Below are 55,495 nucleotides of genomic sequence, written 5' to 3' on the forward strand. Positions count from 1 at the left end.
GTGCGGCGCCTGCGCCAGGCACGGCGATTGCGGCGGCGGGCCCGGGCGCCACGGCGGCGGGAGCGGCCGGCGCGGCCACGCTGGGCACCGGCTGGGCCGGCTCGATGATGATGACGGTGGCGGGCACGGTGAGTTCGGGCGGCGCCAGCTCCTGCACCGCTGGTGGGGGCGCCGGCTCCGGCGGCGGCGGCGGGGCTTCAAGCAGAGTGACCATCACCGCGGCGGGGATCGCATGCTGGACCACGCGATGCAGCAGGCCGCTGTAAATGCCGTACACCGCCAGCGCGTGGACGGCGGCGATCAGGAAGAGCGGAGTGAACTGGCCGCGCAGGCGGCCGATTGCGGCGCCCGGGGCGCCGATGGGAGGGTAGGGCGAGAAGCTATGCGCGCTCACCGGTGTCAGGCAGCCTGGCTAGCGCGAAACGACAGTTCGGTAATGGTGGTGGTGCTGGTGCGTTCGACGTGCTCGTTGAACACCTGTTCGGCGTAGTCGGCGCACTTGCCGCAGCAGGTGGCGATGCCGAGGTCGCGGCGCAGCTCGTCCATGGTGGACAGGCCCAGATCGACCGCCTGGCGGATTTCACGGTCGGAGATGTTGTTGCAGACACAAACGATCATTCTGACACCTTCTAATATGTGGACAATTCAGCAGTTGGCGATTTGTCCAGAAATGCGAATCATTATCATTACGTGTTCAATTTTGTCCCAACTCGTCGGTCAATGCAAGCCTTTTTTTTGAGCAGGGGCAGCTTCCGCAACGATATTTCGCGGAGGCCGTGCCTGTTTTTGTTGCAGCCGGGTGCAATTGTCGAGCACGGTGGTAGAATCGTAAATAGAAATAATTCGCATTACCGTTTATGATGCTAGTATCTGCTTCATCAACCGACCAAAGCTCATCATGACCTTAGCTTCGACACTGACCACACTCGACACCCTCGCCGCAGGGCAGGGCGGCACCGTGATCCATCTCGCGCCGACCGCCGGGGACGTGGACGTATCGCGCCGACTGATGGAGCTCGGTTTCGTGCCGGGCGAGCGCATTCGCATGCTGCGCCGCGGCCTGCAGGGCGGCCCGCTGGCGATCAAGGTCGGCGAATCGACCTTCGCGCTGCGCCGCTTCGAAGCCGCGCTGGTATCGATCAAGCCGGAATAAGCATGGGTGCTGCAGAACGGCGGGTCCAGGCCGACCCGCGCACGCCGCTGATTGCCCTGCTGGGTAACCCGAACTGCGGCAAGACCGCCCTGTTCAACCGCCTGACCGGCGCGCGCCAGAAAGTGGCCAACTACGCCGGCGTCACCATCGAACGCAAGGAAGGCAGCTTTACTTCCCCGGAAGGGCGCGCGTTCCGCCTGCTCGACCTGCCCGGCGCCTACAGCCTGTCCGCCCAGACGCCCGACGAAGCGATCACGCGCGACGTCGTGGCCGGCCTGCGCGCCGGCGAACAGGCGCCCGACGCCATCGTCTGCGTCGTCAACGCCACCAACCTGCGCCTGAACCTGCGCCTGGTCCTCGAGATCAAGCGCCTCGGCCTGCCGATGGTGCTGGCGCTGAACATGGTCGACGTCGCGCAAAAGCGCGGCATCACCATCGACGCCGACAAGCTGGCCGAGGAACTGGACATGCCGGTGGTGGAGACCGTCGCGGTGCAAAGCGGCGGCGAAAAGTCGCTGCTGCGCGCGCTCGACCTGATGCCGCACGACGCGGCGGCGACGGCCAAGCCGTTGTCGGCGATCGACGCGGTGTCGGTCGAGGACACCCAGCGCGAAGTGCGGCGCATCCTCGCCGCCTGCACCAGCCACGCCAACGACACCGGCAACCTGTCGGAAAAGATCGACCAGGTCGTGCTGCATCCGGTGATCGGCCCGATCCTGCTGGCCGCGCTGATGTTCCTGGTGTTCCAGGCCGTATTCAGCTGGGCCACGCCGCCGATGGACATGATCAAGGCCGGCGTCGACCAGGTCGGCCAGTGGGTCGGCGCCCACATGGCCGACGGCATGCTGCGCAGCCTGCTGGTCGAGGGCATCCTCGGCGGCGTCGGCAGCGTGCTGGTGTTCCTGCCGCAGATCCTGATCCTGTTCTTCTTCATCCTCGCGCTCGAGGACTGCGGCTACCTGCCGCGCGCCGCCTTCCTGCTCGACCGCCTGATGGGCGGCGTCGGGCTGTCGGGGCGCGCCTTCATCCCGCTGCTCTCCAGCTTCGCCTGCGCGATCCCCGGCATCATGGCCGCGCGCACCATTCAGAATCCGCGCGACCGGCTGGTGACGATCATGATCGCGCCGCTGATGACGTGCTCGGCGCGCCTGCCGGTGTACGCCCTGATCATCGCCGCCTTCATCCCCAACCGCGACGTCGGCGGCATCGTCAGCCTGCAGGGGCTGGTGCTGTTCATTCTTTACTTCGCCGGCATCGTCAGCGCGATGGCGGTGGCGTGGGTATTCAAGCGCAGCATGGGCGCCGGCGGCCAGCAGCCGCTGATGCTCGAACTGCCAAGCTACCACTGGCCGCACCTGCAGAACCTGGCACTGGGCCTGTGGGAGCGCGCGAAAATCTTCCTGTCGCGCGTCGGCACGATCATCCTGACCCTGATGGTGCTGGTGTGGTTCCTCTCCAGCTTCCCCGGCGCGCCGGAAGGCGCCACCCATCCGGCCATCTACTACAGCATCGCCGGCATGATCGGCCGCGGCATGTCAGTCATTTTCGAGCCGATCGGCTTCGGCTGGCAGATCTGCATCGCGCTGGTGCCGGGCATGGCCGCGCGCGAAGTGGCGGTGGGCGCGCTCGGCACCGTGTACGCGCTGTCGCAAAGCGGCGAGGCGCTGGCCACGTCGCTTACGCCGATCATCGCGCAGTCGTGGACCATGGCCACGGCGCTGTCGCTGCTGGCGTGGTACGTGTTCGCGCCGCAGTGCCTGTCGACGCTGTCGGTGGTCAAGCGCGAAACCGGCGGCATGCGCTGGCCGCTGATCATGGCGGGCTACATGTTCGCGCTGGCGTATGTGGCGTCGTTCATCACCTACCGCGCCGCGCTGGCGCTGGGGAGCTGACGTGATCCAGAACCTGATCGTCGCGCTGATCGTCGGGTTTGCCGCGCTGTACGTGGCGCGCAAGTACCTGCCGGCGAGCTGGCGTACCCGGCTCGTTTATCTGCTGACCAGGCGCGGCGCAAACCAGTCGAAGGTGGCGAGCTGGCTCAATACCGAATCGAGCTGCGGCAGCGGCTGCGACAAATGCACGGCGTGCGAAGCGCCGAAAGAGCACGTCATCAAGATCGTGCGCCGCTAAGCCTTCTTCGGCTGCGCAGCAACCCCGGGGTCAGGTCCGGCGGGCCCGACCCCAAGCTTCTCTATCAGCCGCTGGGCATCGAATGGCGCCCGCACCTTGACATCGTTGTCGAAGTAGCAGAACACATCCCGGCTCGCGCGCTTGGGCGGCGCTTTGGCCGAAACGAGGTGCGCGTCGTCCGGCTGCCCTCCTGAAGACCACGCAGTGATCCGCTCCGCCCACCGATCCAGCGCCTTTTCGGTGTAGCCGCTCGCATACAGCTCCTTGTCGCCATGCAGCCGCAGGTACATGAAATCCGCCGTCACATCCTCGATATACGGCCACTTGCCGGCGGTGTCGGCCACCACCACCGCCACCTTGTACTTGCGCAGCAGTGCGATGAAGCCCTCGTCGATGAAGGTCTCGTGGCGGATTTCGATCGCATGGCGCAGCTTGCCCTTCTTGCCCACCTCCAGCGCGGTGCGCCCGTTCATGCGCGCCTCATGCTTGCGCGCCAGCTCCAGGCCCGCGTCGGTATCGTGCGGCAGCAGGCTGAGGAAATGCTCCATCGACTCGGGATCGAAATGGAAATTGGGCGGGAACTGCCACAGGAAGGGGCCCAGCTTTTCGCCGAGCTCGAACACGCCGGACGCCAGCACGTTGGCCAGCGGCCCGTCGATGTTCTTGAGTCGCAGGATATGCGTCAGGAAGCGATTGCCCTTAACGCTGAAGACGAAGCCCGGCGGCGTCTCGTCATGCCAGGCGGCGTAGCTTTCCGGCCGCTGCAGCGAATAGAACGAGCCATTCAATTCGATCGACGACACCGCGCGCGAGGCGAATTCGAGCTCGCGGTGCTGGGCCAGGCCATCGGGATAGAACGTGCCGCGCCACGGCGGATAGCGCCAGCCCGACATCCCGATGTAGATCTTGCCCATGCATCGACTCTACCCGTTACAGCGCCGCCTTTCCAACCACCGGCAGTTCAATCGTGCTCTCCATGCCAGGCGCGTGATAGATGCGCTGGGTCGCCTTGCGATAGTCGCCCGGCTTGGCGTAGAAGATGTTCGGCACGAAGGTCTGCGGATTGCGGTCGTACAGCGGGAACCAGCTGGACTGGATCTGCACCATCACGCGGTGGCCCGGCAGGAACACGTGGTCGGCGTTGGGCAGCGCAAAGCGGTACTTCTCCACCTTGCCCGCCGGGATGGCCATCGGCTTGTCGAAGCCCTGGCGATAGCGCCCGCGGAAGATCTCCATCGAGATGCCCAGCTGGTAGCCGCCCATTTCCGGCTGCGCCGCCACTTCGTCCGGATACACGTCGATCAGCTTGACCACCCAGTCGGCGTCGGTGCCGCTGGTCGAGGCGAACAGATTGACCATCGGCTCGCCGGAGATCTGCAGCGGGGCGCTCAAAGGCTCGCTCACGTAGGACAGCACGTCGGTGCGGTCGGAGAAGCCGCGCTGGTCGGCCACCAGCCATGGCTGCCATACGTTGCGTTCGCCCATGCGCACCGGGCGATGCACGAACGGCACCGGCTTGGCCGGATCGGACACGTACTCGTCGAACTGGGCGCCGCCGGCCGGCTTGCCGAAGCCGAGGCGCAAGCCGTCCTTCAAATAGATCGGCGCGGCCGCAGGCGCCTGCGGCCACTGGTTCAGGCGCTGCCACTTGTTGGTGCCGGTCTGGTACGAGAACACCGGCGGCGTGCCGGCAACCGGGGCGCCGTCCTTCAGGTACTGGTTGAAGAAAGGGAGCATCACGTCGCGGCGAAATTCGGCGGCGGTGTCGCCCGTGAACTGCAGCGCACCCAGGCCCGAGCCGTTGTAATTGACGCCGCTGTGGCGCCACGGCCCGACCACCAGGTGATTCATGTCGTTGCGGCTGTCCTTGGGCTCCATGGCGGCGTAGGTCGCGTAGGCGCCGTAGATGTCTTCCTGGTCCCAGCGGCCCACCACGGTCATGGTCGGCACCTTCAACGGGCGCGCGCCCAGGATGCGGTCGAGCGCCTGGCCCTGCCAGTAGCTGTCGTAGGCCGGGTGCTCGAAGATCTTTTTGGTGAAGTTCAGGTTCTCCGCGCCGAACTGCCTTGCGTAGTCGGCCACCGAGCCGGCACGCAGCCAGGCATCGTAATCGTCGTACACGCCGGTCGACAGGCGCGCGCCCTCGCCGCGGGCGGCGGTCTGGCCGCCGATGTAATCGAGGTTGGTGGTGCGGAAGGCGCCGTTGTGGAACCAGTCGTCGCCGCGCCAGCCGTCGACCATCGGGCTCATTGGCACCGCGGCCTTGAGCGCCGGGTGCGGATCGGCCAGCGCCATCAGCACGGTGAAGCCTTCGTACGACGAGCCGACCATGCCGACCTTGCCGTTACTTTGCGGGACGTTCTTCACCAGCCATTCGATCGTGTCGTACGCATCGGTCGCATGGTCGACCGGCGTGTCGTTGAGCGGGCCGCGGATCGGGCGCGTCATCACGTAGTCGCCTTCCGAGCCGTATTTGCCGCGCACGTCCTGGAACACGCGGATGTAGCCGTTGGCGATGAAGCCGTCGTCGCCCTCGGGCAGCATCGACGCCATGTGCGGGCTGATATTGCGCTCGGCGCGCTTGGCCGCGTTGTACGGCGTACGGGTCAGCATCATCGGCGCATGGACGGCGCCTTTCGGGACCACGATCACCGTGTACAGCTTGACGCCGTCGCGCATCGGGATCATCACCACCTGCTTGACGTAGTCGGCGCCGGGGATCTGCGCAATGAATTTGGTGCTCGGGACGTCCGGCGCCATCGCGGGCGTCTGGGCCAGGGCGGGCGCGTGCAGCGCGGCCAGGATCAGGGACAGGGCGGAAAGTTCAAACGTGACTCGGCGGGGCATCTGTTCTCCATGGGAAACATTCAATTCACTGCATAGTATCGGACGCCGCCACTGCGTGCAATCGGCGCTCCGTCATCGGCGCGGCGGTCAGCGGCTGGAACGAGCCGGCCTGCGCGACCGGCCAGTACAAACCAAACACCGGCGGCAGCCGATGCAGCTGTTCCGGGTCGAGCAGTTCGCCGCGGGCCAGGTAGGGCAGCAGGGCGGAGGCCAGCTTGACCTGGTTGGGCGAGACGCGCCGCACGATGTGGTGCGGCTTCAGTTGCGACGGGTGCGTCAGGCCGGCCGCGGCGATCAGTTCGGACAGCGCCTTCATCGTGTTCTGGTGGAAGTGCGCCACGCGCGCCGTCTTGTCGGGCACGTCGAGCGCCTTCTGGCGCTGCAGGTCCTGGGTGGCCACGCCGGTCGGGCAGCGGTCGGTGTGGCAGGTTTGCGACTGCACGCAGCCGAGCGCGAACATGAAGCCGCGCGCCGAGTTGCACCAGTCGGCGCCCAGCGCGATGGTGCGCGCGACATCGAAGGCGGTGACGATCTTGCCGGACGCGCCAATTTTGACGCGCTCGCGCAGGCCGGCGCCGACCAGCGTGTTATGCACCAGCAGCAGCGCTTCCTGCAAGGGCGTGCCGACGTGGTCGGAGAACTCCACCGGCGCCGCGCCGGTGCCGCCTTCTCCGCCGTCGACGACGATGAAGTCGGGCGTGATGCCGGTTTCCAGCATCGCCTTGACGATGGCGAAGAACTCCCACGGGTGGCCGATCGCCAGCTTGAAGCCGGTGGGCTTGCCGCCTGATAGGTTGCGCAGCCGTTCGACGAAATTGAGCAGGCCGATGGGCGTCGAAAACGCCGAATGGCTGGCCGGCGAGAGGCAGTCGCGTCCCGGCGGCACGCCGCGCGCGGCGGCGATCTCGATCGTCACCTTGGCGCCGGGCAGGATGCCGCCCTGGCCCGGCTTGGCGCCTTGGGACAGCTTCACCTCGATCATCTTCACTTGCGCGCTGGCCGCGTTGGCGACGAAGCGCTCCTCCGAAAAGCTGCCGTCGTCGTTGCGGCAGCCGAAGTAGCCGGAGCCGATTTCCCACACGAGGTCGCCGCCGTGCTCGCGGTGGTACTGGCTGATGCTGCCTTCGCCGGTGTCGTGCATGAATCCGCCGGCCTTGGCGCCGGCGTTCAGCGCCAGGATCGCGTTGGCGGACAGCGAGCCGAAGCTCATCGCCGAGATGTTGAAGACGCTGGCCAGGTAGGGCTGGGCGCGCGGGCAGTCCGGATGGTTGCCGATCTCGATGCGGAAGTTGTGGCCGGCGTTGTCGGCGGGGCGGATCGAATGGTTGATCCAGTCGTAGCCGGCCTGGTACACATCGAGCTGGGTGCCGAACGGGCGCTTGTCGGTTTCGACCTTGGCGCGCTGGTAGACGATGCTGCGCTGGTTGCGCGAGAACGGCTTGGCGTCGGTGTCGTCCTCGAGGAAGTACTGGCGGATCTCCGGCCGGATCGATTCGAAGAAGTAGCGGAAGTGCGCGAGGATAGGATAATTGCGGCGCAGCGCCTGGCGCTTCTGCAGCAGGTCGGTCACGCCGACCAGCACCAGCGCGCCGCTCGGCACCGCCAGCCACCAGCCCCTTTCGCCCTTGAGTCCCATCCACAGCGACAGCAGGAACACGAAGGCGGCGATCAGCAAGGCCATGTATCGGCCGGATAAAAACGACATGCGCACACTCCAGGAATCAAGGCGGGTCGAGTGTACTCTGTTTCCTTCTGGAAGCTAACTGGCCGGGCGAAAACCTGTCAACAATGCTAAGCTGACGGCCATTTCCACCTGGCCGAAAGCTTGCGATGATCGTCGTCCACCACTTGAACAACTCGCGCTCGCAGCGCATCCTCTGGCTGCTCGAGGAGCTGGGGCTGGACTACGAGATCAGGAAGTACCAGCGCGACCCGAAGACCATGCTGGCGCCGCCCGAGCTGCGCGCGATCCACCCGCTCGGCAAGTCGCCGGTGATCACCGACGGCGACGTCACGGTGGCCGAATCGGGCGCGATCATCGAGTACCTGCTGGAGCGCTACGGCAACGGGCGCTTCGTGCCGCCGGCCGGCACCGCGGACAAGCGCCGCTTCACCTATTTCCTGCACTACGCCGAGGGATCGGCGATGACGCCGCTGCTGCTGAAGCTCGTGTTCGACCGCGTCGAGACCAGCCCGATGCCGTTCTTCGCCAAGCCGATCGCGCGCGGCATCGCTCAGAAAGTCAAGAGCTCCTACGTGATGCCGCAGATCGTGCAGCACCTGGACTACCTCGAAGCGGAGCTGGGCAAGTCGACCTGGTTCGCCGGCGAGGAGTTCACCGCCGCCGACATCCAGCTCAGTTTCATGCTGGAGGCGGCCGCCTCGCGCGGCGGCTTGGGCGAGAAGTACCCGAAGCTGATGGCCTTCCTGGCGCGCATTCACGCGCGTCCCGCGTACCAGCGCGCCCTCGAACGGGGCGGCAAGTACGATTATGCAAAATAATGCATAAATGATGGGCAAGCTGCTCGCCATCGACGGACTCAATATCGTGCGGCGCGTGTACGAAGCGAGCCAGGAGCCCGACTCGCCCGAAAAGGCGTCGATCGCGCTGCGCCACGCGCTGTCGTCGTTCCGCCGGCTGCTCGAGGCGCACGACCCGACCCACGTGCTGGCGGCGTTCGACTTCGGCGGCCCGACCTGGCGCCACGAACTCTATCCGCGCTACCGCGAACAGCGCGCGCCGATGCCGTCGTATCTGCGCGACGCGCTGCCGGGTTTCCACGACAAGCTGCGCGACGCCGGCCTGCACGTGCTGATGCTGCCCGGGGTCGAGGCCGACGACGTGATCGGCACCGGCGTGCTGCGCTGGCTGTCCGAAGGCCGCGGCGACGCCATCATCGCCACCACCGACAAGGACCTGCACGGCCTGATCGCCGACGGCGCGCTGGTCTGGGACCATTTCAAGGGCGAGTGGCACGACGACGCCTGGGTGCGCAACAAATTCGGCGTGGCGCCCGAGCGGCTGGTCGACCTGCTGGCGCTGATGGGCGACGTCACCGACGGCGTGCCGGGCGTGTCGAAGGTCGGCATGAAGACGGCGGCCAGGCTGCTCAATGCCTACGGCGACATCGATGCGGTGATCGCCGGCGCCGGCATCCTCAAGACGCCGATCGGCGAACGCCTGCGCGCCGAGCGTGCGATACTCGACATGTCGCGCCAGCTGGTGCGGCTCAAGACCGACGTGCCGCTGGGCGTGACGTGGAAGATGCTGGCGTACGAAACGTTTTAGGAAGGATGCGATGCTGAAGGCGGTGATCATCGACGCGAACGCGATTTCGCGCGGCCTGTTGAATACGGTGCTGACCGAGGGCGGCTACGGCGTGGCCGGGCAGGCGCACACCGCCGGCCTGGGGTTCGCGCTGGTGCAGAAATTCCGGCCGCACTTCGTCTGCATCGCGCGCGACCAGGTCGAGGACGGCGAGGACATCGTCGAGCAGATTCGCGCCGCGCTGCCGAAGACCATTATCTTCATGGTCGCCGGCGCGATCGACGCGCCGACCCTGCAGGCGTCGCTGGCGCGCGGCGTGAACGGCTTCATCATCAAGCCGTTCAAGGCCGATGCCGTGCTCAAGACCGTCCGCAACACCGTGCTGGCGCTGGTGCGCAAGCAGCAGGATCAGGCCACCTGACGCGTGCGCCATAGCCGGAGCCGATCGAACTTTTTCATGCGGAGGCGACAGAACCGGGGTGGGGTCCGGCGGACCTGACCCCATCTTCATCGCGGCCGCGTGAGGATCACGACAGCCATGCCCCCGATGATAGCGGCGAAGGCGCCGGCCAGCAGCCAGGTGAACGGCTCGGCCAGCAGCAGCACGCCGCCCAGCGCGGCGATGGCGGGCACGCTCAGTTGCACGGTCGCGGCGGTCGCGGGCCGGAGGTTCTGCAAGGCGGCGTACCAGATCGCGTAACCTAGGCCCGAGGTGATGGCGCCAGACGCCAGCGCGTACAGCACGCCGGCGGCATCCATTTGGGCAGAGGCGAGGAAGGGCAGGTACAGCGGCACGGCGAGCACTGCGGCGCGTACGAAATTGCCCGCGGTGGCGCTGGTCGGATCGCCAGCGCCCTTGGCGCGCAGCGAGTAGACGCCCCACGCGGCGCCGGCGGCGATCATCATGGCCGCGCGCGACAGTGGCGGCGCCTCGAGGCCGGGCAGCAGCAAGGCGACCAGGCCGGCCATCGCGCACAGCATGCCGAGCATCTGCCACGGGCCGAGGCGCTCGCCGCGCCAAATGCCGACGGCGATCATGGTCGCCTGCACGGCGCCGAACAGCAGCAGCGCGCCGGTGGCGGTGGTCAGGCCGACGTAGGCGAACGAGAAGAGGGCGGCGTAGGCGAACAGCGCCGCCGCGGAGCGCCAGTTGCCGGCGGCCGCGGGACGGGCGCCGCGCAGCACGACGATCAGGGCGAGCACCAGCGCGCCGGAGACGAGGCGGATGGCGATGAAGCTGGCGGGGTCGATGTGCGCTTGTTTCAGCGCAATGCGGCAAAGGACGGAGTTGCCGGCGAAGGCGAGCAGGGCGAGGAGGGTGAGAAGGGCGGTGCGCATGGCGCAGATCATACCGTGCGCAGGAGCATACGGCGGCGACAAGTTCGGGGTCAGGTCCGGTGGACCTGACCCCAGCTTTTGGGCCGCGGCGTCAGACGGGGGTGGAGCCGTTGATGATGCCGCCGCCCAGGCACACGTCGCCGTCGTACAGCACCGCCGACTGCCCCGGCGTTACCGCCCATTGCGGATCGGTGAAATTGAGCGTGAAACGGTCGTCGCCATTCGGCACGACGCCGCATTCGACATCGGCCTGGCGGTAGCGCGTCTTGGCCGCCATGATGCGCGCCTCGGGCGCCGCGCCGGCCACCCAGCTTGCCTGCGCCGCCACCAGCGACGACGACAGCAGCCACGGATGGTCGTGGCCCTGCACGATGTACAGGGTGTTGGTCTCGATGTCCTTGCGCGCGACGAACCAAGGCTCGCTGGTGCCGTCGGCGTTGCGGTGCGCTTTCAGTCCCCCGATGCCGATGCCCTTGCGCTGGCCGAGCGTATAGAACGACAGGCCGACGTGCTCGCCAACGGTCTTGCCGTCGTCAGTCTTCATCGGGCCCGGCTTGTACGACAGGTAGCGGTTCAGGAAGTCGCGGAACGGCCGCTCGCCGATGAAGCAGATGCCGGTCGAATCCTTCTTGGCCGCATTCGGCAGCGCCAGCTTCTCGGCCAGCTTGCGCACTTCGGTCTTCGGGATCTCGCCCAGCGGGAACAGGGTCTTGGACAACTGCGCCTGGTTAAGGCGGTGCAGGAAGTAGCTCTGGTCCTTGGTCGCGTCGACCGCCTTGAGCAGCTCGAACTTGCCGGCGTTCTCGCGCACCCGCGCGTAGTGGCCGGTCGCGATCAGGTCGGCGCCCAGGTGCATCGCGTGGTCGAGGAAAGCCTTGAACTTGATTTCGGCGTTGCACAGCACGTCCGGATTGGGCGTGCGGCCGGCCTGGTACTCGCGCAGGAATTCGGCAAACACGCGGTCCTTGTACTCGGAGGCGAAGTTGACCGCCTCGATGTCGACCCCGACCACGTCCGCCACGCTGGCCGCGTCGATCCAGTCCTGGCGCGACGAGCAGAACTCGGAGTCGTCGTCGTCTTCCCAGTTTTTCATGAACAGGCCGACCACGTCGTAGCCCTGTTCCTTCAGCATCCACGCCGCCACCGAGGAGTCGACACCGCCCGACATCCCGATCACGACTTTTTTCTTGCTCATGTTACGTCCGTCTTTAAAGTAAGCCCGCCTTCGAACACCGAAAGGTGTGTGTGCAGCAGATCCAGGTCGGCGCGCTTGCCCGCCAGGTAATCGTCGACGCAGCGCAGAACGATCGGGCTGCGGTGGCGCTCCTGGCACGCCGCGATCTCCTCGCGCGTCATCCACATCGTGCGCAGTATGCCGTGGTCCAGTGGCTGATCGTATTCCTTGCCGGCCGTGCCGCAGAAGGTGAAGCGCAGGTAGGTCACGTCGGTGCCGCGCCGCTTGGAGGTGTAGCGCGACATGTACATGCCCACCAGCGCGGTCGGCGTGAAGTCGTGCGCGGTTTCCTCCAGCACTTCGCGAACCACCGCCTGCTCCAGAGATTCGTGCGGGTCGAGGTGGCCCGCCGGCTGGTTCAGCCGCACGCCTTCGCTCGTTTCCTCTTCGATCAGCAGGAAGCGGCCATCGCGCTCGATGACGGCGGCGACGGTGACGGACGGTTTCCAGGTATTGGGCATGGGCGCCTTTCAAAATGAGCCGACATTCTACCTTGGCCCCGCCCGCCGCGCGCGCCGCCCCGTTCCGGGCACGCCGAAACAGGCCGATTTTTCATTGACCTGAGACAGGTATCCGACACTTTGTGAACCCTTGGATCGAAGACGACACATTCGGGGGTAATCAGAGGGGTAAGGATGACGTTGCTGCAATTTACGTGGTAGATTCTAGACAGTTTATCAATCAGGAGGCATTCATGAGAATAGGCATACCGGCCGAAACACGGCCGGGGGAAACCCGCGTCGCTGCCACGCCCGAAACAGTCAAGAAGCTGGCCGCGAAGCACCAGGTCATTGTGCAATCCGGGGCGGGCGTGACGGCCGCCGCGGTCGACGAGGCTTACGTGGCCGCCGGCGCGACCATCGGCAGCGCCGCAGATGCTTTCGGCGCCGACGTGGTGCTGAAGGTGCGCGCCCCCGACGCGGGCGAGCGCGCGCTGATGAAGCCCGACGCGGTGCTGATCGGGATGCTCAATCCCTTCGACGCCGAGAACATCGCGGCGATGGCCGGCGCCCGGCTGCGCGCGTTCGCGCTCGAAGCGGTGCCGCGCATCACCCGCGCGCAGTCGATGGACGTGCTGTCCTCGCAGGCCAACATCGCCGGCTACAAGGCCGTGATGGTGGCGGCGAACACCTACCAGCGCTTCATGCCGATGCTGATGACCGCGGCCGGCACCGTGAAAGCGGCGCGCGTGCTGATCATGGGCGTCGGCGTGGCCGGCCTGCAGGCGATCGCTACCGCCAAGCGCCTCGGCGCCGTGATCGAGGCGTCCGACGTGCGCCCGCCGGTAAAGGAGCAGGTCGAGTCGCTGGGCGCCAAGTTCATCGACGTGCCGTTCCTGACCGACGAAGAGAAGGAAATCGCCAAGGGTTCCGGCGGCTACGCGCGCGCCATGCCGCCCGACTGGATGGCGCGCCAGGCCGCGCTGGTGCACGAGCGCGCCAAGCTGGCCGACATCGTCATCACCACCGCCTTGATCCCCGGCCGCCCGGCGCCGGTGCTGATCTCGGAGGAGACGGTCAAGGCCATGAAACCCGGCTCGGTGATCGTCGACCTGGCGGTTTCGCAGGGCGGCAACTGCCCGCTGTCGGAATTGAACAAGACGGTCGTCAAGCACGGCGTCTACATCGTGGGCGAGCCGGACCTGGCCACCCTGGTGGCGGCCGACGCCTCGGCGCTCTACGCGCGCAACGTGCTCGATTTCCTCAAGCTGATCATCGACAAGGATGAACAGCTGGTGATCGATCGCGAAGACGAGATCCTGAAGGCGTCGCTGGTCTGCGCCGACGGCGAAGTGCTGCGCAAATAATTCAAAATCAGGGAGGCATCATGGAAATCAGTCATACCATCATCAATCTCATCATCTTCGTGCTGGCCATTTATGTCGGCTACCACGTGGTGTGGACCGTCACCCCCGCGCTGCATACGCCGCTGATGGCGGTGACCAACGCGATCTCGGCGATCATCATCGTCGGCGCGATGCTCGCCGCCGGCCTGACCGAGGGCATGGTCGGCCAGGTCGCCGGCACCGTCGCCGTCGCGCTGGCCGCGGTCAACGTGTTCGGCGGCTTCCTGGTTACCCAGCGCATGCTGGAGATGTTCAAGAAGAAGGAACCGAAGGCCAAGCCGGTCGCGGTCGCGGCAGGGGAGCAAGCATGATGCAATACGTCAGCATGAATCTCGTGACGATGATGTACCTGATCGCCTCGGTGTGCTTCATCCAGGCGCTCAAGGGGTTGTCGTCGCCTGGCACGGCGCGCACCGGCAACGCGTTCGGCATGACCGGCATGGCGATCGCCGCGGTCACCACCATCGCCTTGATCTTCAAGATGAAGGAGCAGCTGGGTACTGGCGGCATCGGCTTCCCGCTGGTGATCGTCGGCCTGGTTGTCGGGGGAGCGATCGGCGCCTTCGCGGCGAAAAAGGTCGAAATGACCAAGATGCCGGAGCTGGTCGCGGCGATGCATTCGCTGATCGGCCTGGCGGCGGTGTGCATCGCGGTCGCCGCGGTGTCCGAGCCGTGGGCGTTCCAGATCGCCGGCCGCGGCATGGCGCTGCCGTTCGGTAACCGACTGGAGCTGTTCATCGGTACTTTTGTCGGCGCCGTGACCTTCTCCGGTTCGGTGATCGCGTTCGGCAAACTGGCCGGCAAGTACAAGTTCCGCCTGTTCCAGGGCGCGCCGGTCAGCTTCCCGGGCCAGCACATGATCAACCTGGGTGTGGCGATCGCCATCATCGCGCTCGGCCTCGTGTTCTGCTTCGCCGAGGGCGCGCAGCCTGCGTGGACGCCGTTCGTCATCATGGCCGCGCTGTCGTTCATCCTGGGCGTCTTGATCATCATCCCGATCGGCGGCGCCGACATGCCGGTGGTGGTGTCGATGCTGAACTCCTACTCGGGATGGGCGGCGGCGGGCATCGGCTTCTCGCTGAATAACTCGATGCTGATTATCGCCGGTTCGCTGGTGGGATCCTCGGGCGCGATCCTGTCGTACATCATGTGCAAGGCGATGAACCGCTCGTTCTTCAACGTGATCCTGGGCGGCTTCGGCGGCGCGCCGGCAGACGTTGCCGGCGGCGCGCAGGAACAGCGTCCGCACAAGGCCGGTTCGGCCGAGGACGCGGCCTTCATCATGGCCAACGCCGAAAGCGTGATCATCGTGCCGGGCTACGGCCTGGCGGTGGCGCGCGCCCAGCACGCGCTGAAGGAGCTGGTCGAGAAGCTGACCCACAAGGGCGTGATCGTGAAGTACGCGATCCACCCGGTGGCCGGCCGCATGCCGGGCCACATGAACGTGCTGCTGGCAGAAGCCGAGGTGCCGTACGACCAGGTGTTCGAGATGGAAGACATCAACGGCGAATTCGGCCAGACCGACGTGGTGCTGGTGCTGGGCGCGAACGACGTGGTCAACCCGGCCGCCAAGGATCCGAAGTCGGCGATCGCCGGCATGCCGATCCTGGAGGCGTACAAGGCCAAGAGCATCATCGTCAACAAGCGTTCGATGGCCTCGGGCTACGCGGGCCTGGACAACGACCTGTTCTACCAGCCGAACACGATGATGGTGTTCGGCGACGCCAAGAAGGTGATCGAGTCGATGGTCAAGGCAGTGGAGTAAGCGCCGCTGCCCAAAGGCTGGGGTCAGGTCCGACGGACCTGGCCCCTTTTTTTACGCCGGCGGCTGCGCAGCCTCAACCCGATTCCGGCCGCCTTCCTTGGCCAGGTAGAGCGCGGCGTCCGCGCGGGCCTCGGCCTCTTCCGGAGCGCCGCCCGGCGCCAGCGCGGCCAATCCAATGCTGATGGTGACCCGGATGCAGTCGCCGTCCGGCGTCGTCACGCTGCACGCTTCGACCGCTTCGCGCATGCGCTCGGCGACCTTGCGCGCCATGTCGACCGAGGTGTCGGGGAACAGCATGCCGAATTCCTCGCCGCCGGTGCGCGCGACGAAGTCGGTGCCGCGCGCGGCCTGCTCGAGCGCCTTGCCGACTTCGACCAGCACCAGGTCGCCGACCGGGTGGCCGTAGGTGTCGTTGACATGCTTGAACAGGTCGATGTCGGACACGCCGACCGCGATCGGCGCCTTGTTGCGCCGGCTGCGCGCGGTCACGCGCGCCATCTCCGCATCGTAAGCGCGGCGGTTCGGCAGCGTCGTCAGCTGGTCGGTGAGCGCCTGCTGCTCCAGCTGCGCCATCAGCGCCGCGGTCTGCGCCTCCTCGCGCCGGCGCGCGCGCATGTCGGCCAGGAAGGCGCCGAAGAAACGCACGCCGTCGTGGACGCCGAGGTCGATCGCCTTCAGCTCGATCGGGATCATCTCGCCGCTCTTGTGGCGGATCGCGAACTCGCGCACGTGCCCCAACACGGTGGAACTGCCGCCGCGCGCGATGTAGCCCGAGACATAGCCGTGGTGCTTTTCGGCCACCTCTTCCGGCAGCAGGATGTCGATTGGCTGGCCCAGCACGTCGGCGGCCGCATGGCCGGACAGCGCGTCCATCGCCGCATTCTGGTAGCGGATATTGCTGTCCTGGTCGATCACGACCACAGCGTCGATCGAGTCGTCGAGCACGCAGGCATACAGCTGGGATGGTAGCGGCGGGGCCATGATGGTTTATTGTCGCATCGCTACGCCTTATTTGCTATCCTGCGCACTCCTGAATTGTGGACACGCCATGAAAAAAACCCGCTTGCTCGCCGTCCCCCTGCTGTTCCTTGCGGCCGGTATTTACATTGTCGTCGCCGGCCGGGCGGAGTCGAAGCGGATCGCCGAGCCGCTGCCGGCCGCGGCGACGGCGGACGTCCGGGTCGACAGCGCGCAGCTGCTGGGCGACGTGCGTACGCTGGCGTCGCCCGAATACGGCGGGCGCCGCACCGGCACCGAGGGCAGCCGCAAGGCCCAGGCCTTCCTGCAGGCGCGCTTTCAGGAACTGGGACTGCGGCCGTTCGGCGCCACCTTCGCCGAGCCGTTCGCCTTCACCCACAAGAGCATCAAGGGACTGGTCACACCGGGCAAACCTTACAAGACCGAGTACCCGAATTCGGTCAACGTCATCGGCTTCATCCCCGGCAGCGCGAAAGACGCGCGCTACATCGTGGTCTCCGCGCATTACGACCACCTGGGCGAGAAGGGCGGCAAGCTGTATCCGGGAGCGGACGACAACGCCTCGGGCGTGGCGGCGATGCTGGCGATCGCCAAGTGGTTCAAGGCGCACCCGCCGCGCCACACGATCGTGTTCGCCGCGTTCGATGGCGAGGAGCTTGGCCTGCAGGGCGCCCGCGCCTTCCTCGCCGCGCTGCCATTCCCGAAAGCGCAGCTGGCGCTGAACATCAATCTCGACATGGTCGCGCACAACGACAACAACGAGATCTATGCGGCCGGTACCAGCTACACGCCGGCGTTGACGCCGCTGGTGGCGCGGGCCGCGGCGCGCAACACGGTCAAGGTGAAGCTGGGCCACGACCGCTCGCAGCTGGTGGCGGGCAGCGTCGAGGACTGGACCGGCAGTTCGGACCACGGGCCGTTCCACGAGGCCGGCGTGCCGTTCCTGTATTTCGGCGTCGAGGACCACGCCGACTACCACGCGCCGACCGACACCTTCGAGCATATCAACCAGAAGTTCTTCGTCGACGTGGCCAATCTGCTAGTCGATGTGGCGGAGACGGCTGACCGCGAGTTTCGCTAGGTTCTAAACAGCCTAGGGTCGACCAGCCATTTGCGGATGGTGGCCGCGCGGATCTTGCGGGCGTGCGGATGGTCAGGGTTGACGAGGACGTTGCTTTCCTCCGGCACGACGACCGACGGAACAACCAGCAAGGGCGAGCGCATGCTCCGGCGCCAGGCGTCTCCCGTCCGAATGCTCGTCACGCCGGGGGGAACCGCGTCCCAGCCAGCGGGGGCATGCAGCACCTCGCGCATCTCCCACACCGCTTCCGGAATGTCGACGCGCACCAGAAACCGGTTGGAGGATCTGACGGATTTGGTGAGGTGGCAGAGGGTCTCGAGGACCGCCAGGGAAATATTGGTGGAGCAGTACACCACGCTGGTGCCGCGGCTGGCCCAGCGGCTGTCAGCGTGACTGCGCGCTGCGCCGCTCACGTCGTCGGCCGGGTATCGGTCGGTTTCGAGCGCGATTCGCCATAACGCGACGCTCACCAATACGCTCCGCTGAAAGCTGCGTCCAACAAGCCAGAAAGCAACTTCTGTCCCTCAATGGTGTCCATGTAAAACGATGGATTTCTGCCGAGGGCGGGATGGTATTCGTCCAGCCAGTCGCCGAAAAACTCGGCGGGAGGGATTCCCTGAATCTCTCCGGCGTCCATACCCTGGTCCTCCAGCTGGCCGATCAGGAATTGCACTCCGAACACGCGCTCGGATTCGTCCACCGAAAGTGGCGTGTGGGTGTGCTCTTTGCGGCTGATGGTGGCGCGCGACATACCGAGTATGCCGATGAGCCATTGTTTTGGGACATCCATGATTTTCGCCAGGTGGCCAACCAGTTCCGGTGGCGCGCCGCGCTTGATCATTTCGATGCGTTCCTGCCTGTCGAGCATGAATATACGATAACACTCGGCGTCCCAGTCGGCGGGCATCGGCCGGCGGCCGCGACGGACTTCCGGGACGGCGTTGTGCGCGGGCTTCATGGAATGTCTCCTTTGAGCCTTCACATTAGCTCAAATGAGACAGACCGCAAGCGAACAGATCAATGGATCAGCGGCGCCCGAACATCATCAGCTCGGCCAGCAGCGAGCGCGCCGGCGCGACGACGTCGAGCACGCCGAGCGACAGGCCGAGCAGCGCCTGCGCCGGGCCCCGGTCGGCGAACACGCGCGCCATGGTGTCGGTCAGCGTCACCGTGGTGGCGCGGTCCTTCTCGCGCGCGGCACTGAACGCGGTCAGCGCCGCCGGGCTGGTTTCCCTTGCCAGCAGGCGCGCCAGCACGGCGGCGTCGCGCAGGCCCAGGTTCAGTCCCTGGCCGGCCACCGGATGCAGCGTCTGCGCCGCATTGCCGATGGCGACCGTGCGATTCGTTGCGCGCGACTCGGCGTTCAGCCCGAGCGGAAACGCCGCCCGGCTTGAAGCGCGGGTGAAGCGGCCCAGCCGGCTGCCGAACGCGTCGCCCAGATGCGCGAGAAAGGCGTCGTCATCGAGCGCCAGCATGGCCTGCGCGCGCTCGGGGCGCATGCACCACACCAGCGCGTACTGCAGGCCGTCCGCGCCGTCCTGCGGCAGCAGCGCCAGCGGGCCTTCGTCGGTGAAGCGCTCGTAGGCGCGGTGCGCGATCGGCGTGCTGGCCGCCACCCGCGCGATGACGGCGCTCTGCTGATAGTCGCGCTGCACTGACCGCCGCTCCTGCTGGCCGAATACGCCGCCCTCGGCCTGCACCGCCAGCGCGGCATGCAGTTCCTGCCCATCGTCGAGCCGCAGCACGACGCCCTCGGCGTTTTCTTCGACGGCGCTGGCGCGCGCCGGCCGGATCGATTCGATGCCGAAGCGCTCGCAGGCCGCGGCCAGCGCCGACACCAGTTCGCCGTAGCGCGTGACGTAGCCGAGCGCCGGCAGCTTGTGCTCGTCGCGGTCCATCATGCTGCGGCCGAAATGGCCGCGCCGCGATACGTGGATCTGGTGGATCGGCGTCGACGGCAGCGGCCAGGCGCCAATTTCTTCGAGCAGCATGCGGCTGCCATACGACAGCGCGATCGAGCGCGGATCGGTAATCGCGGCGGACAGCGGCCTGGCGTCGATCAGCGCGATCTGCGCCGGCGCCATGCCGCGCCTGGCCAGCAGCGCGGCCAGCGCCATGCCGACCGGGCCGGCGCCGCAGATGGCGACATCGAACTGGCGCTTCCTCATTGCCGGCGCATCGCTTCTTCGATGTCGGCGACAGTGCGCGGCGCGCCTTCCGACAGGATTTCGTAGCCGCCCGGGGTGACCAGCACGTCGTCCTCGATACGGATGCCGATGTTCCAGAACTGCTCCGGTACGCCGGCGGCCGGGCGCACGTAAATGCCCGGTTCGACCGTCAGCACCATGCCCGCTTGCAGGGGACGCGACGGCTTGCCTTCCGCATGCACGTCGCGGTAGGCGCCGGTATCGTGCACGTCGAGTCCCAGCCAGTGGCCGGTGCCGTGCATGTAGAACTGCAGGTGGGCGCGTTCGGCGATGGCGTTTTCGGCGTTGCCGTAGACCGCCTTGTCGAGCAGGCCGGCGTCGAGCATCCCCTGCGCCAGCACCTTGACCGCGCTGTCGTGGATGTCGCTGTAGCGCCTTCCCGGCACGACCGCGGCCAGCGCCGCCGACTGCGCGGCCAGCACCAGTTCGTACAGCAGCTTCTGCGGCGCCGAGAAGCGTCCGTTGACCGGAAAGGTGCGCGTGATGTCGGCGGCGTAGCTGTCGAATTCGCAGCCGGCGTCGATCAGCACCAGGTCGCCGTCGCGGCTTTGCGCGCTGTTGCTGTTGTAGTGCAGGACGCAGGCGTTGGCGCCGGCGGCGACGATCGGCGTGTATGCCGGATACTGGGCGCCGCTGCGGCGGAACTCATGCAGCAGTTCCGCCTCGATTTCGTACTCGAACATGCCGGGACGGGCGGCGCGCATCGCGCGCAGGTGGGCGCGCGCCGAAATCTCTCCGGCGCGGCGCATGGTGGCCTGCTCGCTGTCGTCCTTGAACAGGCGCATTTCGTCGAGCATGGCCAGCAGGTCGTGCGCGACGGCCGGCGCGGTGACGCCGGTGCGCGCCTGGCGCCGCACGTTCTGCAGCCAGGTCTTCATCTGCAGGTCGAGCGCGGCGCTGTGGCCGAGCGCGTAGTAGGCCGCCGGCGCGTTGGCCAGCAGGCGCGTCATCTCGCCGTCCAGGTCTTCGATCGGAAATGCCGCATCGAAGCCGAACGCTTCGCGCGCGCCGTCCGGGCCGTGGCGGAAGCCGTCCCAGATTTCGCGCTCGACGTTTTTCTGGCGGCAGAACAGGATCGCCTGCGCCGGCTTGTCGGCGAGGGCCGCGACCAGCACCAGCACGCTGTCCGGTTCCGTGAAGCCGGTCAGGTAATAGAAGTAGCTGTCGTGGCGATACGGATAATCGCTGTCGGCGTTGCGCGGCGCTTCCGGCGCGGTCGCGAGGATCGCCACCGCGCCCGGCTGCATCTGCGCGAGCAGGCGCGCGCGGCGCGCGGCGAACGGGCTCACGATGCGGCCTTCTGCGCCAACGGCGCGTTCAGTTCCTCCAGCTGTTCGATGGTGCCGACGTTGACCCACTGGCCGTCGTAGATCTCGCCGCCGACCTGTTTCAGATCGATGAACTTGCGCATCAGCGGGCCGAAGCGGGCGTGCTCACCTGGCTGGATACCGGCGAACATCTCGGGCCGGTACACGCCGATGCCGGCGAAGTTCCACTTCGGCGCGCCCTCGTTCGACAGCGTGTACATGTCGATGGCGAAGTCGCCGTCGGGGTTGTGCCACGGGTTCGGCGTCAGGTACAGCCAGGCCACGTCGCGCTTGTCAAGCGGGTGCGGATTGCCCCAGATGTCCTTGTCGTGCAGGACGTCCTTGACCTGGCTGAAGTCGAAGTAGGGGCAGTAGATGTCGCCCGACACCGCGACGAAGGGCTCGTCGCCGAGCAGGTGCAGCGCGTTGGCGATGCCGCCCGCGGTCTCGAGCGCGGTTTCCTCGCGCGAGTACACGATCTTCGCGCCGTACTTGCTGCCGTCGCCCAGTTCTTCCTCGATCATGTGGCCGAGGTGCGCGTGGTTGATGACGATCTCGGTGATCCCGGCGCGCACCAGGTTGAGCACCTGCCAGGCGATCAGCGGCCGGCCGCGCACTTTGAGCAGCGGCTTCGGGCAGGCGTCGGTCAGCGGACGCATGCGCTCGCCGCGCCCGGCGGCAAAAATCATGGCTTTCATGGGAGTCCGATCAGAAGGTGTAGCCGACCTGCGGCATCTTGTTTTCGAGCTCGTCGAGCAGGCGCACCAGCGGCTTGAGGGCCGAGTAGCGGTTCGCCGTCTTGCGCACGTAATCCATCACGGTTGGCAGGTCGCCCATGTAGATGGCCTTGCCGTCGCGGTAGTTCAGGCGGCAGAAGATGCCGAGGATTTTCAGGTGGCGCTGCAGGGCCATGAATTCGAAGTCGCGGTAGAACGCGTCGATGTCCGGATTGACCGGCAGGCCGACCTGCTTGGCGCGCTGCCAGTAGCGCACCACCCAGTCCAGCACGACCTCTTCGTCCCACTGGATGTAGGCGTCGCGCAGCAGCGAGCCGAGGTCGTAGGTGACCGGCCCGTAGACCGCATCCTGGAAATCGAGCACGCCCGGATTGTTCTGGTCCATGAACATCAGGTTGCGCGAGTGGTAGTCGCGGTGCATGAACACCTGCTGCTGCGCCAGCACGTTGGAGCAGATCGCCTCGAACACGGCGTCGAGCTGGGCCTGCTGCGCCGGCTTCAGCTCGAGGCCGAGGTGCTTGCCGATGAACCATTCGGGGAACAGGTTCATCTCGCGCATCACGAAGGCGCGGTCGAAGTCGGGCAGCACGCCGGGCTGGCTGGTGAGCTGGAACTTGATCAGCGCGTCGACCGCGTCCGAATACATGAAGGCGGCGTTGTCGACATCCAGGCGCGCCAGGTAAGTGGTGGTGCCCAGGTCCGACAGCAGCAGGAAGCCGTTCGGCACGTCGCGCGCGACGATGGCCGGCACGTTGACGCCCGCCTCCATCAGCAGGCCGGCGACGTGGATGAAGGCCGGGACGTTCTCGCGTTCCGGCGGCGCGTCCATGGCGATCAGGGTCGCGCCCAGCCTGTCCTGCAATTCGGGCAGCACGTCGAGCCGGAAGTAGCGCCGGAAGCTGGCGTCGGACGAGGCAGGGCGACGGCTGTCGACCCGCACCAGCCCGAGCGTATCGAGCCAGCCGTTCAGTTGAACCAGACGGGCGTCGGGCGAGGTCGGTGCGGTGGAAGGTGATGACATTAAAGACATGAAGCGACCTGTAGAATCCGGAGGAATGTGGCAATTCCCATATAATAAGGGATTAGCCCTAAAAAATCGCCCTTCAATGGTGTTTGTACCCGTCTCATGAGCTGGTTCTCAGCCCCCCAACCCTCGCAACGCTGGGTCTACGCCCTCAGTGCGCTCGCCACCGTCACGGCGGGGCCGCTGCATGCGCAGACGGTGCCGAGGCCACCGCGGGTGGACGATCCGAACGCGCCGACCGTGATGCAGGCGGAACAGGTCACCGGCCGACCGGACCGCGAAATCAACCTGGTGCGCGATGCGGAACTGGTCAAGGGGAAGACCCGCCTGACCGCGGACACAGCTTGTTACAAAGTGGTCGAGGACGAGGTCACGGCCCAGGGGCATGTGCAGATGTGGCGCTTCGGCGACCGCTACAAGGGCGACGCGCTGCAGATGGCGCTCGATTCCGGGCGCGGCTGGGTGCTGCATCCGGAATACCGGCTGGAGATGAACAACGCGCAGGGCCGCGCCAACCGCATCGACTTCATCAGCGAGGACGAGGCGGTGGTGGCCGACGGCACCTACAGCACCTGCGAAGGGCCGAATCCGGACTGGTACCTGAAGGCCGACACCTTGCGCCTCGACAGCGGGCGCGACGTCGGCACGGCCGGCAAGACCATCGTCTACTTCAAGGGCGTGCCGATCATCGGCACCCCGGCGATGTCGTTCTCGCTGTCCGGCTCGCGCCGCTCCGGCTGGCTGCCGCCGTCGATCGGCTTCGGCTCGAAGGGTTCGGGCGAAGTGATGGTGCCCTACTATTTCAACATCGCGCCGAACCGCGACCTGACGCTGTATCCGCGCCTGATCCTGCGCCGCGGCCTGCAGATGGGCGCAACCGCGCGCTACATCGGCGAGACCGGCGCCGGCCCGTATTCGGGCGAGACGCACGCCGAACTGCTGGTGCACGACCGCGTCACCGACACCGACCGCTGGCTGATCAACTCGCAGCACTCGCAGGCGATCGCGCCGGGGTTGTCGTACGGCTGGTTCATCCACGCGGCGTCCGACGACCAGTATCCCTCCGACTTTTCGAAATCGATCGCCAACAGCGCCGAGCGCCAGCTGCTGCGCGAACTGCGCACCGACTACCAGCAGCCGTTCTGGAGCCTGACCGCGCGCGTGCAGAACTACCAGGTGCTGCAGGATCCGGCCGCGGCGACCAATCCGAGCCTGGCGGTGCCGCGCCCGTACGACCGGCTGCCGCAGATTAACTTCCACACCGGCCGCTACGACGTTGCCGGCTTCGACTGGGCGGTCGACGCCGAGCTGACCCGTTTCTCGCATCCGACCCAGGTCAACGGCAACCGCGCGGTGGTGGTGCCGCAGCTGTCGTATCCGTGGGTGCGCCCCGGGTACTTCATCACGCCGAAGCTGATGCTCAACGCCGCCAAGTACGACCTGGACGGCAACAGCTTCAATCCGGGCGCGGCCGGCACCTCGCTCTCGCGCGCGCTGCCCACCTTCTCGCTCGACAGCGGCATGGTGTTCGAGCGCGACGGCAAGCTGTTCGGCCGCGCGGTCACCCAGACGCTCGAGCCGCGCCTGTTCTATGTGCGCACGCCGTACAAGGACCAGAGCCAGTTCCCGAATTTCGACAGCGCCGAGGCGGGCTTCAATTTCGCCCAGATCTTCACCGAGAACCGCTTCATCGGCTCGGACCGGATCGCCGACGCCAACCAGCTGACCGCGGCGCTGGTGTCGCGCTACATCGAGAGCAACGGCGCCGAGCGCCTGCGCCTGGCGATGGGGCAGCGCTTCTACTTCAGCCAGCAGCGCGTGCAGCTCGATCCGAACGCGAAGCTGAACCAGAGCCGCTCGGACGTGCTGCTGGCCGCCGCCGGCCGCATCGCCGACGATTGGAGCTTCGACAGCGCGATACAATACAATGCGAGCGCACGCAGCGTGTTCAGCTCGAACTACGGCGTGCAATGGCGCCCGGCGCCGAAGAAGGTGGTCAACGCCGAATACCGCTACGTGCGCGACAGCTTCAAGAACATCGACCTGTCGAGCCAGTGGCCCTTGTCGGCGCGCTGGTACGGCGTGGGCCGGGTCAGCTATGAGCTGCGCGACCGCAAGGTGCTCGAGAGCCTGGTGGGACTCGAGTACAAGGCCGATTGCTGGGTGTTCCGGATGGGCGCGCAGCGCTTCGTGACGGCGGCCCAGACCACCTCGACGCCGATCTTCTTCCAGCTCGAACTGAACGGCCTGTCGAAACTCGGACTTGGCAATCCGCTGGAGTCGTTTTACAAGAGCATCCCCGGCTATGCCCGGCTCAATCCGGAGACCGGCCGCTAGGCGCGCCGATGTCGGTTTTTTTTCATTCACCTGAATATGAGTGCCACTTTCGATTATGCGTAATATCCGTCTGCACCAACTGAACATCGCCGCCGTCCTGCTGTGCACCCTGGCCGCCGGCCAGGCCGCCGCCCAGACCGCGCCCGGCGCCAAGCCGGCCGCGCCCGCCGTCAAGCCGACCAGCGGCTTCCTGCCGCCGGCGTCCAGTTCGGCCCACGTGATCGATTCGATCGCGGTGGTGGTCAACGACGACGTGATCACGACCAACGAGATCGCCGCGCGGGTGAAAAGCATCGAAGCGCGCATGAAGGCCGGCAACGCGCCGATGCCCGATGCGGCCGACCTGCGCCGCCAGGTGGTGGAGGCGATGATCGTCGAACGCGCGCAGCAGCAGCTGGCCAAGGAAATGGGCGTGAAGGTCAGCGACCTGGAACTCGACCGCGCGATCGCGCGCATCGCCGAAGGCCAGAAAATGACCCTGCAGGAGATGCGCAACCAGATGGAGAAGGAAGGCATGACCTATGCCACCTTCCGCGAAGAGATCCGCAACGAGATCATGATGCAGCGTCTGCGCGAGCACGAAGTCGACAACAAGATCCAGATCTCGGACGCCGAGGTGGACACCTACCTGGCCACCGAAAAGGCCGCCGCCGCCGAGCAGGTCGAGATCAACATCTCGCAGATCCTGGTGGGCATCCCGCAAAACGCGACGCCCGAGCAGATCGCCGCCCGCAAGGCGCGTGCCGATGAAGTGGCGCGCCAGCTGCGCACCGGCGCCGATTTCGCCAAGATCGCCGCCACCTATTCGGACGCGCCGGACGCGCTCAAGGGCGGCGAAGTGGGCTGGCGCGACGCCAACCGCCTGCCGCCGCTGTTCGCGACCGAACTGCTGAAGCTGGCGCCGGGCCAGATCACGCCTGTGATCCGCAGCAACACCGGCTTCCACGTGCTCAAGCTGGTCGGCAAACGCAGCGCCGCCGCCGCGCAGCAGGCCGCCGCGGTCCAGACCCAGAGCCACGTGCGCCACATCCTGCTGAAGGTCACCCCGACCATGACGGCGGTGGAAGCGAAGCGCAAGCTGACCGAACTGAAGGAGCGCCTCGACAACAAGGCCGCCAAGTTCGAAGATCTGGCGCGCCTGTTCTCGAACGACGCCTCGGCGGCCAAGGGCGGCGACCTGGGCTGGATGGCGCCGGGCGATTCGGTGCCGGAATTCGAATCGGTGGTCAATTCGCTCAAGCCGGGCGAAGTGAGCGCCCCGGTCGAGACGCCGTTCGGCGTGCACCTGATCGAGGTGATCGAGCGCAAGAGCGACGACCAGTCGAAGATCAAGGAGCGCGACATCGCGCGCAACGTGATCCGCGAGCGCAAGATGCAGGAAGCGACCGAAGACTGGGCGCGCCAGGTGCGCGACCGCGCCTACGTCGAGTTCCGCGAGGACAAGTAAGGCATGACCGGCAGCCGTCCCGCGATCGCCGTCACCACCGGCGAGCCGGCCGGGATCGGCCCGGAAATCTCGCTGCGCGCGGCGTGGGCGCTGCGGCGCGAGGTCAACTGCGTGCTGCTGGGCGACGCCGCCTTCCTGGCGATGATCGCCGCCGACGTCGACCCGGAGATCCGGATCGCTGCCTTGTCGACGCAGGCGCTGCGCAACGGCGGCCTGCCGCATTTCGGCCCTGACCGCCTGACCGTAATCGACGTGCCCCTGGCGGCCCACGTCACGCCCGGCACGCTCGATCCCGCCAACGGACGCGCCGTGCTGGCCACGCTCGACCTGGCCGTCGAAGGCATCGGGGCCGGCTGGTTCGCGGCCATGGTCACCGCGCCGCTGCAAAAGAGCACCATCAACGACGCCGGCGTTGCGTTTTCCGGCCACACCGAATACCTGGCCGGGAAGACCGGCACGCCGCTGGTGGTGATGATGCTGGCGGGCGCCACCGCGGCCGGCGGCGCGCCCTTGCGGGTGGCGCTGGCCACCACCCATTTGCCGCTGCGCGCGGTGGCCGACGCGATCAGCCAGGACAGCCTGGCGCGCGTGCTCGACATCGTCGACGCCGACTTGAAGGGCAAGTTCGGCATCGCCGCGCCGCGCATCCTGGTGGCCGGCCTGAACCCGCACGCGGGCGAGAACGGCTACCTTGGGCGCGAAGAGATCGACACCATCATCCCGGCATTGGAAGCGGCGCGCGCGCGCGGCATCGATGCGCGCGGCCCGTATCCGGCCGACACGCTGTTCCAGCCGAAATACCTGCAGGACGCCGACTGCGTGCTGGCGATGTACCACGACCAGGGCTTGCCGGTGCTCAAGCACGCCACCTTCGGGCGCGGCGTCAACATCACGCTCGGGCTGCCGCTGATCCGCACCTCGGTCGACCACGGCACCGCGCTCGACCTGGCCGCGCTGGGCCCCGGCCACGCCGATAGCGCCAGCATGGAAGAAGCGATCCGCAGCGCGCTGCTGATGGCCGCCGCCCGGCGCCGCGCCCTTTAATTCACGAAAAGAACACCAATGAAACACGTCGCCCGCAAACGCTTCGGCCAGAATTTCCTGACCGACAAAATGGTCCTTTCCGAGATCATCGACGCGATCGACCCGGAACCGGGCCAGGCGATGGTCGAAATCGGGCCGGGCCTGGCCGCGATGACGGCGCTGATCCTCAAGCGCCTGCCGCACATGCACGTCGTCGAGCTGGACCGCGACCTGGTCGCGCGGCTGGAAAAATCCTTCCCGCGCGACAAACTGACGATCCACTCGGGCGATGCGCTCAAGTTCGACTTCGGCAGCATTCCCGTGCCGGAAGGGCAGAAGCTGCGCGTGGTCGGCAACCTGCCGTACAACATCTCGAGCCCGCTGCTGTTCCACCTGGCCGAGTTCGCGCACCTGATCGAAGACCAGCACTTCATGCTGCAGAAGGAAGTGGTCGAGCGCATGGTGGCCGAGCCGGGCGGCAAGGCCTACGGGCGGCTGTCGGTGATGCTGCAGTGGCGCTACGACATGTCGCTGCTGTTCATCGTGCCGCCGACCGCCTTCGATCCGCCGCCGCAGGTGGAATCGGCGATCGTGCGCATGGTGCCGGTGCGCGAACAGCTCGCCTGCGACGGCGCGACGCTGTCGGCGGTGGTGCTGAAGGCGTTCTCGCAGCGCCGCAAGGTGATCCGCAACTGCCTGTCGGGCATGTTTACCGAGGCGCAGATCGTCGCGGCAGGGATCAATCCGACCGATCGTCCCGAGGCGGTGGGGCTGGCGCAGTATGTCGCGCTGGCCAACCTGCTCAAGCCGGCGGCTTAGGCGCTTTTTCCTCCAGCATGGCCAGGGCGACCTTGTGCGCCTCGGCCTCGGCCTCGGCTTCGGTGTCGAACACGTGCTCGACGGAGACGCGCTGCGCCGGCACGATGCTGTTCAGGTGCATCGGATTGGTCGACGGGCCGTAGATGGTCACCCAGGCGGCCCAGCCCTCGACGTCGGTCATCCTGACCGCGGAATACTCGATCTCGTAGTCTCCCAGTTGCTCGGTCGGCACATTACGCTCCTCACGGTGGTGTCGCGCCCATGATGCCACTTTTGCACGGATCGGGATGCCCGGCTGCGCGCCGGCGTCGCGTCATGCCCGCCGCCGCACGCGCTCGACCCGGCAGCAAACGCGAACGCAACATCGATTGCCGCCTCAGCCGCCCCCGGTGTTGATTTGCCCAACCCCGGTATCGGGCGAAAAAAAAGCCCGCTGTTGAGCGGGCTTGAAATCCAATTCTTTTTAAGGAGAGTTGGAGGAGACAGGTGCATTATGCTGCGCCACGGCATATTTCGCCAATTTATCTTTTGGATATCAGATATGTTCGGCGGAAATATCTCATCAGGCCGCTGGTTTCGGCGAGCACTGGACCACGATGTTGGTCACAGCCGCGTCGCCCATCACGCCGCTGCCGTTCTGGGTGACGGTGCAGACATTGTTGGCGGGCTGGGTCAGCACCGACACGCCGTAGGTCGAGCCGAACGCCGCTGCCGGCAGGGTGAAGGTGGTAGCGCCGGTGTTGAGTGTGACGCTGCCCCCCAGGGTGCCGTTGGTCAGCACCAGGCCGTCGGAACTGAGGCCGCTGATGGTGCCGCCGACGGTGTAGCTGTTGAGCGAGCACAGTACCCCGACATCGATCGAAACGAGCCGGCCGGCCGTATCCTTGGCGCCGCCGGTCAGCTTGCCGTTGGGGTCGGTGAACGCGCCGACTGTGCAGGCCTGATGGGCCGGCTGGGTTTTGATCGTCACTTCATACGTTTCGCCGTAGGAAATCGAGTTCGGGAAGGCGAAATTGACCAGGGGGACCGGCGTGGCGGCAGTCGGGGTGCCGGGAGCCACGTTCAGGTCCATGCCGTTGCTGTTGAGCACGAGGCCCGGGTACTGCAGGCCGGCAACCTCGCCGCCGATGGTGAAGCTCGCCTTGCCGCCGCAGGCGCCGAGCGTCAACGCCAGCGCGATCGCCAGCGCCGGGCGCAGGAATTTGAAAGTCATAGGGTTCTCCAGAAAGTAGGGGCGATCAGACGCAGGTGACGGCGATGTTCGTCACTTTTGACGATCCCATCGTGCCGACGCCGTTGGCGACGGAGCAGGTGCGGCCGGTCGGCTGGGTCAGCACGGTGACGCCGTAGGGCGCGCCGTCGGCGACCTTGGCGAAGGCGACAGTGGTCGCGCCCGCCGGCACGGCGACCTTGTCCGGACCGTTCACCAGCACCAGGCCGGTCACGTCCAGGCCGCTGACCGTTCCGCCGAGGTCGTAGGTGTTGGTGACGCAGCTAACGACCACCGACGTCACGTTGTAGGCACCGGTGCGGCCCTTGCCATTGATCACGGTGCAGACCGCGCCTTGCGGCTGGGTCTTGACCAGGACCTCGAAGTCCTCGTCGCTGCGCAGCAGTTCGGCGAAGGAGAAGATGCTCGAGCCCGCGGGGACCGACAAGGCCGGTCCGGTGGTCTTGTTTTGCAGTTCCAGGCCGGGCTTGGTCAGGCCGACAACCGAGCCGCCGAGCAGCAGGTTGCCGCTGCCGCCACCGCATGCGGCGAGGCTCAGCGCGCAGGCGAGCGCGACGCTCGAACGCAGGATCAGACTTTTCATGGTTTCTCCAAATACGACAGGGTAAGGCGGGGAAGGCTGGCGCCGTACCGCGGAACAGACAAATTGGTCGTCATTTTAGTGCATTTGGCAATGCGAAGCGCCATTCCTGATGTATCACCGTGTAACTAATGTGCGCGATTTGATTTTCCGGGCCCGTCTCGCTATGCTGATTCGCCGCCACCACCACCGACGCCAATGACCGCAACCCGCCGCCCCGCCTGGCCCAAAGCCGTGCTGTTCGACCTCGACGACACGCTGTGGCCGATCGCCCCGGTGATCGCCCAGGCCGAGCTGTCCCTGTACGCCTGGCTGCAGCGCCATGCGGCGCCGGTGGCCGCGGCGCACACCATCGACAGCCTGCGCGCGGCGCGCCTGGCGCTGCTCGAGCGCGAGCCCGGCTACCGCCTCGACCTGGGCGCGCTGCGCCGCGCCGGCCTGCTGCTGGCGTTTGCCGAAGCGGGCGAGGACAGCGCCAAGGTCGACCTGGCGATGGAGCACTTTTTTGCTGCCCGCAATACCGTCGCGCCCTATGCCGACGTGCTGCACGGGCTCGAGCGGCTGGGCCGGCGCGTGCTGGTCGGCTCGATCTCGAACGGCAACGCCGACCTGCGCGCGATCGGCATCGCCCACCACTTCAAGGTGTCGGTCGCGGCGCACGAATTCGGCGTCGCCAAGCCGGACCCGGCCATCTTCCTGGCCGCCTGCCGTGAGCTGGGCGTGGCGCCGCACGAAGCCGTGTATGTCGGCGACGACGTGCTGCTCGACGTGCGCGGCGCCCAGCAGGCCGGCCTGCGCGCGGTGTGGCTCAACCGCACCGGCAGCACCGGCCACCTCGAGCACGGCGTCGAGCCGGACGCGATCTGCGCCGATTTCGACCAGCTGCTGGACTGGCTGGAGCGCCATCACGACTGAGCGATTGCCGCTCGGCACTGCACATGGCGGCGGCGAACGTGCATAATGAGGGTGTACCCGGCCGACTGAAACCCACCACCATGCAACTCGATACCCGCGCACAAACCCTGCTCAAGGCCCTGGTCGAGCGCTATATCGCCGACGGCCAGCCGGTCGGTTCGCGCGCGCTGTCGAAAATTTCCGGGCTCGACCTGTCGCCGGCGACCATCCGCAACATCATGGCCGACCTCGAGGAGATGGGCTACGTGGCCAGCCCGCACACCTCGGCCGGCCGCATCCCGACCCCGCGCGGCTACCGCATCTTCGTCGACACCCTGCTGACGGTGCAGCACATCGACGAGCACGCGGTCGAGTCGCGCATGCGCCTGCAGGCGCCGCAGCCGCAGAAGATCATCTCGAACGCGGCGCAGATGCTGTCGTCGCTGTCGCAGTTCGCCGGCGTGGTGATGAGCCCGCGGCGCGAGTCGGTGTTCCAGCAGATCGAATTTCTGCGCCTGTCGGAAAAGCGCATCCTGCTGGTGATCGTCGACCCGCGCGGCGACGTCCAGAACCGCCTGCTGCTGACCGACGTCGACTACACGCCCGCGCAGCTGATCCAGTCGGCCAACTACATCAACCAGAATTACGGCGGGCTGTCGTTCGACCAGGTGCGCGCGCGCGTCACGGGCGAGCTGCGCCAGCTGCGCGACGACATGAGCCGGCTGATGCAGGCCGCGGTCGAAGCGGGCAGCGAGGCGATGGCCGACCACTCCGACGACATGGTCATCTCCGGCGAGCGCAACCTGCTGTCGGTGTCGGACCTGTCGTCGAACATGACGTCGCTGCGCCAGATGTTCGACATGTTCGAGCAGAAGACCGGATTGATGCAATTACTTGACGTGTCAAGTAAAGCCACGGGCGTGCAGATCTTCATCGGCGGCGAGTCGAATCTGGTGCCGATGGACGAGATGAGCGTGGTGACGGCGCCGTACGAGGTCAACGGCAAGATTGTCGGCACGCTGGGGGTGATCGGCCCGACCCGCATGGCCTACGAGCGGGTGATTCCGATCGTCGACATCACGGCCAAGCTGCTGTCGAACGCGCTGAGCCACGGCTAGCTGCCGGCGAAAGGATCTGACCCCAGGAGGGTCAGACCCTGGTGTAACTCTTAGTGCTTATGCGGGCACGCCGGCTTGACGCAGTTGCCGTAAATCGCCAGCGCATGCTCGGCAATGCTGAACCCGCGCTCGGCGGCGATCTTGTTCTGGCGCGACTCGATTTCCTCGTCGAAGAACTCTTCCACGCGGCCGCAATCGAGACAAACCAGGTGGTCATGGTGCGAGCCGGCGTTCAGCTCGAAAATCGCCTTGCCGGTCTCGAAGTGGTTGCGGTTCAGCAGGCCGGCCTGTTCGAACTGGGTCAATACGCGGTACACCGTGGCCAGGCCCACGTCGAGATTCTCGGTCAGCAGCTGCTTGTAGACGTCTTCCGCGCTCAGGTGGCGCACGTCGCTGTTTTGAAAAATCTCGAGGATTTTCAGGCGGGGCAGGGTCGCTTTCAGGCCGCTGGCCTTCAGGTCGGAGGGGTTGTTGCTCATGTTTGTTGCTCGGATATTGGCAGAGTGCTTTATGATATAGCGTTTTGGAGCTAGCGCTCAAACGTTTTGAGGTCACCCATGCGCGTCAAGAATGTTGTTTTGCACCGTTTTAACACCCGGGCCCCGCTCGCGGCGGCTGCCGCCTGCGCGCTGCTGACCTTGTCCGGCTGCGCTTCGCGCCAGACCCAGCCCGCCCCGCCGGTCTCGACCGCACCGGCCTCGGTCGCCGCCGACGCCAGCAAATCGGCCGCCGCGGCCAACGCCGGCGCCCAGACGACGACCGCGACCCAGCTGCAAAAATTCTTCTGGATTTTCTCGCCTTACCGTCCGGACATCCAGCAGGGCAACTTCGTGTCCCAGGAAATGCTGGCCCAGCTGAAAGTCGGCCAGACCCGCGACCAGGTCAAGTTCCTGCTCGGCACGCCGCTGATGACCGACGTGTTCCACGCCGACCGCTGGGATTATCCGTTCTACCTGGCGCGCGGCAACGGCGAGCTGACCAAGGCGCGCGTGACGGTCTACTTCAAGGACGACAAGGTCGAAAAATTCGACGGCGGCAACCTGCCGACCGAGCGCGAATACATCGCCCGCATCGCCGGCCCGGCCAAGGCCGCCGCCAAGGAAGCGCCGAAGAAGGAAGAGGCCGGCTCGGCCAGCATCAACATCAAGAAATAAGCGCCATCATGACGTCAATGAAAATTGCGGTAGCCGGCGCCAGCGGGCGCATGGGCAAGATGCTGATCGAGGCGATCGCCAGGGCGCCCGACGCCGAGCTGGCGGGCGCGCTGGACGTCGCCGGTTCGCCGGCGCTGGGCAATGACGCCGCGGCCTTCCTGGGCCAGCCGGCCGGCGTGCCGATCGAATCGGACCTGGCGCGCGGCCTCGACGGCGCGCGCGTGCTGATCGACTTCACCCGTCCCGAAGGCACGCTGCAGCACCTGGCCTACTGCGCCGAGCACGGCATCGCGATGGTCATCGGCACCACCGGGTTCGATGACGCCGGCAAAGCCGCGATCCGCGCAGCCGCCGAAAAGACCGCGATCGTGTTCGCGCCCAACATGAGCGTGGGCGTCAACGTCACCCTCAAGCTGCTGGAAATGGCGGCGAAAAGCTTCGCCGAAGGCTACGACATCGAAATTATCGAAGCGCACCATCGCCACAAGGTCGATGCGCCGTCCGGCACCGCGCTGAAGATGGGAGAAGTGATCGCCGACGCGCTCGGCCGCGACCTGAAGCAGTGCGCCGTCTACGGCCGCGAAGGCGTCACCGGCGAGCGCGATCCGTCCACCATCGGCTTCGCCACCATCCGCGGCGGCGACATCGTGGGCGACCACACGGTGCTGTTTGCCGGCGACGGCGAGCGCATCGAAATCAGCCACAAGTCGGGCAGCCGCGTCACCTACGCACACGGCGCCCTGCGTGCGGCGCGCTTCCTGGCCGACAAGACCACCGGCCTGTACGACATGCAGGACGTGCTGGCGCTCAAGCGCTGATCGAGGAGCAAGGACATGGCAACGGCTGAACTGAACGGCGCGGCAATCGACGGCTTGGACAGCTTCCACGCCGCCTCGAAGGCCGCGTTCGGCTTTCCCGACACCTACGGCCACACGATGGACGCCTGGGTCGATTGCCTGAGCTACCTGCGCGACGAAGACGGCATGAGCAAATTTCGCCTGAAGCCGAATGAAGTGCTGGAAATCGTCGTCAAGGACGCCGCCGCCATGCGCGAGCAGGCGCCGGACGTGCTGGAAGAGATCACCTTCTGCGTCGCCGGCATCAACGAGCGCTACGAAGACTACGGCGAGAAGCCGGCGCTGAGGCTGGTCCTGCGCTGAGGTTGGCGTCAGGGGAAATACAGTTTCACGATCACCGCAATGAACATGGAGGTATTGGTCGCGAACATCCAGAAGAAAAGCTTCTTGGCGCTTCTGATTTCTTGCTCTAACGCGTCAAAGCGGCTGTCGAATTTCTGTTCCATCGAGTCCATGCGGCTGGTCAGCGCCTGCTTCATCGCGTCGATACGGCTGCTTAGTTCCTGCTTCACCGCGTCGATGCGGCAGTTTAACTTTTCTCCGGACGCAGCCAGGTCCGCTCGCGACGCCGCGCAACTTACCAGAGCAAGCGCCAGCATTTTGGCGTGAACCTCCGCTTGTGCCTGTGGCACTCCGGCAGCCTCTAGCTGCTGCGCATAATCAATCGCGTTAAATTGGGCGTTCATAAGAGTTAGACCGGATCTTCGTCCAATGGTTCGGATCTTCCGAGCCGATTCCGCGCTCGGCAGCACGGGCGCCGCCCCGAAGCAATATGTACCAGTATAATGTTCGGTTCAAACCAACTTTCCTGCCCGCAGAACATCATGCAAGATAAATATAGTCCCGCCGACGTCGAACAAGCCGCCCAATCGCACTGGAAGGCGATCGATGCCTACAAGGCGGTCGAGAACGACCCGCGTTTCCCGAAGGGCAAGTACTACGCTTGCTCGATGCTGCCTTACCCGTCGGGCAAGCTGCACATGGGACACGTGCGCAACTATACGATCAACGACGTGATGTACCGCTACCTGCGCATGAACGGCTACAACGTGCTCATGCCGATGGGCTGGGACGCGTTCGGCATGCCGGCCGAGAATGCCGCGATGGCCAACAACGTGCCGCCGGCGCAGTGGACCTACGCCAACATCGCCCACATGCGCGAGCAGATGGAGTCGATGGGCCTGGCGATCGACTGGTCGCGCGAGATGACCGCGTGCAAGCCGGAATACTACAAGTGGAACCAGTGGATGTTCCTCAAGATGCTCGAGAAGGGCATCATCTACAAGAAGACCGGCACCGTGAACTGGGACCCGGTGGACCAGACCGTGTTGGCCAACGAGCAGGTGGTCGATGGCCGCGGCTGGCGTTCCGGCGCGCTGATCGAAAAGCGCGAAATCCCGATGTACTACGCCCGCATCACCGACTACGCCGACGAACTGCTCGATTACGTCGACAGCAAGCTGCCCGGCTGGCCGGAGCGCGTGCGCGTGATGCAGGCCAACTGGATCGGCAAGTCGGTCGGCGTGCGCTTCGCCTTCCCGCACCACATCAAGGACAGCGACGGTGAGCTGATCAACGGCGGCCGCCTGTACGTCTTCACCACCCGCGCCGACACCATCATGGGCGTGACCTTCTGTGCCGTCGCGCCGGAACACGCGCTGGCCACGCACGCCGCGAAGAACAACCCCGAGCTGGCCGCCTTCATCGCCGAGTGCAAGCTGGGCTCCGTGATCGAAGCCGACATGGCGACGATGGAGAAGAAGGGCATGCCGACCGGCCTGTTCGTTGATCATCCGCTGACCGGCGAGAAGGTCGAAGTCTGGGTCGGCAACTACGTGCTGATCACCTACGGCGACGGCGCCGTGATGGGCGTGCCGGCCCACGACGAGCGCGACTTCGCATTCGCCACCAAGTATCAGCTGCCGATCAAGCAGGTGGTCGCGGTAGAAGGCGAAGAGTTCTCGCTGGACGGCTGGCAGGAATCGTACGGCGACAAGGAGCGCGGCCTGCTGGTCAACTCCGGCAAGTACGATGGCCTCGACTACAACGCCGCCGTCAACGCGATCGCCGGCGACCTGTCCGGCATGGGCCTGGGCGAGAAGAAGATCACCTTCCGCCTGCGCGACTGGGGCATCTCGCGCCAGCGCTACTGGGGCACGCCAATCCCGATGATCCACTGCGCCGACTGCGGCACCGTGCCGGTCCCAGAGAAGGACCTGCCGGTCGTGCTGCCCGAGCACCTGGTCCCGGACGGCAGCGGCAATCCGCTGAACAAGGACGAAGCCTTCCTCAAGTGCGATTGCCCGCAGTGCGGCAAGCCGGCGCGCCGCGAGACCGACACCATGGACACCTTCGTCGACTCGTCGTGGTACTACATGCGCTATACCTCGCCTGGTTCGAACGACGCCATGGTCGACGCCCGCAACGACTACTGGATGCCGATGGACCAGTACATCGGCGGCATCGAGCACGCCGTCATGCACCTGCTGTATGCGCGCTTCTGGACCAAGATCATGCGCGACCTCGGCCTGGTCAAGTTCGACGAGCCGTTCGTCAACCTGCTCACGCAAGGCATGGTGCTGAACGAGACCTACTATCGCGAAGACGACGCGGGCAAGAAGACCTGGTTCAACCCGGCCGACATCGACCTGTCGCTCGACGACAAGGGCCGCCCGCAAGGCGCGCTGCTCAAGGCCGACGGCCAGAAGGTCGAGATCGGCGGCACCGAGAAGATGTCGAAATCGAAAAACAACGGCATCGACCCGGCCGCGCAGATCGGCCAGTACGGCGCCGACACCGCGCGACTGTTCACCATGTTCGCCTCCCCGCCGGAGCAAACGCTCGAGTGGTCCGACAGCGGCGTCGAAGGCGCCAGCCGCTTCCTGCGCCGCGTGTGGGCCTACGCGTACGCGCAGGCGCCGCGCGTCGCCGCCGAACTGGCCAATCCCTCGAAGGATGGCCTGAACGACGTACAGAAAACGCTGCGCCGCGAAATCCACAAGATCCTGCAGCAGGCCGACTATGACCTCAAGCGCATTCAGTACAACACCGTGGTATCGGCCTGCATGAAGATGCTGAACCTGATGGAGTCGGCCAAGCTGGAGGCGGGGGCCGCTTCCGACGCGGTGATCGCCGAAGGCCTGTCGATCTTCCTGCGCGTGCTCAACCCGGTCGCGCCGCACATCACCCACGTGCTGTGGCAGGAACTGGGCTACGCCGGCGACATCCTCGACGCGCAATGGCCGCAGGTCGATCCCGCTGCGCTGGAACAGTCGGAGATCGAGATGATGATCCAGGTGAACGGCAAGCTGCGCGGCTCGATCATGGTCGCCAAGGGCGCCGACAAGGCGGCGATCGAAGCGGCCGCGCTGGCCTGCGAGGCGGCACAGAAATACATCGAGTCGCCGCCGAAGAAGGTGATCGTCGTGCCGGGCAAGCTGGTCAACATCGTGGTATGACGATGACCCGCCGCTCCCTCGCCCTTCGCGCCGGCGCCGCCCTGATGCTGGCGCTGGCCCTCTCCGCCTGCGGCTTCCAGCTGCGCGGGTCGAACGGCCAGTACCACATGCCGTTCCAGAGCATCTACCTGGGCTTTTCCGACACCTCCGCGCTCGGCATCGAACTGCGCCGCAACCTGCGCGGCGCCGACGCGGTGGTGGTGGTGACCGATCCGGCCAAGGCCGAGGCCAGGCTCGACGTCGTGACCGAAACGCGCGGCAAGACCATCCTGTCGCTGAACAGCCAGGGCCGCGTGCGCGAATACCTGCTGACGTACACGCTGGTGTTCCGCGTGCGCGACGCCAGGGACGCCGAGCTGCTGCCGAATACCGAAATCTCGCTGAAACGCAGCATCGCCTTCAACGAGAACCAGACGCTGGCCAAGGAATCGGAAGAAGCGCTGCTGTATCGCGACATGCAGTCCGACCTGGTGCAGCAGATCCTGCGCCGCCTCGCGGCGATCAAACGGGCATAAGCGATGCAACTGCGCATTGACGCTCTCGAAGGCCACCTCGCCAAGTCGGTCGCGCCGCTGTATGTGATCAGCAGCGACGAACACCTGCTGGCGCTGGAGGCGGCCGACCGGATCCGCCAGGCCGCGCGCAGGAACGGCTATTCCGAGCGCGACGTGCTCACGGTCGAACGCAACTTCAAGTGGGGCGAGCTGCTGGCGGCGAACCAGGAGATGTCGCTGTTCGGAGACAAGAAGCTGATCGAGCTGCGCATCCCGACCGGCAAACCAGGGAAGGATGGCGGCGCCGCGCTGCAGGCCTACGCCAAGGCCCTCAGCCCCGACAACCTGACGCTGATCACACTGCCCAAGCTGGACTGGCAGACCGCAAAGGCGGCCTGGGTGGCCAGCCTGCAGCAGGCTGCCGTGTACATCGAGATCCCGATCATCGAGCGTCCCGCGCTGCCGGGCTGGATCGGCACGCGCCTGGCCGCGCAGGGGCAGTCGGCCGACCGCCAGAGCCTCGACTTCATTGCCGAGCGGGTCGAAGGCAATCTGCTCGCCGCGCACCAGGAAATCCAGAAACTGGGCCTGCTGCACGAGCCGGGCAAGCTGACCTTCGAACAGGTCCACGACGCGGTGCTGAACGTGGCGCGCTACGACGTCTTCAAGCTGTCCGAGGCGATGCTGGCCGGCGACCCGGCGCGCCTGGTGCGCATGCTCGAAGGCCTGAAGGGCGAGGGCGAGGCGCTGCCGCTGGTTTTATGGGCGGTCGCCGAAGAAATCCGTACGCTGCTAAAATTGAAAGCGGCGATGGCGCAGGGGCGCCCACTAGGCGCCCTGCTGAAGGAATACCGGATCTGGGGTCCGCGCGAACGCATGATGGAACCGGCGCTGCGGCGCGTGTCGCTGGCGGTGCTGGAACAGGCGCTGCAGGACGCGGCGCAGGTCGACAAGATGATCAAGGGATTGCGCGCCAGGGCATTTGCCGGCGACGCATGGGACGCAATGCTGCAGCTGGCCTTGAAAGTAGCGCGCTGACAGGCCCGCTCGAATCAACCAGAAGAGCACACAGATGAACATCCCCGAGTACATGGAACAGGTAGGCCGCCAGGCGCGCGCCGCATCGCGCGCGATGGCCCGCGCCGACAGCGCCACCCGCAACCGCGCGCTGCTGCTGATCGCCGATGCGATCGTGCGCGACGCCGGCAAACTGCGCGCCGCCAACGGCCGCGACCTCGAAGCGGCGCGTGCCGCCGGCCTGGCGCCGGCCATGGTCGACCGCCTCGAACTGTCCGACAAGGCGATCGCCACGATGGTCGAAGGACTGCGCCAGATGGTGGCGCTGCCCGACCCGATCGGCGAAATCTCCAACATGAAGTTCCGGCCGAGCGGCATCCAGGTCGGCCAGATGCGCGTGCCGCTGGGCGTGATCGGCATCATCTACGAAGCGCGCCCGAACGTGACGGTCGACGCGGCAGGCCTGTGCATCAAGAGCGGCAATGCCACCATCCTGCGCGGCGGCTCCGAAGCGATCGAATGCAACCGCGCGCTGGCCGCCATCGTCGCCGAAGGCCTGGCCGGCGCAGGCCTGCCTCAGCACGGCGTGCAGGTGGTCGACACCACCGACCGCGCCGCCGTCGGCGCCTTGATCACCATGCCCCAGCACGTCGACGTCATCGTCCCGCGCGGCGGCAAGGGCCTGATCGAACGCTTGATGGCCGAGGCCACGGTCCCGATGATCAAGCACCTGGACGGCATCTGCCACGTGTACATCGACGCCAAGGCGGACCTGGCCAAGGCGCTGCCGATCGCCTTCAACGCCAAGTGCCACCGCTACGGCACCTGCAACACGATGGAGACGCTGCTGGTCGACCGCGCCACCGCCGCCACCGTGCTGCCGCAACTGGCCGCGCTGTACGCCGAGGAGCAGATCGAGCTGCGCGCCGACCCGGAATCGATGGCGATCCTGGCAGGCTACCCGCACCTGGTCGCGGCGACTGAACAAGACTGGCGCACCGAATACGTCGCGCCCATCCTGTCGGTCAAGGTGGTCGGCGGGATCGACGAAGCGATCGACCATATCAACGAATATTCGTCGCACCACACCGACGCCATCATCACTGAAGACTACAGCGACGCGCTGCGCTTCCTGCGCGAAGTCGATTCCGCCTCGGTGATGGTCAACGCCTCGACCCGCTTCGCCGACGGCTTCGAATACGGCCTGGGCGCCGAAATCGGCATCTCCAACGACAAGCTGCACGCGCGCGGCCCGGTCGGACTGGAAGGCCTGACCTCGTTGAAGTACGTCGTGTTCGGACACGGCGAAGTCCGCAGTTGACCCTCACCTGGAACCTTATGCTCTGGATCAAAGCCTTTCACATCGTCTTCGTCGCCTCCTGGTTCGCCGGCCTTTTCTACCTGCCGCGCATCTTCGTCAACCTCGCCATGGAAACCGAAACGGTCGCCACCGCGCGGCTGCTGCTGATGGCGCGCAAGCTGTACCGCTTCAGCTCCATGCTGATGATTCCCGCGCTGATTCTTGGCGTATGGATGTGGCTCGGCTACGGCTTCAAGGGCGGCTGGCTGCATGCGAAGCTGGCGCTCGTGATCCTCGCAATCGGCTACCATCATGCATGTGGGTCGCTGCTGAAAAAATTCGAAAAAGGCCAAAACCTGCGCTCGCACGCGTGGTACCGCTGGTTCAACGAAGTGCCGGTGCTGCTGCTGTTGGCCATTACGATCCTCGTTGTCGTCAAACCCTTCTGACGGAGCTGCGATGAGCAAGACCATCCAGTACTTCCTGGCCCCGCAATCGCCGTGGACCTACCTCGGGCACGAGCGCTTCGTCGCGATCGCCAGGGCGGCCGGCGCGCGGGTCGACGTCAAGCCCTTCGACGTCGGCCGCGTGTTCGCCGCGTCGGGCGGCCTGCCGCTGGCCAAGCGCGCGCCGCAGCGCCAGGCGTATCGGCTGGTGGAACTGGCGCGCTGGTCCGAGCACCTGAACATCCCGCTCAAGCCGCAGCCGGCGTTTTTCCCGGTGCCGGCCGATCCTTCCGCCAAACTGATCGTCGCCGCGCGCACCGCGCTGGGCGCCGACGCGGCGCTCGAACTGGCGGGCGCCGTGATGCGCGCGCAGTGGGCCGAGGACAAGAACATCTCCGACGACGCCGTGCTGGCGCAGATCGCCAACGGCTGCGGCTTCGACGGCGCCATGCTGGTCAAGGCGTCGCAGACCGCCGGCGTGCAAACGGAGTACGACAACAACACCAACGAAGCGCTGGCCGCCAACGTGTTCGGCGCGCCGTGGTACGTGGTCGACGGCGAAGGCTTCTGGGGCCAGGACCGTCTCGACTTTGTAGAACGGGCGTTGCAGAAGCCTTGATGAAAAAATGGGGGCAGGTCCGCCGGACCTGACCCCGACTCGGGACGGCGGCGGCGCTGTCTTCACACATTCACTTTTAACGGATAAAGGGTACACCTTATGGCTTCATTTTTCTGTCCTTGCCCGCGCGGCATGGAAGCGGCGCTGGCCGAAGAACTCGGCGAAATCGCCCTGCAAAGCACCACCATGAAGGTGCACAACCAGGTGCCGGGCGGCGTGCATTGCTCCGGCCACCTGCACGACTCCTACCGCATCAACCTGCATTCGCGCATCGCCTCGCGCGTGCTGATGCGCATGGGCCACTCCAGCTACGACAACGAAAACGACATCTACGACCTGACCCTGCAGCAGCCGTGGGAAGACTGGTTCGGCGTCGATCACACGATCCGCGTCGACGTCACCGCGATCAAGTCGCCATTGCGCAGCCTCGAATTCACCACGCTCAAGATCAAGGACGCCGTGTGCGACCGCTTCCGCGACCAGTTCCACAAGCGCCCGTCGGTCAACACGCAGGAGCCGGACATCCGCATCGTCGGCTTCCTCGACCAGCGCAACTTCACGATCTACCTCGACACCTCGGGCGAAGCGCTGTTCAAGCGCGGCTGGCGCGAAGAGACGGGCGACGCGCCGCTGCGCGAGAACCTCGCCGCCGGCATGCTGCGCGTATCCGGATGGAAGCCGGGCACCGTGCTGTTCGACCCGATGTGCGGCTCCGGCACCATCCTGGTCGAAGCGGCGCAAATGGTGCAGGGCATCCCGCCCGGCGCGCGCCGCCAGTTCGCCTTCGAAAAATTCAACAGCTTCGTGCGCGAGCCGTGGCAGGCGCTGAAAAACGAGATCAAGCCGAACCCGCTGCCCGCGGAACCAACCATTTTCGGCAGCGACATCTCGGGCGACATGATCGCGATGACGCGCCATAACCTGAAGGTGGCCGGCATCATGTTCGACGTGCCGCTCAAGCAGATCGAGGCGCAGGAAGTCAAGCCGCCGACCGAGCAGCCGGGCATCCTCCTGACCAACCCTCCGTACGGCGAACGTATCGGCGTGCGCGGCGACAGCACCGTGCCGGCCGACGAAATGTCGGTGGCCTTCTACTCGGCGCTCGGCACCACGCTCAAGCAGCGCTTCGCCGGCTGGACCGTGTTCCTGTTCACCGCCGACCTGTCGCTGCCCAAGCTGCTGCGCCTGAAAGAAGCGCGCAAGACGCCGTTCTTCAACGGCGCGCTGGAATGCCGGCTGTTCCGCTTCGACATGGTGGCCGGCTATAACCGCCGCGAGGAAGCAAAGCCGAAGCAGGGCTGACCGATGCTGCCGACTTCGACCCCGCCGAGCGTTCCGAAGGATCCTGTCGTCCCGGTGCCGCTGCCGCCCGCCCATCGGCGGCCGATGCTCGGCGCCGGCGCGCTGGCGGCGCTGCTGGCGGCGCTGTCGATGCTCGGTCCGTTCGCGATCGACGCCTACCTGCCGGCCTTCCCGAACATCCAGGCCGACCTGCACGCCAACGCGATCGAGGTGCAGCAGACGCTGTCGGCATACCTGCTGGCGTTCGCCGCGATGGTGCTGTGGCACGGCGCGCTGTCGGACGCGTTCGGACGCCGCAACGTGATCCTGGTGGCGATGCTGGTGTTCGCGGTCGGCACCTTCGGCTGCGCCGCCTCGCACTCGGTGCACTACCTGTGGGTATTCCGCATCATGCAGGGCGTGTCGGCGGGCGCCGGCGTGGTGGTCGGCCGCGCCATCATCCGCGACCTGTATTCGGACGCGCCGGCCGCGCGACTGCTGTCGATGGTGACGATGATCTTCTCGATCGCGCCGGCGGTCGCGCCGGTGCTGGGCGGCCTGATCGTCAAGTACCTCGACTGGCGCGTGATCTTCCTGTTCCTGCTGGTGTATTCGCTGCTGCTGTTCGCGGTCTGCTGGCGTTACCTGCCCGAGACGCTGCCGCCCGAACAGCGCCAGCCTTTCAATCCCGGCTACATCGCAAAGAACTACGGCGCCATCTTCCGCTCGCCGCTGTTCCACATGAAGTCGGGCGTGGTCGCCTTCAATTTCTGCGGGCTGTTCCTGTTCATCACCGCGGCGCCGGTGATGCTGCCGGTGCACCTGCACCTCGGTCCCGACCAATTCGCGTGGCTGTTCGTGCCCAGCGTGTCCGGCATCTTCCTCGGCGCGCTGGTGGCCAACCGGGTGGCAGGACGCATGACGTTCGCGCGCCAGATCGGCATCGGCTTCTGCTTCCTGATCGCGGCTGCCGCGGCCAACGTCGGCTACCACCTGTTCTTTCCGCCGGCCTTGCCGTGGTCGGTGCTGCCGATGTTCTTCTACACTTTCGGCATGTCGATCGTCGCCCCGGGCGCCACCTTGCTCACGCTGGACTTGTTCCCGCACATCCGCGGCACGGTCGCGTCCTGCCAGTCGTTCGCCGTGACGCTGGCCGGCGCCCTGGTGGCGGGCGTGATCGCGCCCTTCCTGTCGCATTCCGTGCTGTGGCTGGCGCTCGGCCAGCTGGGCTTCGGGCTCGCCGCGTTGGCGTTATGGTTGACGTCGCGGCAATACCGGCGCATGATCTCCGCCCAAGTTGTCCGGTAAATACTGAACAACTGTGGCAAGTGTGAATTTTTTTTTGGAATTTAAAATTCCCAAATGGAATTTTCGTGTATATATGTTAAGATCGTTGCATTAAATACCCGAGTAGGGCTTGAAACATTGCCTGGTTCGATGTTTCGACGATAATAAACGCTGTGGCTGCTTTTGCAAAAAGCGCCACTTGGACACCTAAGACATTGGCGGCTGTGCTGAGATAATGCATCAATCAGACCATGATATTCGCAATCGGCTATTGATTGCCCGTCTGCCGGCGATGCCGCAGATACTCATCAAGTTGATCGAGCACTTGCAGGCCGACGACCTGGGCATGGCCGAACTGGCGTCGCTGATTGCCAACGACGCCGGCATGACCAGCAAGATCCTCGCGGTCGCCAACAGTTCGGCCTACCATCGCGCCAGCCGCGCGGTCGGCCTCGAGCAGTCGCTGATCGCGCTCGGCACCGACATGATCAAGACGCTGGTGATCAGCGAATCGGTGTTCCAGACCTTTAACAACTTCCCGCATTCCGGCAGCACCGACCTGCGCGGCTTCTGGAAAAACTCGCTGTCCGCGGCCGTGATCGCGCGCGACCTGGCCGAGCGCATGGCCTACCCGCACGTCGAGGAAGCCTACCTGGCCGGCCTGCTGCACAATGTCGGCCGCTTGGCGCTGCTTGCCACGGCGCCGAAAGAATACGCCTTCAACTTCACCGCGCGCGACGACGAAGACCTGTGCGCGGTGGAGCAGCGCACTTTGCAGATCACCCACTCGGAAGCGGGCGCCTGGCTGATCGAACGCTGGCACCTCGACTCCTTCCTGGCCGACTCCGTGCTGTACCACCACGAGCCGAGCGCGCGCCTCGAATCGGCGCATCCGCTGATCCGCATCGTGCGCCTGGCGCACCTGATGGCCACCCACGGGCCGGACGACGAGGCGATCGCCGACGGCGCGCGCCTGTGCGGCCTCGAACAGGATGACGTCGACGCGATCGGCGCCGCCGCCGCGCGCCAGGTCCAGCAAGCGGCCGACCAGCTGGGCATCGACCTCGAAGGCGCCGACGACATCCCGACCCCGCCGGCGTTCGCGCCGTCGACGCCGATGGACCCGGTGCGCCAGCGCCTGTCCGAAGAAGTGCGCAACCTGGTGCTGGTGTCGGAAGTGGGGCAGTCGTTCGCCCGCCAGCAGGGCGAAGATGGCCTGCTCGAATCGATGACGCGCTCGGCGCGCATCCTGTTCGACTTCGACAACACCGTGGTCCTGCTGGAAAATCCGACGGGCCACGCGCTGGTCGGCATGCCGACTGGCGAGCAGCAGCGCATCGCCGAATTCTCGATTCCGCTGCAGCGCGGCGGCGTCGTCGCCGAAGCCGCGCTCGAGCGCCGCACCGCCTTCGTCAAGCGCGACGCGCAGTCGCTCGGCCTGGCCGAAGAACAGCTGTTCCGCATGCTCGGCACCGACAGCCTGGTGTGCCTGCCGCTGGTGTCGGGCGGGCGCTGCCTCGGCGTGATGATCGGCGGGCTGGCCTCGTGGCAGGTGCCGAACTGTCAGAAGCGCGAACGCTTCATGCAGGCCTTCGGCAGCCAGGCCGCCAGCGCGCTCGAAACCGCGCTGTCCGAGCGCGGCCAGGCGCGCCGCCAGATCGCCCACGTCGCCGAGGAATACCGCGAGGCGTCGCGCCGCGTGGTGCATGAAGTGAACAACCCGCTGTCGATCATCAAGAACTACCTCAGCGTATTGGATGGAAAGCTTGCCAAGCGCGAGCCGGTGGTCGGCGAGATGTCGATCCTGAACGAAGAGATCGACCGCGTCGGCCAGCTGATCAACGGCCTGGCCGACCTGAAGCCGAGCGAAGTCGCGCGCGCCACCAACGTCGCCAGCGTGGTCGACGACGTGCTGCGCCTGTTCCGCGCCACCGAGTTCGTGCCGGCCGGCGTGCAGATTTCGGCCAGCATGGCCGACGAAGCGGCCGAAATCGAAGGCGACGCCGATGTGCTCAAGCAGATCCTGGTCAACCTGGTCAAGAACGCCGTCGAGGCGCTCGGCGCCCACGGCCGCATCGAGATCGCCAACCGCGGCCACGTGAACCGCGAGCGCGCGCTGTACGTCGAGCTGGTCGTCTCCGACAACGGCCCCGGCCTGTCGCAGGACGTGCTGGCCAATTTGTTCTCGGCGGTGCGCAGCACCAAGGACGGCGCCCACCACGGCCTCGGGCTGTCGATCGTCCATGGCCTGGTCAAGAAGATCGGCGGCCTGATTTCCTGCCGCAGCAGCCGCGCCGGCACCACATTCGAAATTCTGCTGCCGGCCCACGGCGCACACTCGCTCGCCGGCGCCAAGCCGCGGGCGATGGACTCAGTTTAAGGTGATGATGAACGCGACCGCTGCCAGCGCAGACCAGGCAATCGACCCAGTCCAGGACGCTCCCGTCGTTCCACCCCATTTCGAACACGATCCGATGCCGCGGCTGCTGCTGGTCGACGACGAGCCGCGCCTGCTGTCGTCGCTGTACGAGCTGCTGCGCGACCGCGACTACCAGCTGGTGACGGCGTCCTGCGGCAAGGAAGCGCTGGCGCACCTGTCGCGCGTGCGCTTCGACCTGGTGCTGCTCGACCTGCGCCTGCCCGACATGAGCGGCCATGACGTCATGGACTTCATCAACGACCGCGGCATCGACGCCGACGTCATCGTGATGAGCGGCGAAGTGGGCATCGAGGCGGCCATCGGCGCCCTGAAGCGCGGCGCCTACGACTACCTGCGCAAGCCGTACAGCCGCGAGGAACTGCTCAAGACCGTCGCCAACGCGCTGCAGCAGCGTGCCCTGGCCGAAGCCAACCTGCGCATCGCCTCGCAGCTGGAGAACTCCGAAAAGCTGTACCGCTACCTGGTCGACAGCTCGCCCGATTTCATCTACACCCTGAACCACGAAGGCAAGTTCACCTTCGTGAACGACCGCGCCTACCAGCTGCTCGGCTTTGCGCGCGAAGACCTGATCGGCAAGCACTACTCGGTGCTGGTGCACGAGGAAGACCTGGAGCGCGCGCGCTATGTATTCAACGAGCGCCGCGTCGACGAGCGCGCCTCGCGCAACGTCGAACTGCGCCTGAAGTGCTACGCCGGCGGCAGCCAGGACCGCACCTTCAACAACACCCTGATGACGATCTCGCTCAATTCGATCGGCATGCACGTGCCCGACCACGAGGTCAAGAAGCTCGAGTTCTTCGGCACCTACGGCGTCGCGCGCGACATCACCGACCGCAAGCGCGCCGAGGAAGTGATCTCCTACCAGGCCTATCACGACATCCTGACCGACCTGCCGAACCGCATGCTGTTCAAGGACCGCCTGGGCCTGGCCGTGATCCAGGCCAAGCGCAAGATGACCGAGCTGGCGGTGATGTTCATCGACCTCGACCGCTTCAAGCTGGTCAACGACACGCTCGGCCACGTCAAGGGCGACGAGCTGCTGCAGCAGGTCTCGGTGCGCCTGAAGGACTGCCTGCGCCGCGGCGACACCCTGGCGCGCCAGGGCGGCGACGAATTCACCATCGTGCTGCCCGAACTGCGCGACCGCGAGGACGCCAAGCGCATCGCCGACAAGTTCCTCGAATGCCTGCACCTGCCATTCGACCTCGATGGCCACGAAGTGCACATCTCGGCCAGTATCGGCATCGCCATCTATCCGGGCGACGGCGAGTCGATCGACGAGCTGCTGCGCCACGCCGACATCGCGATGTACCAGGTCAAGGCGCTCGGCAAGAACGGCCACAGCTTCTATCACAACTCGATGCTGGACGTGTCGCACCAGAAGATCGCGCTCGAACAGAGCCTGCGCAAGGCGCTCGAGCAGAACGAGCTGGAGATGTATTACCAGCCGCAGATGGACGTGATCACCGGCCGCATCATCGGCGCCGAAGGCCTGATGCGCTGGAACCATCCGACCCGCGGCCTCCTGACCGCCGGCGAGTTCCTGCCGTTCGCCGAAGAGAACGGCCTGATGCTGCCGATCTCGGACTGGATGATCGGCGCCTTGTGCCGCGATATGCTGCAATGGAACGCGCAGGGCGGCGAATCGATCCGCCTGTCGCTCAACCTGTCGCCGCAATACCTCGACCGCGGCGACTTCTTCGAGAAAATGCGCGGCGCGCTGGTGCGCTACGGGATTTCGCCGGCGCAGATCGAGGTCGAGATCACCGAGAACATCTGCATCCGCAATCCGCAGTACGCGATCGATCAGCTCAACAAACTCTGCCAGCTCGGCGTGTCGGTGGCGATCGACGACTTCGGCACCGGCTACTCGTCGCTGTCCTACCTGCACCGCTTCCCGATCCACACCATCAAGATCGACCAGTCCTTCGTCAAGGAGATCCACGACGAGCATGGCCACTATCCGGTGATCCTGGCGATCATTTCGATCGCGCGCGGCCTCGGCCTGCACCTGATCGCCGAAGGCGTCGAGACCGACGTCCAGGCGCGCTACCTGAAGGCCAACGGCTGCCTGACCATGCAGGGCTACCTGTACCACCGCCCGATCGCCCTGTCGAACTTCATGGACCTGCTGCTTGTGCAGGACGCCGGCGCCTCGTCGCATCCGGCGCCGCACCTCGTCTCCAGCCAGTCCTGACCACGCGCGCGGCCATGTACAAGGATCCGGCCCCCGCGCGCACGCCGAACAGGCACACCGCCGAATTCCTGCGCGTGAAAGCGCTGGCCGAACGTGGCGTCGCCAACGCCCAGCACAGCCTGGGCTTCATGTACGTCAATGGCCAGGGCGTCCCGCAGAACTTCGAGCTGGCCGTCGCCTGGTACCGCATGGCGGCCACCTCCGGCCTCGAACAGGCCCAGTACAACCTCGGCGTGATGTACCAGAAGGGCCAGGGCGTCGGCCAGGATTACCAGATGGCGGTGCAGTGGTACCAGCGCGCCGCCGAGCAAGGCTACGCCGCGGCCCAGTACAACCTGGGCTGGCTGTACGCCAAGGGGCAGGGCGTGGCGCAGGATCCGCAGAAAGCGATGCACTGGTTCAGCAAGGCCGCCGACCAGGGCGACCCGGGCGCGCAGAACAACCTGGGCATGATGTACGAGACCGGCAAGGGCGTGCCGCAGGACCTGAAGCAGGCCATCGCGTGGTACCGCAAGGCCGCCGAGCAGGGCTATGCGCGCGCCCAGTTCAACCTGGGCCTGCGCTACGATAACGGCCAGGGCGTCCAGCGCGACGGCTACCAGGCGCTGTCGTGGTACCGCAAGGCCGCCGAACAAGGCTACGCGCCGGCCCAGTTCAACCTCGCGCTGCGCTACGAGCAGGGACAGGACGTGGCGCAGGACGTGCAGAAGGCGATCGGCTTCTACCGCCGCGCGGCCGAACAGGGCCACGCCAGTTCGCAGTTCAACCTCGGCCTGATCTACGACAACGGCCAGGGCGTCGAGCGCGATGCCGCGCTGGCGCTGGTCTGGTTCCGCGAGGCCGCCGAGCAGGGACACGCAGGCGCCCAGGACAACCTCGGCCTGCGCCACGAATTCGGCCAAGGCGTCGCCCAGGACTTCGCGCAAGCCGCGCGCTGGTACCGCAAGGCCGCCGAGCAGGGATTCGCCAGCGCCCAGTACCACCTGGCGCAGCTGCACGACAGCGGCAGCGGCGTCGAGGCCGACCGCGCCGAAGCGTTCGCGTGGTATCGCAAGGCCGCCGAACAGGGCCACCTGCGCGCCCAGTTCGACCTCGCGCTGTGCTTCGAGAACGGCTTGGGCGTGGCGCAGGACGTCCAGGCAGCGCTGAAATGGTACCTGCGCGCCGCCGAACAGGATTATTCCGCGGCCCAGTTCAAGGTCGGCACCATGTTCGACCTCGATGATGCCGAAGACGGCCAGGCCTATGGCTGGTACCTGAAGGCGGCCGAACGGGGCCACGCGCTGGCGCAGTTCGCGCTCGGCCTGCGCCACGACAACGGCCAGGGCGTGCCGCGCGATTACGCCGCAGCCCATTACTGGTACCTGTGCGCCGCCCGCCAGGGCCACGCGCGCGCCCAGTTCAATGTCGGCCTGATGTACCTGACCGGCCAGGGCGTGCCGGCCGACGCGCTGCAAGCGTCGGAGTGGCTGCAGCGCGCCGCGCTGGGCGGCATCGAGGCCGCCGAACGTTACGCCAAGCAGGCCGCCGCTCGCATGGACGCCGCGCAGCGCGCCCAATTCGAACTCGAACACGAGCAGCCGCGCGCGGCCTGACTTCCGCAATTTTTTTGACCTCACCAAGCACACTCATGAAACTCAAACTCCTGGTTGCCCTCGCGTTCGGATTCTCCGTGGCCGCGCAGGCCGCGGCGCCGCTGCACGCCGCGCCGGCTTCGTTCGACCGCGCCCCGTACACCATCGCCTATAAAAAATTCGTGCTGTCGAACGGCCTGACCTTGATCGTCCACGAAGACCACAACGTGCCGGTGGTCGGCGTGAACATGTGGTACCACGTCGGATCGCGCAACGAGAAGCGCGGCAAGACCGGCTTCGCGCATTTGTTCGAACACTTCTTCTTCAACGGCTCCGAGAATTATCCGCACGGCTTCCGCGAGGCGATGGACGACCTGGGCGCCAACAACCGCAACGGCACCACCAACACCGACCGCACCAACTTCTTCGAGGACGTGCCGGTGTCGGCGCTCGAGCGCACGCTGTATCTCGAGTCGGACCGCATGGGCTTCCTGGCGAACTACATCTCGAAGGAGATGCTCGAGCGCGAGCGCGGCGTGGTGCAGAACGAAAAGCGCCAGGGCGAGAACCAGCCATACGGGCGCGTGCGCAACGAAATCAGCGCCAAGATGTATCCGTATTCGCACCCGTATTCGTGGTCGACGATCGGCAGCATGGACGACCTGAACGCCGCTTCGCTGGACGACATCAAGGAGTGGTACCGCACCTACTACGGCCCGAACAACGCCGTGATTTCGCTGGCCGGCGACATCACCCCCGAGCGCGCGCTGGAACTGGTGAACAAATACTTCGGCGCGATCCCTCCGGGCCCGCCGCTGCCGCGTACCGAGACCTGGATCCCCACGCTCGACCGCAATATCCGCGACGAGATGGAAGACCAGGTGCCGCAGGTGCGCGTGACGCGCAGCTGGCACGCGGCCGCATGGAAGGACCCGGACGTGCAGCGCCTCGAACTGTTCGCCAATGTGCTGGCCGGCTCGAAGAACGCGCGCCTCGACCGCCGCCTGGTGTACGAGAAGGCGCTGGCCACATCGGTGAACGCATCGGTCAACGACAGCGAGCTGGGAAGCACCTTCAACATCTCGGTGATGGTCAAGCCGGGCGTCGATCCGCAACTGGTCGAGCGCGAAGTCGACGCGGTGCTGGCCGAACTGCTGGACAAGGGGCCGACCGCCGCCGAACTGGCGCGCGTGAAGACCCGCAACCTGGCCGATTTCTCGCGCAGCATCGAGCGCCTGGGCGGCTTCGGCGGGCGTTCCGACGTGCTGGCCGAAAGCATGACCTACGGCGGCGCGCCGGACGCTTACCTGACCCGACTCGAGCGCATGGCCAACGCCAATCCTGCGGAAGTGAAGACCGCCGCCAACAAGTGGCTGCGCGCGAACTACTACACGATGACCGTGCGTCCGTTCGCCAAGCTGGCAGCGGCCAAGCCGGCGGTCGACCGCAAGCTGCTGCCGGCGCTGGGCAATCCGCCTGAGGTGAAGTTTCCGGCGATCGTGCGCGGCCAGCTGAAAAACGGCCTGAAGGTGATGGTGCTCGAACGGCACTCCGCGCCGATCGTCCACGTCGCGCTGGCCGTCGATGCCGGATCCACCTCCGACACGGCGGCCAGGGCCGGCGCCGCGTCGCTGGCGCTCGACTTGCTCGACAAGGGCAGCAAGACCCGCGACACCTTCCAGATGTCGGACGCGCTCGAGTCGCTCGGCGCGCGCATGTCCGCCGGCACCACGCCGGAGCTGTCGATCGTGCGCCTGCAGTCGACCAGCGCCAACCTGGCGCCGTCGCTGGCGATCATGGCCGACGCCGCGCTCAATCCGGCCTTCGCCCCCGATCAGTTCGCGCTGCAGAAGCAGCGCCGCCTGGCGCAGATCGCGCAGGAACGCGCGCAGCCGACCGGCCTGGCGCAGCGCCTGATGCCTGGCCTGCTGTACGGTCCTGACAACGCCTACGGACGCACCCCGATCGGCACCGAGAAGACCATCGCCGCTATTGGCCGCGACGACCTCGCGGCCTGGCACGCGGCTTGGTTCAAGCCGGGCAACGCCACCATCGTCGTAACCGGCGACACCACGCTGGAGAAGGTGATGCCGGCGCTTGAAGCGAGCTTCGGCGCCTGGCGCGCCGGCAGTGCCCCGGTCCGCGAAGGCATGGCCGCCGCGCGCACCGCGCCTGCAAAAATCTACCTGGTCGACAAGCCGGACGCGCCACAATCGATCATCGTCGCCGGCGAACTGTCGCAGACCCAGGGCCAGCCGGAGGATCTCGCGATGGAGCCGGTGATGCAGAATTTCGGCGGCATGGCCACCTCGCGCCTGAACCGCAACCTGCGCCTCGACAAGCACTGGAGCTACGGCACCTCGGGCGGCCTGACCAACCCGCGCGGCCAGCGCGCGCTGATGATCATCGCGCCGGTGCAGACCGACAAGACGCGCGAATCGATGGTCGAAGTGGCCAAGGAGATTCGCGGCGTGGCCGGCGAGCGTCCGCTGGCGGGCGAGGAGTACGCCAGCATCATGCGCAACATGGGATCGCGCCTGGCTGGCCGCTTCGAGACCGTGGCGGCGCTGGAGTCGGCGGCGCTGACCTCGATCAACCTGAAGCTGCCGGACAACTACTGGGCTGATTACGCCGGCAATATCCGCGGCCTCACCGAGCCGCAACTGGCCGCCGCCGCGCGCAAGTTCATCCGCCCCGAGCAGGTGACGTGGCTGGTGATCGGCGACCTGCGCAAGATCGAAAAAGGCGTGCGCGAGCTGGGCTGGGGCGACGTCGTCGTCCTGGACGCCGAAGGCAATTCTTTGCCGCGGTAGTCATTTGGGGTCAGACCCCACGTGTGTGGCTTTTTTAGTCGTCCTGGACATGAAGCCGCGCAATCGCGCGCCATTCCATCGTCTTCGGTGTAAAATACTGTATAAACATACAGTTAGAGCCGAAGCCGATGGAACTCACCGACAAGCTGGAAATCCTCGCTGACGCAGCGAAATACGACGCCTCCTGCGCCAGCAGCGGGGCGCCCAAGCGCTCGTCCGAGGGCAAGGACGGCATCGGCGCCACCAACGGCATGGGCATCTGCCACAGCTACACGCCGGACGGCCGCTGCGTCTCGCTGCTCAAGATCCTGCTCACCAACTTCTGCATCTACGACTGCCAGTACTGCGTCAACCGGCGCACCTCCAACGTGCCGCGCGCGCGTTTTTCGGTCGACGAGGTGGTCAAGCTCACCGTCGATTTCTACCTGCGCAATTACATCGACGGCCTGTTCCTCAGCTCCGGCATCATTCGTTCGGCCGACTACACGATGGAGCAGCTGGTCCACATCGCGCGCCAGCTGCGCGAGGTGCACAACTTCCGCGGCTATATCCACCTCAAGACCATCCCGGACGCCGACCCGGCGCTGATCGCCGCGGCCGGCAAATACGCCGACCGCCTCAGCGTCAACATCGAACTGCCGACCCAGGCCAGCGTGGAAAAGCTCGCCCCCGAAAAAAGCGTGCACACCATCAAACTGGCGATGGGCTCGATCCGGCGCCGGCTCGATGAAAAAGCCGAGGAGCCCAAGTCGCCCAAGTTCGCGCCGGCCGGGCAGAGCACCCAGATGATCGTCGGCGCCGACGCCAGCGACGACCAGACCATCCTGGCGACCGCGGAAACGCTGTACACCAGCTACAAGCTCAAGCGCGTCTATTACTCCGCCTTCAGCCCCATCCCGCAAAGTCCCGGCAGCGTGCCGCTGGCGCCGCCGCCGATGCTGCGCGAGCACCGGCTCTACCAGGCCGACTTCCTGCTGCGCAGTTACGGCTTCGTCGCCAGCGAACTGCTGCCCGCCAGCGGCGGCAACCTGGCGCTCGACATCGACCCCAAGCTGGCGTGGGCGCTGGCCAACCGCGAGCATTTTCCGATGGACCTGAACATGGCCGACGCCAGCATGATCGCGCGCGTGCCGGGCATCGGCCTGCGCAACGCCAAGCGCATCGTCGAACTGCGGCGGCTGCGCCGGATCCGCTATGTCGATCTCACGCGGCTACGCTGCAGCATGAAAAAAATTGCGCCCTTCATCGTCACCGCCGATTATTCGCCGGCGGCCGGAGCGGCATCGTCGGAGGTGCTGCGGCGTTCGCTGGCCGATTCGTCGCAGCAGATGAACTTATGGCCGGAATTGCGGGCAGCATAAACGCGGCGGTCGCCGCCAGCGCCGGCCAGCCTTTGCAAGTGGCCGGATTCGGCGAATGGCGTGAGGCGGCGCGCGAACTGCTCGCGTTCGACATCGCGCCGCACGCCGTCACCTGGGTCGGGCACGGCGCCGAGGCCGACCTGTTTGGCGCGGCTGCGGCGGCGCCGGCACCGGCTGCGGCGCCGCTCGCGATCGACCTCAGCCAGGCAAGGCCCGTGATGCACCTGCCGCGCAAGCTGATGGACATGCTGCAAAGCGCCGCATGCTGCCGCGTGCCGGACCGCTGGGCCTTCCTGTACCGGGTGGTCTGGCGCTGGCAGCATGGCGAGCAGGTGGTGCTGTCGCCGGCAGATGAAGACGGCAGCCGGCTGCATGCGATGGTCAAGGCGGTGCACCGCGAGGAGCACGACATGCATGCCTACATCCGCTTTCGCGAGCGTCCCGAAGCAGCCGGCGCGCCGCGTTTCGTCGCCTGGTTCGAGCCGGCCCACGACGTGCTGCCGCAAGTGGCGCAGCACTTCGTCAGCCGCATGGGCCGCATCAGCTGGATGATCGCCACGCCGGACGCCAGCGTGCTGTGGGACGGCGAAACGCTGCACAACACCGGGCCGCTGGTCAACAGCGCGGCCGACCTCGACGACGCCGGCGAAGCGCTGTGGCTCACCTACTACCGCAGCATCTTCAATCCGGCGCGGCTGAACGCGGGACTGATGCGCAGCCACATCCCGTCGCGCTTCTGGAAGCACCTGCCGGAAGGCAGCGTGGTGCCGCAGATGGTGACGCAGGCGGCGGCCGGCGCGCGCCGCACCGGCCAGGCCGAGGCGGTGGGGCAG

Annotated in this window: 52 protein-coding genes and 1 pseudogene (1 of these 53 cut by a window edge); 33 read left to right on the forward strand and 20 right to left on the reverse strand. The window is 66.2% G+C overall.

Going from position 1 to position 55,495, the window contains the following annotated elements; all coding sequences use genetic code 11:
• Both AC1D02_RS21305 and AC1D02_RS21310 read right to left on the reverse strand, forming a co-directional pair.
• A pseudogene (locus AC1D02_RS21305) lies at nt 1-394 on the reverse strand (hypothetical protein); the annotation flags it as partial.
• Nucleotides 395-399: 5 nt separating this feature from the next.
• On the reverse strand, nt 400-618 hold the full coding sequence (locus tag AC1D02_RS21310) for a (2Fe-2S)-binding protein (protein WP_477320466.1): 219 nt from the start codon (nt 616-618) through the stop codon (nt 400-402).
• 280 nt (nt 619-898) lie between these two features.
• On the opposite strand from AC1D02_RS21310, the gene AC1D02_RS21315 reads away from it, so the two are divergent.
• Genes AC1D02_RS21315 through AC1D02_RS21325 form a run of 3 tightly spaced genes read left to right on the forward strand, consistent with a single transcriptional unit; the run spans nt 899 to nt 3,283 of the window.
• The gene (locus tag AC1D02_RS21315; RefSeq protein ID WP_477320467.1) at nt 899-1,153 is read left to right on the forward strand and encodes a FeoA family protein; all 255 of its coding nucleotides are present in this window, start codon (nt 899-901) and stop codon (nt 1,151-1,153) included.
• Nucleotides 1,154-1,155: 2 nt separating this feature from the next.
• Entirely contained in the window at nt 1,156-3,045 is a 1,890-nt protein-coding gene (feoB, locus tag AC1D02_RS21320; RefSeq protein WP_477320468.1) for a ferrous iron transporter B, read from the forward strand.
• A gap of 1 nt (nt 3,046) precedes the next feature.
• Complete coding sequence (locus AC1D02_RS21325) at nt 3,047-3,283, forward strand: DUF6587 family protein (protein WP_477320469.1); 237 nt, start codon at nt 3,047-3,049, stop codon at nt 3,281-3,283.
• Here the strand turns inward: AC1D02_RS21325 and AC1D02_RS21330 are convergent.
• From AC1D02_RS21330 to AC1D02_RS21340, 3 genes are read right to left on the reverse strand one after another with little or no spacing between them, the layout of a single operon-like run.
• Nucleotides 3,280-4,197 carry a DUF72 domain-containing protein gene (locus AC1D02_RS21330; protein WP_477320470.1) on the reverse strand — a complete coding sequence of 306 codons (918 nt, stop codon included), beginning with the start codon at nt 4,195-4,197 and terminating at the stop codon, nt 3,280-3,282. The genes AC1D02_RS21325 and AC1D02_RS21330 overlap by 4 nt on opposite strands.
• Before the next feature lie 16 nt (nt 4,198-4,213).
• Complete coding sequence (locus tag AC1D02_RS21335; RefSeq protein ID WP_477320471.1) at nt 4,214-6,130, reverse strand: CocE/NonD family hydrolase; 1,917 nt, start codon at nt 6,128-6,130, stop codon at nt 4,214-4,216.
• A gap of 25 nt (nt 6,131-6,155) precedes the next feature.
• Nucleotides 6,156-7,835 carry an FMN-binding glutamate synthase family protein gene (locus tag AC1D02_RS21340; protein ID WP_477320472.1) on the reverse strand — a complete coding sequence of 560 codons (1,680 nt, stop codon included), beginning with the start codon at nt 7,833-7,835 and terminating at the stop codon, nt 6,156-6,158.
• A 125-nt stretch (nt 7,836-7,960) separates the two neighbouring features.
• On the opposite strand from AC1D02_RS21340, the gene AC1D02_RS21345 reads away from it, so the two are divergent.
• The 3 genes from AC1D02_RS21345 to AC1D02_RS21355 are packed head-to-tail and all read left to right on the forward strand — an operon-like array spanning nt 7,961 to nt 9,819.
• Nucleotides 7,961-8,632 (forward strand): glutathione S-transferase family protein, encoded by a 672-nt coding sequence (locus tag AC1D02_RS21345; protein WP_477320473.1) that lies wholly within the window; start codon nt 7,961-7,963, stop codon nt 8,630-8,632.
• A 10-nt stretch (nt 8,633-8,642) separates the two neighbouring features.
• Entirely contained in the window at nt 8,643-9,419 is a 777-nt protein-coding gene (locus tag AC1D02_RS21350) for a 5'-3' exonuclease (protein WP_477320541.1), read from the forward strand.
• A 10-nt stretch (nt 9,420-9,429) separates the two neighbouring features.
• Nucleotides 9,430-9,819 carry a response regulator gene (locus AC1D02_RS21355; RefSeq protein ID WP_477320474.1) on the forward strand — a complete coding sequence of 130 codons (390 nt, stop codon included), beginning with the start codon at nt 9,430-9,432 and terminating at the stop codon, nt 9,817-9,819.
• 86 nt (nt 9,820-9,905) lie between these two features.
• On the opposite strand, the gene AC1D02_RS21360 is transcribed toward AC1D02_RS21355, so the two are convergent.
• The 3 genes from AC1D02_RS21360 to AC1D02_RS21370 all read right to left on the reverse strand — a co-directional run bounded on the left by AC1D02_RS21360 (nt 9,906) and on the right by AC1D02_RS21370 (nt 12,431).
• Entirely contained in the window at nt 9,906-10,736 is an 831-nt protein-coding gene (locus AC1D02_RS21360; RefSeq protein ID WP_477320475.1) for a DMT family transporter, read from the reverse strand.
• A gap of 91 nt (nt 10,737-10,827) precedes the next feature.
• Nucleotides 10,828-11,931, reverse strand: a complete 1,104-nt coding sequence (gene mnmA / locus AC1D02_RS21365) for a tRNA 2-thiouridine(34) synthase MnmA (protein WP_477320476.1) — start codon at nt 11,929-11,931, stop codon at nt 10,828-10,830.
• The gene (locus tag AC1D02_RS21370; RefSeq protein WP_477320477.1) at nt 11,928-12,431 is read right to left on the reverse strand and encodes an NUDIX hydrolase; all 504 of its coding nucleotides are present in this window, start codon (nt 12,429-12,431) and stop codon (nt 11,928-11,930) included. Before AC1D02_RS21370 ends, mnmA begins: the two co-directional genes overlap by 4 nt.
• 233 nt (nt 12,432-12,664) lie before the next feature.
• Between AC1D02_RS21370 and AC1D02_RS21375 the strand changes: the two genes are divergently transcribed.
• The 3 genes from AC1D02_RS21375 to AC1D02_RS21385 are packed head-to-tail and all read left to right on the forward strand — an operon-like array spanning nt 12,665 to nt 15,581.
• On the forward strand, nt 12,665-13,777 hold the full coding sequence (locus AC1D02_RS21375; RefSeq protein ID WP_477320478.1) for a Re/Si-specific NAD(P)(+) transhydrogenase subunit alpha: 1,113 nt from the start codon (nt 12,665-12,667) through the stop codon (nt 13,775-13,777).
• A 20-nt stretch (nt 13,778-13,797) separates the two neighbouring features.
• Nucleotides 13,798-14,127 (forward strand): NAD(P) transhydrogenase subunit alpha part 2, encoded by a 330-nt coding sequence (locus AC1D02_RS21380; RefSeq protein ID WP_477320479.1) that lies wholly within the window; start codon nt 13,798-13,800, stop codon nt 14,125-14,127.
• Nucleotides 14,127-15,581, forward strand: a complete 1,455-nt coding sequence (locus AC1D02_RS21385) for an NAD(P)(+) transhydrogenase (Re/Si-specific) subunit beta (RefSeq protein WP_477320542.1) — start codon at nt 14,127-14,129, stop codon at nt 15,579-15,581. The genes AC1D02_RS21380 and AC1D02_RS21385 overlap by 1 nt, the downstream gene beginning before the upstream one ends.
• Nucleotides 15,582-15,632: 51 nt before the next feature.
• On the opposite strand, the gene AC1D02_RS21390 is transcribed toward AC1D02_RS21385, so the two are convergent.
• The gene (locus AC1D02_RS21390; RefSeq protein WP_477320480.1) at nt 15,633-16,562 is read right to left on the reverse strand and encodes a GGDEF domain-containing protein; all 930 of its coding nucleotides are present in this window, start codon (nt 16,560-16,562) and stop codon (nt 15,633-15,635) included.
• A 67-nt stretch (nt 16,563-16,629) separates the two neighbouring features.
• Between AC1D02_RS21390 and AC1D02_RS21395 the strand changes: the two genes are divergently transcribed.
• On the forward strand, nt 16,630-17,640 hold the full coding sequence (locus AC1D02_RS21395; RefSeq protein WP_477320481.1) for a M20/M25/M40 family metallo-hydrolase: 1,011 nt from the start codon (nt 16,630-16,632) through the stop codon (nt 17,638-17,640).
• Here AC1D02_RS21395 and AC1D02_RS21400 read toward each other — a convergent pair.
• From AC1D02_RS21400 to AC1D02_RS21425, 6 genes are all read right to left on the reverse strand, one after another.
• Nucleotides 17,637-18,110 (reverse strand): RES family NAD+ phosphorylase, encoded by a 474-nt coding sequence (locus AC1D02_RS21400; protein WP_477320482.1) that lies wholly within the window; start codon nt 18,108-18,110, stop codon nt 17,637-17,639. The two genes, AC1D02_RS21395 and AC1D02_RS21400, sit on opposite strands and share 4 nt — an antisense overlap.
• Nucleotides 18,107-18,598 (reverse strand): antitoxin Xre-like helix-turn-helix domain-containing protein, encoded by a 492-nt coding sequence (locus AC1D02_RS21405; RefSeq protein WP_477320483.1) that lies wholly within the window; start codon nt 18,596-18,598, stop codon nt 18,107-18,109. Before AC1D02_RS21405 ends, AC1D02_RS21400 begins: the two co-directional genes overlap by 4 nt.
• 67 nt (nt 18,599-18,665) lie before the next feature.
• On the reverse strand, nt 18,666-19,808 hold the full coding sequence (locus AC1D02_RS21410) for a UbiH/UbiF/VisC/COQ6 family ubiquinone biosynthesis hydroxylase (RefSeq protein WP_477320484.1): 1,143 nt from the start codon (nt 19,806-19,808) through the stop codon (nt 18,666-18,668).
• Nucleotides 19,805-21,136, reverse strand: coding sequence for a Xaa-Pro aminopeptidase (gene pepP / locus AC1D02_RS21415; RefSeq protein WP_477320485.1), 1,332 nt, complete (start codon nt 21,134-21,136; stop codon nt 19,805-19,807). The genes AC1D02_RS21410 and pepP overlap by 4 nt, the downstream gene beginning before the upstream one ends.
• Nucleotides 21,133-21,852 (reverse strand): N-acetylmuramate alpha-1-phosphate uridylyltransferase MurU, encoded by a 720-nt coding sequence (murU, locus tag AC1D02_RS21420; protein WP_477320486.1) that lies wholly within the window; start codon nt 21,850-21,852, stop codon nt 21,133-21,135. The genes pepP and murU overlap by 4 nt, the downstream gene beginning before the upstream one ends.
• Nucleotides 21,853-21,862: 10 nt before the next feature.
• Nucleotides 21,863-22,921, reverse strand: coding sequence for an aminoglycoside phosphotransferase family protein (locus AC1D02_RS21425; RefSeq protein WP_477320487.1), 1,059 nt, complete (start codon nt 22,919-22,921; stop codon nt 21,863-21,865).
• A gap of 96 nt (nt 22,922-23,017) precedes the next feature.
• Between AC1D02_RS21425 and AC1D02_RS21430 the strand changes: the two genes are divergently transcribed.
• From AC1D02_RS21430 to rsmA, 4 genes are read left to right on the forward strand one after another with little or no spacing between them, the layout of a single operon-like run.
• Nucleotides 23,018-25,252, forward strand: a complete 2,235-nt coding sequence (locus tag AC1D02_RS21430) for an LPS-assembly protein LptD (RefSeq protein WP_477320488.1) — start codon at nt 23,018-23,020, stop codon at nt 25,250-25,252.
• 55 nt (nt 25,253-25,307) lie between these two features.
• Nucleotides 25,308-26,699, forward strand: coding sequence for a peptidylprolyl isomerase (locus tag AC1D02_RS21435; protein WP_477320489.1), 1,392 nt, complete (start codon nt 25,308-25,310; stop codon nt 26,697-26,699).
• A gap of 3 nt (nt 26,700-26,702) precedes the next feature.
• Nucleotides 26,703-27,743, forward strand: coding sequence for a 4-hydroxythreonine-4-phosphate dehydrogenase PdxA (gene pdxA, locus AC1D02_RS21440; protein ID WP_477320490.1), 1,041 nt, complete (start codon nt 26,703-26,705; stop codon nt 27,741-27,743).
• An 18-nt stretch (nt 27,744-27,761) separates the two neighbouring features.
• The gene (rsmA, locus tag AC1D02_RS21445) at nt 27,762-28,541 is read left to right on the forward strand and encodes a 16S rRNA (adenine(1518)-N(6)/adenine(1519)-N(6))-dimethyltransferase RsmA (protein WP_477320491.1); all 780 of its coding nucleotides are present in this window, start codon (nt 27,762-27,764) and stop codon (nt 28,539-28,541) included.
• Here the strand turns inward: rsmA and AC1D02_RS21450 are convergent.
• The 3 genes from AC1D02_RS21450 to AC1D02_RS21460 all read right to left on the reverse strand — a co-directional run bounded on the left by AC1D02_RS21450 (nt 28,525) and on the right by AC1D02_RS21460 (nt 30,355).
• The gene (locus tag AC1D02_RS21450; RefSeq protein ID WP_477320492.1) at nt 28,525-28,773 is read right to left on the reverse strand and encodes a hypothetical protein; all 249 of its coding nucleotides are present in this window, start codon (nt 28,771-28,773) and stop codon (nt 28,525-28,527) included. The two genes, rsmA and AC1D02_RS21450, sit on opposite strands and share 17 nt — an antisense overlap.
• A gap of 330 nt (nt 28,774-29,103) precedes the next feature.
• Nucleotides 29,104-29,754: a hypothetical protein gene (locus AC1D02_RS21455; protein ID WP_477320493.1), complete on the reverse strand. Its 651-nt coding sequence runs from the start codon at nt 29,752-29,754 to the stop codon at nt 29,104-29,106.
• 25 nt (nt 29,755-29,779) lie between these two features.
• Nucleotides 29,780-30,355 (reverse strand): hypothetical protein, encoded by a 576-nt coding sequence (locus AC1D02_RS21460; protein ID WP_477320494.1) that lies wholly within the window; start codon nt 30,353-30,355, stop codon nt 29,780-29,782.
• Nucleotides 30,356-30,550: 195 nt separating this feature from the next.
• Here AC1D02_RS21460 and AC1D02_RS21465 point away from each other — a divergent pair, with 195 nt between their 5' ends.
• Together AC1D02_RS21465 and hrcA are read left to right on the forward strand one after the other, a co-directional pair.
• Entirely contained in the window at nt 30,551-31,267 is a 717-nt protein-coding gene (locus AC1D02_RS21465; RefSeq protein WP_477320495.1) for an HAD family hydrolase, read from the forward strand.
• Nucleotides 31,268-31,347: 80 nt separating this feature from the next.
• A complete protein-coding gene (hrcA, locus tag AC1D02_RS21470) occupies nt 31,348-32,364 on the forward strand; it encodes a heat-inducible transcriptional repressor HrcA (protein ID WP_477320496.1) in 1,017 nt (338 codons plus the stop codon).
• 50 nt (nt 32,365-32,414) lie between these two features.
• Here hrcA and fur read toward each other — a convergent pair whose 3' ends face one another.
• Nucleotides 32,415-32,843 carry a ferric iron uptake transcriptional regulator gene (gene fur / locus AC1D02_RS21475; protein WP_477320497.1) on the reverse strand — a complete coding sequence of 143 codons (429 nt, stop codon included), beginning with the start codon at nt 32,841-32,843 and terminating at the stop codon, nt 32,415-32,417.
• Between the two features lie 78 nt (nt 32,844-32,921).
• Between fur and AC1D02_RS21480 the strand changes: the two genes are divergently transcribed.
• The 3 genes from AC1D02_RS21480 to AC1D02_RS21490 are packed head-to-tail and all read left to right on the forward strand — an operon-like array spanning nt 32,922 to nt 34,678.
• A complete protein-coding gene (locus tag AC1D02_RS21480; RefSeq protein ID WP_477320498.1) occupies nt 32,922-33,518 on the forward strand; it encodes an outer membrane protein assembly factor BamE in 597 nt (198 codons plus the stop codon).
• An 8-nt stretch (nt 33,519-33,526) separates the two neighbouring features.
• Nucleotides 33,527-34,336 (forward strand): 4-hydroxy-tetrahydrodipicolinate reductase, encoded by an 810-nt coding sequence (dapB, locus tag AC1D02_RS21485; RefSeq protein WP_477320499.1) that lies wholly within the window; start codon nt 33,527-33,529, stop codon nt 34,334-34,336.
• 15 nt (nt 34,337-34,351) lie between these two features.
• The gene (locus AC1D02_RS21490) at nt 34,352-34,678 is read left to right on the forward strand and encodes a barstar family protein (RefSeq protein WP_477320500.1); all 327 of its coding nucleotides are present in this window, start codon (nt 34,352-34,354) and stop codon (nt 34,676-34,678) included.
• Between the two features lie 8 nt (nt 34,679-34,686).
• On the opposite strand, the gene AC1D02_RS21495 is transcribed toward AC1D02_RS21490, so the two are convergent.
• The gene (locus AC1D02_RS21495; RefSeq protein ID WP_477320501.1) at nt 34,687-35,061 is read right to left on the reverse strand and encodes a hypothetical protein; all 375 of its coding nucleotides are present in this window, start codon (nt 35,059-35,061) and stop codon (nt 34,687-34,689) included.
• A gap of 138 nt (nt 35,062-35,199) precedes the next feature.
• Here AC1D02_RS21495 and leuS point away from each other — a divergent pair, with 138 nt between their 5' ends.
• The 14 genes from leuS to AC1D02_RS21565 form a co-directional block, all read left to right on the forward strand.
• Nucleotides 35,200-37,833 (forward strand): leucine--tRNA ligase, encoded by a 2,634-nt coding sequence (gene leuS, locus AC1D02_RS21500; protein ID WP_477320502.1) that lies wholly within the window; start codon nt 35,200-35,202, stop codon nt 37,831-37,833.
• 2 nt (nt 37,834-37,835) lie between these two features.
• On the forward strand, nt 37,836-38,348 hold the full coding sequence (locus tag AC1D02_RS21505; protein ID WP_477320503.1) for an LPS-assembly lipoprotein LptE: 513 nt from the start codon (nt 37,836-37,838) through the stop codon (nt 38,346-38,348).
• A gap of 3 nt (nt 38,349-38,351) precedes the next feature.
• Entirely contained in the window at nt 38,352-39,365 is a 1,014-nt protein-coding gene (gene holA / locus AC1D02_RS21510) for a DNA polymerase III subunit delta (RefSeq protein WP_477320504.1), read from the forward strand.
• 34 nt (nt 39,366-39,399) lie between these two features.
• Nucleotides 39,400-40,665 carry a glutamate-5-semialdehyde dehydrogenase gene (locus tag AC1D02_RS21515; protein ID WP_477320505.1) on the forward strand — a complete coding sequence of 422 codons (1,266 nt, stop codon included), beginning with the start codon at nt 39,400-39,402 and terminating at the stop codon, nt 40,663-40,665.
• A gap of 17 nt (nt 40,666-40,682) precedes the next feature.
• On the forward strand, nt 40,683-41,093 hold the full coding sequence (locus AC1D02_RS21520) for a CopD family protein (protein WP_477320506.1): 411 nt from the start codon (nt 40,683-40,685) through the stop codon (nt 41,091-41,093).
• A gap of 10 nt (nt 41,094-41,103) precedes the next feature.
• Entirely contained in the window at nt 41,104-41,709 is a 606-nt protein-coding gene (locus AC1D02_RS21525) for a DsbA family protein (RefSeq protein WP_477320507.1), read from the forward strand.
• 99 nt (nt 41,710-41,808) lie between these two features.
• On the forward strand, nt 41,809-43,011 hold the full coding sequence (locus AC1D02_RS21530) for a THUMP domain-containing class I SAM-dependent RNA methyltransferase (protein WP_477320508.1): 1,203 nt from the start codon (nt 41,809-41,811) through the stop codon (nt 43,009-43,011).
• 3 nt (nt 43,012-43,014) lie between these two features.
• Nucleotides 43,015-44,298 carry a multidrug effflux MFS transporter gene (locus tag AC1D02_RS21535; RefSeq protein WP_477320509.1) on the forward strand — a complete coding sequence of 428 codons (1,284 nt, stop codon included), beginning with the start codon at nt 43,015-43,017 and terminating at the stop codon, nt 44,296-44,298.
• Nucleotides 44,299-44,512: 214 nt separating this feature from the next.
• On the forward strand, nt 44,513-46,657 hold the full coding sequence (locus AC1D02_RS21540; protein ID WP_477320510.1) for an HDOD domain-containing protein: 2,145 nt from the start codon (nt 44,513-44,515) through the stop codon (nt 46,655-46,657).
• 7 nt (nt 46,658-46,664) lie between these two features.
• A complete protein-coding gene (locus tag AC1D02_RS21545; RefSeq protein WP_477320511.1) occupies nt 46,665-48,914 on the forward strand; it encodes an EAL domain-containing response regulator in 2,250 nt (749 codons plus the stop codon).
• Between the two features lie 14 nt (nt 48,915-48,928).
• Nucleotides 48,929-50,509, forward strand: coding sequence for an SEL1-like repeat protein (locus AC1D02_RS21550; protein WP_477320512.1), 1,581 nt, complete (start codon nt 48,929-48,931; stop codon nt 50,507-50,509).
• 35 nt (nt 50,510-50,544) lie between these two features.
• Nucleotides 50,545-53,301, forward strand: a complete 2,757-nt coding sequence (locus tag AC1D02_RS21555) for a M16 family metallopeptidase (protein ID WP_477320513.1) — start codon at nt 50,545-50,547, stop codon at nt 53,299-53,301.
• A 128-nt stretch (nt 53,302-53,429) separates the two neighbouring features.
• Nucleotides 53,430-54,662: a putative DNA modification/repair radical SAM protein gene (locus AC1D02_RS21560; RefSeq protein ID WP_477320514.1), complete on the forward strand. Its 1,233-nt coding sequence runs from the start codon at nt 53,430-53,432 to the stop codon at nt 54,660-54,662.
• Nucleotides 54,638-55,495 carry the 5' portion of a UdgX family uracil-DNA binding protein gene (locus AC1D02_RS21565; RefSeq protein WP_477320515.1) on the forward strand. 639 nt of this gene lie beyond the right edge of the window, so the window shows 858 of its 1,497 coding nt (coding positions 1-858); its start codon is at nt 54,638-54,640; the stop codon falls past the right edge of the window. The genes AC1D02_RS21560 and AC1D02_RS21565 overlap by 25 nt, the downstream gene beginning before the upstream one ends.

This window comes from Massilia sp. P1_C10 (assembly GCF_056406475.1).

Coding starts and splice junctions, on each gene's coding strand:
- AC1D02_RS21490 (WP_477320500.1), top strand. CDS start 34,352: ATGGCAACGGCTGAACTGAACGGCGCGGCAATCGACGGCTTGGACAGC.
- AC1D02_RS21390 (WP_477320480.1), bottom strand. CDS start 16,562: ATGGCCCCGCCGCTACCATCCCAGCTGTATGCCTGCGTGCTCGACGAC.
- AC1D02_RS21315 (WP_477320467.1), top strand. CDS start 899: ATGACCTTAGCTTCGACACTGACCACACTCGACACCCTCGCCGCAGGG.
- leuS (WP_477320502.1), top strand. CDS start 35,200: ATGCAAGATAAATATAGTCCCGCCGACGTCGAACAAGCCGCCCAATCG.
- AC1D02_RS21530 (WP_477320508.1), top strand. CDS start 41,809: ATGGCTTCATTTTTCTGTCCTTGCCCGCGCGGCATGGAAGCGGCGCTG.
- AC1D02_RS21370 (WP_477320477.1), bottom strand. CDS start 12,431: ATGCCCAATACCTGGAAACCGTCCGTCACCGTCGCCGCCGTCATCGAG.
- AC1D02_RS21515 (WP_477320505.1), top strand. CDS start 39,400: ATGAACATCCCCGAGTACATGGAACAGGTAGGCCGCCAGGCGCGCGCC.
- murU (WP_477320486.1), bottom strand. CDS start 21,852: ATGAAAGCCATGATTTTTGCCGCCGGGCGCGGCGAGCGCATGCGTCCG.
- AC1D02_RS21360 (WP_477320475.1), bottom strand. CDS start 10,736: ATGCGCACCGCCCTTCTCACCCTCCTCGCCCTGCTCGCCTTCGCCGGC.
- AC1D02_RS21455 (WP_477320493.1), bottom strand. CDS start 29,754: ATGACTTTCAAATTCCTGCGCCCGGCGCTGGCGATCGCGCTGGCGTTG.
- holA (WP_477320504.1), top strand. CDS start 38,352: ATGCAACTGCGCATTGACGCTCTCGAAGGCCACCTCGCCAAGTCGGTC.
- AC1D02_RS21375 (WP_477320478.1), top strand. CDS start 12,665: ATGAGAATAGGCATACCGGCCGAAACACGGCCGGGGGAAACCCGCGTC.
- AC1D02_RS21520 (WP_477320506.1), top strand. CDS start 40,683: ATGCTCTGGATCAAAGCCTTTCACATCGTCTTCGTCGCCTCCTGGTTC.
- AC1D02_RS21345 (WP_477320473.1), top strand. CDS start 7,961: ATGATCGTCGTCCACCACTTGAACAACTCGCGCTCGCAGCGCATCCTC.
- dapB (WP_477320499.1), top strand. CDS start 33,527: ATGACGTCAATGAAAATTGCGGTAGCCGGCGCCAGCGGGCGCATGGGC.
- AC1D02_RS21525 (WP_477320507.1), top strand. CDS start 41,104: ATGAGCAAGACCATCCAGTACTTCCTGGCCCCGCAATCGCCGTGGACC.
- AC1D02_RS21540 (WP_477320510.1), top strand. CDS start 44,513: ATGCATCAATCAGACCATGATATTCGCAATCGGCTATTGATTGCCCGT.
- AC1D02_RS21310 (WP_477320466.1), bottom strand. CDS start 618: ATGATCGTTTGTGTCTGCAACAACATCTCCGACCGTGAAATCCGCCAG.
- AC1D02_RS21430 (WP_477320488.1), top strand. CDS start 23,018: ATGAGCTGGTTCTCAGCCCCCCAACCCTCGCAACGCTGGGTCTACGCC.
- AC1D02_RS21535 (WP_477320509.1), top strand. CDS start 43,015: ATGCTGCCGACTTCGACCCCGCCGAGCGTTCCGAAGGATCCTGTCGTC.
- AC1D02_RS21350 (WP_477320541.1), top strand. CDS start 8,643: ATGGGCAAGCTGCTCGCCATCGACGGACTCAATATCGTGCGGCGCGTG.
- AC1D02_RS21385 (WP_477320542.1), top strand. CDS start 14,127: ATGCAATACGTCAGCATGAATCTCGTGACGATGATGTACCTGATCGCC.
- AC1D02_RS21435 (WP_477320489.1), top strand. CDS start 25,308: ATGCGTAATATCCGTCTGCACCAACTGAACATCGCCGCCGTCCTGCTG.
- AC1D02_RS21495 (WP_477320501.1), bottom strand. CDS start 35,061: ATGAACGCCCAATTTAACGCGATTGATTATGCGCAGCAGCTAGAGGCT.
- rsmA (WP_477320491.1), top strand. CDS start 27,762: ATGAAACACGTCGCCCGCAAACGCTTCGGCCAGAATTTCCTGACCGAC.
- AC1D02_RS21560 (WP_477320514.1), top strand. CDS start 53,430: ATGGAACTCACCGACAAGCTGGAAATCCTCGCTGACGCAGCGAAATAC.
- mnmA (WP_477320476.1), bottom strand. CDS start 11,931: ATGAGCAAGAAAAAAGTCGTGATCGGGATGTCGGGCGGTGTCGACTCC.
- AC1D02_RS21330 (WP_477320470.1), bottom strand. CDS start 4,197: ATGGGCAAGATCTACATCGGGATGTCGGGCTGGCGCTATCCGCCGTGG.
- AC1D02_RS21465 (WP_477320495.1), top strand. CDS start 30,551: ATGACCGCAACCCGCCGCCCCGCCTGGCCCAAAGCCGTGCTGTTCGAC.
- AC1D02_RS21340 (WP_477320472.1), bottom strand. CDS start 7,835: ATGTCGTTTTTATCCGGCCGATACATGGCCTTGCTGATCGCCGCCTTC.
- AC1D02_RS21505 (WP_477320503.1), top strand. CDS start 37,836: ATGACCCGCCGCTCCCTCGCCCTTCGCGCCGGCGCCGCCCTGATGCTG.
- AC1D02_RS21380 (WP_477320479.1), top strand. CDS start 13,798: ATGGAAATCAGTCATACCATCATCAATCTCATCATCTTCGTGCTGGCC.
- AC1D02_RS21545 (WP_477320511.1), top strand. CDS start 46,665: ATGAACGCGACCGCTGCCAGCGCAGACCAGGCAATCGACCCAGTCCAG.
- AC1D02_RS21335 (WP_477320471.1), bottom strand. CDS start 6,130: ATGCCCCGCCGAGTCACGTTTGAACTTTCCGCCCTGTCCCTGATCCTG.
- feoB (WP_477320468.1), top strand. CDS start 1,156: ATGGGTGCTGCAGAACGGCGGGTCCAGGCCGACCCGCGCACGCCGCTG.
- AC1D02_RS21405 (WP_477320483.1), bottom strand. CDS start 18,598: ATGAAGCCCGCGCACAACGCCGTCCCGGAAGTCCGTCGCGGCCGCCGG.
- AC1D02_RS21555 (WP_477320513.1), top strand. CDS start 50,545: ATGAAACTCAAACTCCTGGTTGCCCTCGCGTTCGGATTCTCCGTGGCC.
- AC1D02_RS21425 (WP_477320487.1), bottom strand. CDS start 22,921: ATGTCTTTAATGTCATCACCTTCCACCGCACCGACCTCGCCCGACGCC.
- AC1D02_RS21355 (WP_477320474.1), top strand. CDS start 9,430: ATGCTGAAGGCGGTGATCATCGACGCGAACGCGATTTCGCGCGGCCTG.
- pdxA (WP_477320490.1), top strand. CDS start 26,703: ATGACCGGCAGCCGTCCCGCGATCGCCGTCACCACCGGCGAGCCGGCC.
- AC1D02_RS21460 (WP_477320494.1), bottom strand. CDS start 30,355: ATGAAAAGTCTGATCCTGCGTTCGAGCGTCGCGCTCGCCTGCGCGCTG.
- hrcA (WP_477320496.1), top strand. CDS start 31,348: ATGCAACTCGATACCCGCGCACAAACCCTGCTCAAGGCCCTGGTCGAG.
- AC1D02_RS21410 (WP_477320484.1), bottom strand. CDS start 19,808: ATGAGGAAGCGCCAGTTCGATGTCGCCATCTGCGGCGCCGGCCCGGTC.
- AC1D02_RS21395 (WP_477320481.1), top strand. CDS start 16,630: ATGAAAAAAACCCGCTTGCTCGCCGTCCCCCTGCTGTTCCTTGCGGCC.
- AC1D02_RS21480 (WP_477320498.1), top strand. CDS start 32,922: ATGCGCGTCAAGAATGTTGTTTTGCACCGTTTTAACACCCGGGCCCCG.
- fur (WP_477320497.1), bottom strand. CDS start 32,843: ATGAGCAACAACCCCTCCGACCTGAAGGCCAGCGGCCTGAAAGCGACC.
- AC1D02_RS21550 (WP_477320512.1), top strand. CDS start 48,929: ATGTACAAGGATCCGGCCCCCGCGCGCACGCCGAACAGGCACACCGCC.